General features: G+C 62.0%; 50 protein-coding genes. 21 read left to right on the top strand and 29 right to left on the bottom strand.

The features are described from left to right. Positions 1-15: 15 nt before the first annotated feature. Positions 16-216, bottom strand: a complete 201-nt coding sequence (locus GS429_RS11875; RefSeq protein WP_160065571.1) for a hypothetical protein — start codon at positions 214-216, stop codon at positions 16-18. 231 nt (positions 217-447) lie between these two features. After that, positions 448-975: a hypothetical protein gene (locus GS429_RS11870; RefSeq protein ID WP_160065570.1), complete on the bottom strand. Its 528-nt coding sequence runs from the start codon at positions 973-975 to the stop codon at positions 448-450. Positions 976-1,200: 225 nt separating this feature from the next. Here GS429_RS11870 and GS429_RS11865 point away from each other — a divergent pair, with 225 nt between their 5' ends. Then, entirely contained in the window at positions 1,201-2,268 is a 1,068-nt protein-coding gene (locus tag GS429_RS11865; protein ID WP_160065569.1) for an mRNA surveillance protein pelota, read from the top strand. A 19-nt stretch (positions 2,269-2,287) separates the two neighbouring features. Here GS429_RS11865 and GS429_RS11860 read toward each other — a convergent pair whose 3' ends face one another. The 3 genes from GS429_RS11860 to GS429_RS11850 all read right to left on the bottom strand — a co-directional run bounded on the left by GS429_RS11860 (position 2,288) and on the right by GS429_RS11850 (position 7,545). After that, positions 2,288-3,067, bottom strand: a complete 780-nt coding sequence (locus GS429_RS11860) for a TrmB family transcriptional regulator (RefSeq protein ID WP_328821366.1) — start codon at positions 3,065-3,067, stop codon at positions 2,288-2,290. Beyond that, the gene (locus GS429_RS11855; RefSeq protein ID WP_160065568.1) at positions 3,064-6,618 is read right to left on the bottom strand and encodes an MMPL family transporter; all 3,555 of its coding nucleotides are present in this window, start codon (positions 6,616-6,618) and stop codon (positions 3,064-3,066) included. Before GS429_RS11855 ends, GS429_RS11860 begins: the two co-directional genes overlap by 4 nt. A 192-nt stretch (positions 6,619-6,810) precedes the next feature. Next, the gene (locus GS429_RS11850; RefSeq protein ID WP_160065567.1) at positions 6,811-7,545 is read right to left on the bottom strand and encodes an MBL fold metallo-hydrolase; all 735 of its coding nucleotides are present in this window, start codon (positions 7,543-7,545) and stop codon (positions 6,811-6,813) included. 107 nt (positions 7,546-7,652) lie between these two features. Between GS429_RS11850 and GS429_RS11845 the strand changes: the two genes are divergently transcribed. The 4 genes from GS429_RS11845 (at position 7,653) to GS429_RS11830 (ending at position 13,487) form a co-directional block, all read left to right on the top strand. Further along, positions 7,653-8,726, top strand: coding sequence for a zinc-dependent alcohol dehydrogenase family protein (locus GS429_RS11845; RefSeq protein ID WP_160065566.1), 1,074 nt, complete (start codon positions 7,653-7,655; stop codon positions 8,724-8,726). A gap of 166 nt (positions 8,727-8,892) precedes the next feature. Beyond that, positions 8,893-9,147, top strand: coding sequence for a DUF8015 family protein (locus GS429_RS11840; RefSeq protein WP_328821365.1), 255 nt, complete (start codon positions 8,893-8,895; stop codon positions 9,145-9,147). Positions 9,148-9,230: 83 nt separating this feature from the next. Next, positions 9,231-12,056 carry an ATP-dependent helicase gene (locus GS429_RS11835; protein ID WP_160065565.1) on the top strand — a complete coding sequence of 942 codons (2,826 nt, stop codon included), beginning with the start codon at positions 9,231-9,233 and terminating at the stop codon, positions 12,054-12,056. Positions 12,057-12,617: 561 nt separating this feature from the next. Further along, positions 12,618-13,487: an amidohydrolase family protein gene (locus GS429_RS11830; protein ID WP_160065564.1), complete on the top strand. Its 870-nt coding sequence runs from the start codon at positions 12,618-12,620 to the stop codon at positions 13,485-13,487. A gap of 402 nt (positions 13,488-13,889) precedes the next feature. Here the strand turns inward: GS429_RS11830 and GS429_RS11825 are convergent, their stop codons facing one another. The 4 genes from GS429_RS11825 to GS429_RS11810 form a co-directional block, all read right to left on the bottom strand. Next, positions 13,890-14,657, bottom strand: a complete 768-nt coding sequence (locus GS429_RS11825) for an IclR family transcriptional regulator (RefSeq protein ID WP_160065563.1) — start codon at positions 14,655-14,657, stop codon at positions 13,890-13,892. 107 nt (positions 14,658-14,764) lie between these two features. Further along, positions 14,765-15,448: an HD domain-containing protein gene (locus GS429_RS11820; RefSeq protein WP_160065562.1), complete on the bottom strand. Its 684-nt coding sequence runs from the start codon at positions 15,446-15,448 to the stop codon at positions 14,765-14,767. A 5-nt stretch (positions 15,449-15,453) separates the two neighbouring features. Then, positions 15,454-16,170, bottom strand: a complete 717-nt coding sequence (locus GS429_RS11815; protein ID WP_160065576.1) for an EthD domain-containing protein — start codon at positions 16,168-16,170, stop codon at positions 15,454-15,456. Positions 16,171-16,247: 77 nt separating this feature from the next. Further along, on the bottom strand, positions 16,248-16,718 hold the full coding sequence (locus GS429_RS11810; RefSeq protein WP_160065561.1) for a VOC family protein: 471 nt from the start codon (positions 16,716-16,718) through the stop codon (positions 16,248-16,250). 118 nt (positions 16,719-16,836) lie between these two features. Here GS429_RS11810 and GS429_RS11805 point away from each other — a divergent pair, with 118 nt between their 5' ends. The 3 genes from GS429_RS11805 (at position 16,837) to GS429_RS11795 (ending at position 19,938) form a co-directional block, all read left to right on the top strand. Beyond that, positions 16,837-17,181 carry an EthD family reductase gene (locus GS429_RS11805; RefSeq protein ID WP_160065560.1) on the top strand — a complete coding sequence of 115 codons (345 nt, stop codon included), beginning with the start codon at positions 16,837-16,839 and terminating at the stop codon, positions 17,179-17,181. Further along, positions 17,178-18,875 carry a thiamine pyrophosphate-binding protein gene (locus tag GS429_RS11800; RefSeq protein ID WP_160065559.1) on the top strand — a complete coding sequence of 566 codons (1,698 nt, stop codon included), beginning with the start codon at positions 17,178-17,180 and terminating at the stop codon, positions 18,873-18,875. Before GS429_RS11805 ends, GS429_RS11800 begins: the two co-directional genes overlap by 4 nt. Before the next feature lie 97 nt (positions 18,876-18,972). Continuing rightward, positions 18,973-19,938, top strand: coding sequence for an NAD-dependent epimerase/dehydratase family protein (locus GS429_RS11795; RefSeq protein ID WP_160065558.1), 966 nt, complete (start codon positions 18,973-18,975; stop codon positions 19,936-19,938). 15 nt (positions 19,939-19,953) lie between these two features. Here the strand turns inward: GS429_RS11795 and GS429_RS11790 are convergent, their stop codons facing one another. Beyond that, on the bottom strand, positions 19,954-21,261 hold the full coding sequence (locus GS429_RS11790; protein ID WP_160065557.1) for a methyl-accepting chemotaxis protein: 1,308 nt from the start codon (positions 21,259-21,261) through the stop codon (positions 19,954-19,956). Between the two features lie 229 nt (positions 21,262-21,490). Here GS429_RS11790 and GS429_RS11785 point away from each other — a divergent pair, with 229 nt between their 5' ends. Next, positions 21,491-23,536 carry a primary-amine oxidase gene (locus GS429_RS11785; protein WP_160065556.1) on the top strand — a complete coding sequence of 682 codons (2,046 nt, stop codon included), beginning with the start codon at positions 21,491-21,493 and terminating at the stop codon, positions 23,534-23,536. 306 nt (positions 23,537-23,842) lie between these two features. Here GS429_RS11785 and GS429_RS11780 read toward each other — a convergent pair whose 3' ends face one another. Beyond that, on the bottom strand, positions 23,843-24,046 hold the full coding sequence (locus tag GS429_RS11780; protein ID WP_160065555.1) for a DUF8027 family protein: 204 nt from the start codon (positions 24,044-24,046) through the stop codon (positions 23,843-23,845). A gap of 139 nt (positions 24,047-24,185) precedes the next feature. Here GS429_RS11780 and GS429_RS11775 point away from each other — a divergent pair, with 139 nt between their 5' ends. Together GS429_RS11775 and GS429_RS11770 are read left to right on the top strand one after the other, a co-directional pair. Further along, positions 24,186-25,460, top strand: a complete 1,275-nt coding sequence (locus GS429_RS11775) for a M24 family metallopeptidase (RefSeq protein ID WP_160065554.1) — start codon at positions 24,186-24,188, stop codon at positions 25,458-25,460. A 69-nt stretch (positions 25,461-25,529) separates the two neighbouring features. Beyond that, the gene (locus GS429_RS11770; protein WP_160065553.1) at positions 25,530-26,537 is read left to right on the top strand and encodes an LLM class flavin-dependent oxidoreductase; all 1,008 of its coding nucleotides are present in this window, start codon (positions 25,530-25,532) and stop codon (positions 26,535-26,537) included. A gap of 90 nt (positions 26,538-26,627) precedes the next feature. Here GS429_RS11770 and GS429_RS11765 read toward each other — a convergent pair whose 3' ends face one another. The 3 genes from GS429_RS11765 to GS429_RS11755 form a co-directional block, all read right to left on the bottom strand. Further along, on the bottom strand, positions 26,628-27,644 hold the full coding sequence (locus GS429_RS11765; protein WP_160065552.1) for an alpha-ketoacid dehydrogenase subunit beta: 1,017 nt from the start codon (positions 27,642-27,644) through the stop codon (positions 26,628-26,630). Further along, positions 27,641-28,789: a pyruvate dehydrogenase (acetyl-transferring) E1 component subunit alpha gene (gene pdhA, locus GS429_RS11760; protein ID WP_160065551.1), complete on the bottom strand. Its 1,149-nt coding sequence runs from the start codon at positions 28,787-28,789 to the stop codon at positions 27,641-27,643. The genes GS429_RS11765 and pdhA overlap by 4 nt, the downstream gene beginning before the upstream one ends. 875 nt (positions 28,790-29,664) lie before the next feature. Beyond that, a complete protein-coding gene (locus GS429_RS11755; RefSeq protein ID WP_160065550.1) occupies positions 29,665-30,444 on the bottom strand; it encodes an IclR family transcriptional regulator in 780 nt (259 codons plus the stop codon). 353 nt (positions 30,445-30,797) lie between these two features. Between GS429_RS11755 and GS429_RS11750 the strand changes: the two genes are divergently transcribed. After that, complete coding sequence (locus GS429_RS11750) at positions 30,798-33,440, top strand: penicillin acylase family protein (protein ID WP_160065549.1); 2,643 nt, start codon at positions 30,798-30,800, stop codon at positions 33,438-33,440. A gap of 50 nt (positions 33,441-33,490) precedes the next feature. Here GS429_RS11750 and GS429_RS11745 read toward each other — a convergent pair whose 3' ends face one another. From GS429_RS11745 to paaA, 7 genes are all read right to left on the bottom strand, one after another. After that, complete coding sequence (locus GS429_RS11745; RefSeq protein ID WP_160065548.1) at positions 33,491-33,877, bottom strand: PaaI family thioesterase; 387 nt, start codon at positions 33,875-33,877, stop codon at positions 33,491-33,493. A 73-nt stretch (positions 33,878-33,950) separates the two neighbouring features. After that, positions 33,951-35,234, bottom strand: coding sequence for a phenylacetate--CoA ligase PaaK (paaK, locus tag GS429_RS11740; protein WP_160065547.1), 1,284 nt, complete (start codon positions 35,232-35,234; stop codon positions 33,951-33,953). 189 nt (positions 35,235-35,423) lie between these two features. Beyond that, entirely contained in the window at positions 35,424-35,594 is a 171-nt protein-coding gene (gene paaE, locus GS429_RS22485) for a 1,2-phenylacetyl-CoA epoxidase subunit PaaE (protein WP_328821364.1), read from the bottom strand. After that, positions 35,591-36,022, bottom strand: a complete 432-nt coding sequence (gene paaD / locus GS429_RS11735) for a 1,2-phenylacetyl-CoA epoxidase subunit PaaD (RefSeq protein ID WP_160065546.1) — start codon at positions 36,020-36,022, stop codon at positions 35,591-35,593. Before paaD ends, paaE begins: the two co-directional genes overlap by 4 nt. Beyond that, on the bottom strand, positions 36,022-36,885 hold the full coding sequence (paaC, locus tag GS429_RS11730; RefSeq protein WP_160065545.1) for a 1,2-phenylacetyl-CoA epoxidase subunit PaaC: 864 nt from the start codon (positions 36,883-36,885) through the stop codon (positions 36,022-36,024). The genes paaD and paaC overlap by 1 nt, the downstream gene beginning before the upstream one ends. After that, positions 36,886-37,206, bottom strand: a complete 321-nt coding sequence (gene paaB / locus GS429_RS11725; RefSeq protein WP_160065544.1) for a 1,2-phenylacetyl-CoA epoxidase subunit PaaB — start codon at positions 37,204-37,206, stop codon at positions 36,886-36,888. 2 nt (positions 37,207-37,208) lie between these two features. Further along, the gene (gene paaA / locus GS429_RS11720) at positions 37,209-38,150 is read right to left on the bottom strand and encodes a 1,2-phenylacetyl-CoA epoxidase subunit PaaA (protein ID WP_160065543.1); all 942 of its coding nucleotides are present in this window, start codon (positions 38,148-38,150) and stop codon (positions 37,209-37,211) included. Positions 38,151-38,250: 100 nt separating this feature from the next. Here paaA and GS429_RS11715 point away from each other — a divergent pair, with 100 nt between their 5' ends. Both GS429_RS11715 and paaI read left to right on the top strand, forming a co-directional pair. Next, positions 38,251-38,889 (top strand): helix-turn-helix domain-containing protein, encoded by a 639-nt coding sequence (locus GS429_RS11715; RefSeq protein ID WP_160065542.1) that lies wholly within the window; start codon positions 38,251-38,253, stop codon positions 38,887-38,889. A gap of 69 nt (positions 38,890-38,958) precedes the next feature. Further along, complete coding sequence (gene paaI / locus GS429_RS11710) at positions 38,959-39,351, top strand: hydroxyphenylacetyl-CoA thioesterase PaaI (protein WP_160065541.1); 393 nt, start codon at positions 38,959-38,961, stop codon at positions 39,349-39,351. A 160-nt stretch (positions 39,352-39,511) separates the two neighbouring features. Here paaI and GS429_RS11705 read toward each other — a convergent pair whose 3' ends face one another. The 4 genes from GS429_RS11705 to GS429_RS11690 are packed head-to-tail and all read right to left on the bottom strand — an operon-like array spanning position 39,512 to position 44,292. Then, entirely contained in the window at positions 39,512-40,234 is a 723-nt protein-coding gene (locus GS429_RS11705; protein ID WP_160065540.1) for an ABC transporter ATP-binding protein, read from the bottom strand. Continuing rightward, the gene (locus GS429_RS11700; protein ID WP_160065539.1) at positions 40,231-41,031 is read right to left on the bottom strand and encodes an ABC transporter ATP-binding protein; all 801 of its coding nucleotides are present in this window, start codon (positions 41,029-41,031) and stop codon (positions 40,231-40,233) included. The genes GS429_RS11705 and GS429_RS11700 overlap by 4 nt, the downstream gene beginning before the upstream one ends. Next, on the bottom strand, positions 41,031-42,995 hold the full coding sequence (locus GS429_RS11695; RefSeq protein ID WP_160065538.1) for an ABC transporter permease: 1,965 nt from the start codon (positions 42,993-42,995) through the stop codon (positions 41,031-41,033). The genes GS429_RS11700 and GS429_RS11695 overlap by 1 nt, the downstream gene beginning before the upstream one ends. A 31-nt stretch (positions 42,996-43,026) precedes the next feature. After that, positions 43,027-44,292 carry an ABC transporter substrate-binding protein gene (locus GS429_RS11690; protein WP_201294006.1) on the bottom strand — a complete coding sequence of 422 codons (1,266 nt, stop codon included), beginning with the start codon at positions 44,290-44,292 and terminating at the stop codon, positions 43,027-43,029. Positions 44,293-44,513: 221 nt separating this feature from the next. Here GS429_RS11690 and GS429_RS11685 point away from each other — a divergent pair, with 221 nt between their 5' ends. From GS429_RS11685 to GS429_RS11665, 5 genes are all read left to right on the top strand, one after another. Continuing rightward, the gene (locus GS429_RS11685; protein ID WP_160065537.1) at positions 44,514-44,909 is read left to right on the top strand and encodes a universal stress protein; all 396 of its coding nucleotides are present in this window, start codon (positions 44,514-44,516) and stop codon (positions 44,907-44,909) included. Positions 44,910-45,081: 172 nt separating this feature from the next. Further along, the gene (locus GS429_RS11680; protein WP_160065536.1) at positions 45,082-45,672 is read left to right on the top strand and encodes a GNAT family N-acetyltransferase; all 591 of its coding nucleotides are present in this window, start codon (positions 45,082-45,084) and stop codon (positions 45,670-45,672) included. A 191-nt stretch (positions 45,673-45,863) separates the two neighbouring features. Then, the gene (paaK, locus tag GS429_RS11675) at positions 45,864-47,150 is read left to right on the top strand and encodes a phenylacetate--CoA ligase PaaK (protein ID WP_160065535.1); all 1,287 of its coding nucleotides are present in this window, start codon (positions 45,864-45,866) and stop codon (positions 47,148-47,150) included. A 286-nt stretch (positions 47,151-47,436) separates the two neighbouring features. Then, complete coding sequence (locus tag GS429_RS11670; RefSeq protein WP_160065534.1) at positions 47,437-47,895, top strand: MaoC family dehydratase; 459 nt, start codon at positions 47,437-47,439, stop codon at positions 47,893-47,895. Between the two features lie 693 nt (positions 47,896-48,588). Then, positions 48,589-49,110, top strand: coding sequence for an Lrp/AsnC family transcriptional regulator (locus tag GS429_RS11665; protein WP_160065533.1), 522 nt, complete (start codon positions 48,589-48,591; stop codon positions 49,108-49,110). A gap of 284 nt (positions 49,111-49,394) precedes the next feature. Here GS429_RS11665 and GS429_RS11660 read toward each other — a convergent pair whose 3' ends face one another. Then, positions 49,395-51,353, bottom strand: coding sequence for a 3-hydroxyacyl-CoA dehydrogenase/enoyl-CoA hydratase family protein (locus GS429_RS11660; protein WP_160065532.1), 1,959 nt, complete (start codon positions 51,351-51,353; stop codon positions 49,395-49,397). Positions 51,354-51,676: 323 nt separating this feature from the next. Between GS429_RS11660 and GS429_RS11655 the strand changes: the two genes are divergently transcribed. Further along, positions 51,677-52,576: a hypothetical protein gene (locus tag GS429_RS11655; RefSeq protein ID WP_160065531.1), complete on the top strand. Its 900-nt coding sequence runs from the start codon at positions 51,677-51,679 to the stop codon at positions 52,574-52,576. Between the two features lie 89 nt (positions 52,577-52,665). On the opposite strand, the gene GS429_RS11650 is transcribed toward GS429_RS11655, so the two are convergent. Continuing rightward, the gene (locus tag GS429_RS11650; RefSeq protein ID WP_160065530.1) at positions 52,666-53,727 is read right to left on the bottom strand and encodes a phosphotransferase family protein; all 1,062 of its coding nucleotides are present in this window, start codon (positions 53,725-53,727) and stop codon (positions 52,666-52,668) included. A gap of 577 nt (positions 53,728-54,304) precedes the next feature. On the opposite strand from GS429_RS11650, the gene GS429_RS11645 reads away from it, so the two are divergent. Next, complete coding sequence (locus GS429_RS11645; RefSeq protein ID WP_328821363.1) at positions 54,305-55,600, top strand: MFS transporter; 1,296 nt, start codon at positions 54,305-54,307, stop codon at positions 55,598-55,600. A gap of 398 nt (positions 55,601-55,998) precedes the next feature. Here the strand turns inward: GS429_RS11645 and GS429_RS11640 are convergent, their stop codons facing one another. Next, a complete protein-coding gene (locus GS429_RS11640; protein ID WP_160065529.1) occupies positions 55,999-56,463 on the bottom strand; it encodes an SRPBCC family protein in 465 nt (154 codons plus the stop codon). A 302-nt stretch (positions 56,464-56,765) separates the two neighbouring features. After that, on the bottom strand, positions 56,766-57,149 hold the full coding sequence (locus GS429_RS11635) for a hypothetical protein (protein ID WP_160065528.1): 384 nt from the start codon (positions 57,147-57,149) through the stop codon (positions 56,766-56,768). Positions 57,150-57,671 lie beyond the last annotated feature (522 nt).

The raw sequence follows: 57,671 nt of genomic DNA, 5'->3' as shown, positions 1-57,671 counted from the left end.
TCCTCCCGTTCAGAGCTATCGGAGCCGTCGGTACGCTCGCAGGAGCACAGACGCCGCCGTTCCGAAGCCGGGGATCCGCGACGAAACGGCGGCCGCGCCGAGCAACAGTAGTCCGCTCTTTCGGCGCCCCTTGGAGAATTCCATGATGCCGTCGATAGCCGTCGTGACAACTCCAGCGTTCTTCAGCAGTTTCGATCGGTCTTGTGTCGCAGCCATAGTGTATGCTCGACGGCTGCCATCGATAAACAGTGGTGGCTTGCAGGTGTCTGGTGGATCTGAATAGTAGTCGGGTCTACAGGCGGAGTAGGCCGAATGCCCCGAGGTCGTACGGAAATCAACGGTTTCCCCGGCTGAGCGGAGTTTCGCTTCGCGAGGTCCGCGAAACCGAAGGTTTCGCTTGACGACGAGACGCCTTCGGCGTCTCGAACCACTCGACTCCGAGGCGGTTTACGATTGTTCCTCGAGTTCCGGCTGCTGATGGCGGTCGACTTCGCCGGTCCAGTACGCTTCCGACTCGTCGTAGGATGCGCCAAGGGCGATCAGGAAGCCGGTGATCGCCGTCACGACGGCGATGCTGCCGACGGCGACGATGGCGACGGGGAACACGGCGCCCGGGAGGACCTGTGCCGAGGTCAGTAACGCCACTGCGGTCACGGCCCCGATCAGGGCGAGCAGGCGACCGAAACGACCGGTATCGAGTCCCGAACTCGATCCGTCGGTACCGGTCTCGAGCAGTTCGTTCAGGACGCCGTTGTACTCGTCGTCGCTCGAGGCGTTTCCGAGCGAGTGAATCGAGTGGGCGACCCACAGGCCGGCGGTGAAATTAAGCAACGCGACAAACGAGACGAGACCCAGTTGTCCCGAGACGAACAGGCCCGCGAACACGGCGTTGGCGAACGCGAGGACCATGACTGCGTGGATCGCGAGCGATCGGGTGCCGAAGTCCTCGAAGAGCTGAACGTGTGCGAGTTTCATACGATACGTTGGCTCGCTATGGGGATATCGTGCGTCCCTAACTATGCTATCCGGTACCAAACTTGGTTACGGGATTTCGATGCGGTCCCTTTCCGAGAACCAATCGTCATCGCGATTGAGACGCCTCGAGCACGGACCGTTCGAATCGCAAGTGACCAGTTCGAGCGGGCCCTGGTCGCTCGAGGGATCGCAGCTCACTTACCGATACCACCCGAACCCACGCCCATGCAGATCAAAGACCGGGAGCGGATCGAGGGCGGACGCGAACGGGTGACCGTCGTCCCCGAGAGCGTCGACGATCTCTGGCACCTGCAGTACGTCCTCGAGCCCGGCGACCGCGTCGCGGGCGATACGACCCGACGGATCCAGCGCAACGACGACCAGATGCGCGATACGGGCGGCGAGCGCGAACCGATGTGGGTCGCCATCGCCGTCGACGATATCGAGTTCCACAAGTTCGCGAACCGGCTGCGAGTCGGCGGCGAAATCGTCGCCTGTTCGCGCGAGGACCAGCTCGGCTTTCACCACACGCTGAACGTCGAGGAACGCGAGGAACTCTCGATCGAGAAGTACTTCAAACCGGATCAAGAGGCCCGTCTGGAGGAAGCCGAGGAGGCCACCGAGAACCCGGACGTCGCCATCGCGACCGTCGAGGAGGGCCAGGCTCACGTTCACACGGTCGCCCAGTACGGCACCGAAGAGCGGGCGACGATCACCGGGACGACCGGCAAAGGCGAGTACGCCCGCGGGCGCTCGGAGCTGTTTTCGGAGCTCGCAACCGTCCTCAAACGGCAAGATGCCGACGCGATCATCCTCGCCGGACCCGGCTTTACGAAACAGGACGCCTACAAGTACATCGAGCAGAACGAACCGGCGGTCGCCGAAAAGATCACGATGGTCGATACGGCCAGCGTCGGCGACCGCGGCGTTCACGAAGTACTCAAACGCGGCGCCGTCGCCGACGTTCAACAGGAGACCCGTATCGAAAGCGAGGCCGAGTACATCGACGAACTCACCCGCCGTATCGCGGAGGGTGCGAAAGCCGCCTACGGTCCAGAGCAAGTCAAGCAGGCCGCCGAGTTCGGTGCGATCGAACGGCTGCTCGTACTCGATGACCGACTGCGTCAGGAACGCGGTCCCGACGGCGAGTGGGCGATCAACGTCGACGACATCGTCCGGACGGCGGAACAAAAGGGCGGCGACGTAACGGTCTTCTCGAGCGAGTTTCCCCCGGGACAACAGCTGTCGAATCTCGGCGGCATCGCGGCGCTGTTGCGCTATCGACTCGAGTAGGCGTCTCGAGGGAGACTGATTACTCGGGTTCGGGTTCCGGTTCAGGGCTGGGTTGTAACTCGTCGTTCGCCTCGAGCAACTGGATCAACACGTTCGCGAACAGCGAGTCCGAACTCCAGATCGCGGTCTCGCAGCCGCCGTCGTCGATAACGCTCAACAGGATGCTGTCGTCGTCGGCGGTGACGATCCGACCCGACCGCTGGTCGTCCTGGCGAAAGCGCGGCGGTGACTCCGTTCTGACGCCGTCGACGTCGCTGAATTTTGCCCGAATGTCGTCGCTACGGCTGATAACGAGGGCCGAGACGCCGGCTTCCGCTCGTTCCTTGATCGTCCGTTCGATCGATTCCGTGACGAGTTCCGGGAGTCGCGTTCCGAAGATGAACCGTTCGTCGGCTTGCGAGAGCAGTTCGACGACGCGGTCGTCGACACGGTCGCTACCCCGGATCGTCCAGATGTCTTCTTGTGTCTCTTCGGTTTCCGAGTCTCGTCTGACGGTTTCGACGTAATCGAACGCCCGTTCCCGCTCGTGCTGGAAGCGCTGTTCGAGCGTCTGCTGTGCTTCCTCGATGCTCACCGGTCGGTAGCGAATCGGACTCGACTGCTGGACTTCGACCAACCCGCGATCCTCGAGGCTCTCGGCGACGCTGTACACCTGCGAGCGAGGCACGTCGGTCACGCTGGCGACGTCGCGTGCGGTCCCGGAGCCGAGTCGGTGGAGTGCGATGAACACCTTCGCCTCGTAGCTGGTGAGGCCGAGTCGCTCGAACGCGTCGACGGCTTCGCTTTCGTCGTTTGTCACTCGTCGTTCCCTCGTGACTCGTCGGTAGTGTCGTCCGCGCCCATCCCTGTTTCGGTCGTCCGGCCGCCGTCGCTCGCCGTCGCGGCCGGGCTAGTCGTCCCCGACGTGTCGAAGGAGACGTCCGGGCCGAAGTACCGCGTCCAGAGGATCAGCAGCGACGGAAGGACGATGACACTCGCGAGGAACGAGTAGATGATCGTCAGCCCGGTGATGAAGCCGAACTGCTGGAGCGCCGGCAGAATCGCGAAGACCAGCGTTCCGAATCCGCCGACGGTCGTGGCGGCACTGCCCAGCAACGCGCCCCCGGTACCGGTGACGGTCGTCTGCATCGCCGACCAGGCATTACCCTGGCGCTCGAGTTCGAGCGTGTAGCGGGCGCTGATGTGGATACTGTAGGCGATTCCGAGTCCGATCGTGAGACTGGTGATCATTCCGGTCATCACGTTGAACGGGATGCCGAGCAGGTACATCGTCCCGAGAATCCAGCTGACGGCGAACGCAACCGGCAGCAGGGTCACCGTGCCGAGCGCCGCGCCGTTACCGGTGAGCCAGTAGGCCACCGTCAGGAAGGCAAAGACGGCGACGAGCGTGATCATGAGGCTCTGGAGGACCGTATCGAGCAGGTCCTGTTCGACGATGTAGTTGACGATCGGATCTCCGGTTGCGATCGCGTTCAGTTCGCCCGCTCCGGCGTCGAGGTTGCGCTGATCGCCCGTACCGCTAACGTCGATCGTCCCGGCAATTTCGCGTATTTCGTCGGTCGTTGCGTCGAACCCTGCGTCGCCCTGAATGCCGATGATCAGCCGGGCCGACTCGTAGTCGCCGTCCTCGGTGCGGTGTACGACTGTGCTCGCTCTGTCTTCGTCGACTTCGAACAGTTCGTCGTAGAGCGCCTCGATGTCCTGATCGGGGATATCGTCGCCGGTCGTATCGGCAGCGGTGAACGACTCGTTGAACGATTCGTTCTCGGCTGCCGTCTCCTCCATGACCGTAAGCGGTCCTTCGACGTCGGCATCGCCGTTCGGGAGGGTGTAGACGACGTCGGCCTCGGCGGCCTCGTCCTGCGCGTCCGAGAATCGGTGTAAGGTGTCGTCGTGGGTGATATCACCCTCTATGAGGATCTGGGCTTGCGAGTCCTCGCGCTGGAAGTTCTCGTTGACGAACTCCAGATCGTCAGCGGCGCGGTACTCGCCAGGAGCCATCCCGCCGGGGAGGTTTTGCGTCCATTCTGGCGGGCTGTCGGCGAGGAAATCTTCCTCCTCGAAACTGGTGTCGACTTGACTCGCGCCGTAAAGGCCACCGGCGGTCAGCAGCACCGTTGCGACGATGATCACGAGCGGAATCCGCCGGGCCGCGGTCGATCCGGCAGTAAGCACGCTGCTGAATCGCCCGCCTCCGGTGCCGAACGCGCGCTTGCGTCGGTCCCACCCGCGGGACTCGAGGAACGTGTCAATCTCGACCTTGAGGGCAGGAATCAGTCCGCCGAAGATGATCAGCGTCGAGATGATGCCGACGGAGCTGGCGATACCGAACTCCTGAATTGGAGGGATCGGACTCACAAGGTTCGCGAGGAAGCCGATAGCCGTCGTCGCCGTCACCCAGATGAGGGCGACGCCGACACCCGCCAGTGCGATCGTCATCGAACCGCGGACAGTGCTCGACACACCGTCCGCTTCGCGTTGCTCGCGGTGGCGCATGAAGACGTGTATCGCGTAGTCGATAGAGAGCCCGATCAGGAGGACCGGAACCGCGATCATCATCTGGTTGAACGCGATTCCCGCCCAGCCCATGAAGCCGAACGTCCAGACCAGAACGGCGAGGATCCCGCCGACGCCCAGGATGATATCGAGCGGATCGCGGTAAGCGATCGTCAGCGCAACGACGACGAACAGCAGGGCCAGCGGTCCGACGATCGCGAAGCTGTCGCCCATCGATCGATCGATTTCATCGGTGATGATACCGGCACCGAAGACCAGGTACTCCTGATCGTTTTGATCGGCAAGTTCGCGGAGATCGAGCTGACTGTCCAGGGCCGGATCGCTCTCACCGCCCATCTCCATGTCGCCCGCATCCGAATGCTGATTGATCATGGTCATCCGGGCGTCGGCTTCGGTCGATCCGGGATCGTAACCCGTCGGCATGAAGCCGAGCGCGGGCGCATCTTCGCCCTCATCTTCCGACAGCGTCTCCGTCAGGACGTCTTCGAACGCTTCGTCGTCGAGCTCCTCGAGTTTCTCGATCTGTTCCTCGAGCGACGGATCGACGCCGTCCTCGAGGTCTTCCTGGTCTTCCTCGAGCGCTTCGGCGTCCGCTTCGAGTTGATCGAACGCGTCCTCGAGTTCCTCCTGCTCTTGCTCGAGTTCGTCGGCGTCTTCCTCGAGTCTGTCGCCCGTCTCTTCGAGCGTCTCGCCGTCGCTCTCGAGTTGCTCACCGCGTTCCTCCAGTTCGGCGAATTCCTCGGCGAAGACGCCCATCGTACCGAGTTCGAAAGCCTCCTCGAAGGCCGCCTCGAGTTCCATCGACTCGACTTGCTGGAGTTCGGACTGACCGTCGCGGACGTCTTCGGCGATGGCTTCGAACTCGGCCTGCTGTTGTTCGGTCAGACCGGCTTCCGCACCGCGTTCCTCCCACAGCGTTTCGAAGGCTTCGTCAGGTTCCCCGGTCTCCTCGAGCTGTCGGGTTTCCGTTAGCGTCTCGACGAGAATTCCCTGTGCTTCCGGATCGTCAGTAATCTCGGGAACTCGTTCGTAGGCGGCTTCCAATCCGACGAGAGTCCGGAGGTCTTCCGCCGCGACGGTGAACGTCGCCGCCTGCTCATCGTCGAGGTCAGCGTTCTCGATCGCGGCCGCTCTCGTCTCTTCGATCTCCTGTTCGATCGCTTCCTGCTCTTCCTCGTCGCCCTCCGCTTCGGCTTCGAGGTACTGGCCCTGCAGCGCCATCGTTTCGTTCAGCGCTGTCTGGAGCGTTCCGGTACGGGCCTCGAGTTCCGCTTGATCCTCCTCGAGTGCATCGCCCCGATCGCTAAGATCCGAGCCTCGCTCCTCGAGACGATCGCCCCGTCGCTCGAGAAGATCGCCGCGTTCCTCGAGGTCGTCGGCCCACGCCTGGAGCTCCTCTTCGCGTTCCTCGAGTTCCTCGCCGCGTTCCTCGAGGTCGTCGATACGGTCCTCGCTTATGGCGGTGATCGCGACGATGTTCTCGACGCCCGTTATCGGATCGTCTTCGACGAGCGTCGCGTTGATGGACTCGTTTGCACGAATTTCCTGCTGGAACTCGAGCGATCCGATCAACGACTCCTGTGTGATGACGTTATCGCCTCTGGCGATCAACTGTACTGACGTCGTATTGTCGTCGTCGTCGGCACCGAACCGATCGTCGATATCCTCGAGCGCTACGGCTTCGTCGGAATCGGTCTCGAACTGATCGAGCGACGAGTCGTCGTCGACCATCGGCATTCCTGCACCGACCAACGCTGTCGCCAGGAGGAGGACGACGATAACGCTACGGGATCGTCCGGTGACGAGGTCAGCAATGCGATTTGGCAGACTCATCAGCTCACCCCGTCGAACTGCGGCGATTGGCCAGGGAGGGTCATCTGTTGTTATGATCCTACAAACTCTGGATATATACCTGTTCGGATACGCGATACCTAGGGGAACAAATCACAAATAACTATCAAGAGACGCGACGCTCAATCGGGAGCAATTCAGCCCTTCAGTGCGGTAAACAACCGATTCGGACGGTTATTCGACCGATATCGTCTTCAGGTCCTCGGCAAACCGAACGTCGCCATCGTAGTGTGCGCCGATCGACTCGAGCATCTCGTCGTGGCGTCCCTCCGTGTGCGGATAGAGATGAGTCAGGTAGACGCGGCCGATTTCGCGGCCGGCCAGTTCCTTCCCCAGCGTCTCCGGCGTGGGATGGTTCGAGACGTCGACGTCGTCCGGGAACGAACAGTCGTGAGCCAGGATGGCGGAGCCTTCGGCGAAGTTTGCTAATCCCGCGAAGGCTTCGCTGTCGCCGCTGAACGTGAACAGATCGCCGAACCGGTAGGCCAGACACGGCAGCGAGTGTCGAGTCTCGTAGGCCGAGACGTCGAACCCGGCAACGGAGAACTCGCCGGGGACGACTTCGCGGACCTGCAACTCGAGTTTGCCCTGCATGTACTCGTGGACGCCGAGCAGGTCGTCGACCAGCGCTTTCGTCCCCTGCGGGCCGACGATCTCGAGGTGTTCCTCGCCGGCGAGCCAGCGGGCTTTCATCAGCGGGAGCAGATCGGCGACGTGGTCCAGGTGGTGATGGGTCAACAGGACCGTCGAGATGGTTTCGTAGCCGACGCCCGATTGCTGGAGCCGGTGGAGGACGCCGGATCCACAGTCCACGAGCAGCGTTCGCCCGTCTTCCTGGACGAGGATCCCCGTTTGAAACCGGTCGCCGGTCGGCATCGCACTGCCGCTTCCAAGAAAGGTGACACGCATACCGAACCATCGAACGGCCTCTCCGATAAGGCTAGCTGCTTTCGGCCGGCGTCTTCCATCCGACTACCGCCGGAGACGTTACCTCGTCGGCGCTCGTCGCCACCGGTATGCGCGCTGCAGTACTCGAGGCCTACGGTGAACCGCTGTCGATCGAGTCCGTCCCGGACCCGGAACTCGACCCTCACGGAATTATCGTCGACGTCGAGGCCTGTGGTATCTGTCGTAGCGATTGGCACGCTTGGCAGGGCCACGGCGAGTGGGCCGACGATCGGGTCCCACTCGGACAGATTCTGGGCCACGAGCCGGCGGGCCGTGTCGCTCGAGTCGGTGACCGAGTCGACACGCTCGAGGTTGGCGACCGTGTCGCCGTCCCGTTCAACCTCGGTGAGGGATCGTGCTATCAGTGTCGCAACGGGTACGGTAACGTCTGCGAAGACGGCTACGCCCTCGGGTTCGAATCGAGCGTCCCGGGCGCGTTTGCCGAACGGATCCACGTCCCCCACGCGGCGTTCAACGCCGCGACGTTATCCGAGGCCATCTCTGCGGAAGCCGTCGCTGCACTCGGCTGCCGATACGTCACCGCCTTCCACGCGCTGGCCCACCGGGCCGATATCGACGCTGGCGATTGGGTCGCCGTCCACGGCTGTGGCGGTCTCGGGCTGGCAGCCGTCCAGATCGCGACTGCCCTGGGCGGCCGCGTGGTCGCGGTCGACGTCCGGGAGGAACCGCTCGCGATGGCGGCCGACCTCGGTGCCGAGGAGACGATCAATGCGTCCGAACTCGAGGGCGAAGAGACGACCGTTCCGACCGAAATCGAGTCGGTCACCGAGAGCGGCGCACACGTCTCCGTCGACGCGCTCGGGCGTGCAGAGACCTGCCGCAATAGCGTCGACTGTCTCCGCATTCGGGGAACCCACGTCCAGATCGGACTGACGACAGCCGCCGAGAAGGGTGAGGTCTCGCTGCCGATCGACGAAATGACTCGCTGGGACGTTACCGTCGTCGGCTCTCGGGGGATGCCGCCGTCGCGCTACGACGAACTCCTCAGGATGATCGAGGCGGGTCGGCTCGAGCCCGAACGGCTGGTCACACGACGCGTGGGGCTCGAGGCCGTTTCGGACCGGCTCGCGGCGATGACCGAGTACGATACCGAGGGCGTCGAGGTCGTCACGGAGTTTTGAGTTTCTCGCTCGTCTCCCTTTTCGAGAGGGTTGATACGTATCGACTCGATTTCGGTCGGAACGCTCCTCGCGACGATTCACCGTAGTCGTTCGAGATCGTTCCCACCTGCTCGTAATCAGGACCGATTTTTCGGTCCCGGCCGCCGTAGTAGCTGGTAGAAGGATCGTGGCACACCTCGACTACTACGACAAACTGCTGCTCGCCATCGTCGGCAGCCTCGCCATCGGGGTCGCGGTCGGGATCGGAACCGCGGTCGCCTTCGTGACCGGGCTCGCCGGCGGAGCCCTGCTCGCGACGGTGTTCGTCTACGAGGCGATGTTTCGAAATCCGCCGTTGCCAGCGTCGACCACCACGGCCAAAGCTGCCGCAGTTGTCTGGCACGCGTTCCTCTTCGCAACCATTGTCGCCGCTTTCATCTGACCGACGCTTCCAGACTCGAGCGCGCATTTCACTTTCGCCCCGGTGGCCAAACCCTCTTACATGCCCGTCCCGCAGACGACGATATGGACGGGAACGAGGGCCTCGAATTGCCGGTCGCCGACGATTCGCTCCCCTTCGATCCGGCGGCCGTAACGATCGAGGATCGCGACGTCTTCGACCTCCTCGAGCCAGCGGTTCAGGAGTGGTGGCTCGAGGAGTTCGGCGAGTTCGTTCCCGAGAACGAGGGCTTTTTTACGCCGCCACAGCAGGGCGCGATCCCGAAAATTAACGATGGAACGAACACGCTGATCTGTGCGCCGACTGGCTCGGGGAAGACCTTAGCCAGCTTTACATCGATTATCAACTCCCTCTATGCGAAAGACCGCGAAGCGTCCGACGGCCTCGAGAACTCCGTCTACTGTCTCTACGTCTCGCCGCTCAAATCGCTCGCGAACGACATCCACCGGAACCTCGAGGTACCGCTCGAGGGGATCGAACGGATCGTCGACCAGCGAGTCGGCGACGAGCAAATGGGCGACATTCGCCACGCCATCCGCCACGGCGACACCGCTTCACACGAGCGCCAGAAGATGCTCGAGGAGACGCCCCACATTCTCAACACGACCCCCGAGACGCTCGCGATCCTGCTCAACTCGCCGAAATTCCGCGAGAAGCTTCGCACCGTGGAGTACGTCATCGTCGACGAAATCCACTCGCTCGCGGGCGGCAAACGCGGCACGCATCTGTCGGTGAGCCTCGAGCGACTCGAGGCGATGGTCGATCACGACATCACCAGAATCGGCTGTTCGGCGACGATCGAACCGCTCTCGGAAGTGGCCGAATTTCTGGTGGGATGCGAGGCGCGTAGCGACTCCGAACGATCGACCGAGGAGCGAAGCGACCCGGAAGACGGCGAGACCCCCGGCGGCAACCACCGCCCCTACGAGATCGTCGACGCCCGCTTCGCCCGCGAGTTCGATATCCAACTCGAGTGTCCGACCGACGATCTGATCCACACGTCCCGCGATATCGTTCAGGATCGGTTCTATCGGATGCTCCACGAACACATCCAGGAGCACACGAACACGCTGGTCTTTACGAACACCAGGTCGGGAGCCGAACGCGTTCTGCACAACCTCCGCGAGGGGTTCGACGCCTACGACGAGGACAACTCGGGGTGTCACCACGGCAGCCTCTCGAAGGAGGTTCGACAGGATATCGAGGGGCGGCTCAAGGACGGCGACCTCGACGTCGTCACGTCTTCGACCTCCCTCGAGTTGGGGATCGACATGCCCCACGTCGACCTCGTCGTACAGGTCGGTTCGCCAAAGTCCGTCGCCGCACTGCTCCAGCGCGTCGGCCGGGCGGGCCACCGTGTCGGACAGACGGTGACGGGACGGGTGATCGCACTGGACCGGGACGAACTGCTCGAGTGTGCGGTCATGCTCAAGAAGGCCGAAGAGGGGTTCGTCGACTCCGTTTCGATCCCCGAAAACGCCCAGGACGTCGCGGCCCAGCACGTCTACGGGATGGCCATTGCGGAGATTCGACCGGAGTCCGAACTGAAAGCGATTCTGCGGCGGGCATACCCCTATCGGAACTACAGCGAGGCGGAGTACGAATCGCTCATGCGGTATCTCACCGCCGAGTACGCCGGCCTCGAGGACCGAAACGTCTACGCGAAGGTCTGGCGCGACGAGAACGACCCGCCCGACGGCGAACACCACCACGAGGCGTATCCGGTCGGCGAACGCCTGATCGGCAAACGGGGCCGTTTGGCCCGGGTCATCTACATGACCAACATCGGAACGATCCCGGACTCGTTTACCTGTGACGTGTCCACGCGCGGAAGCGACGAGTGGGTCGGCCAACTAGACGAGAGCTATCTCGACACGCTCGAGAAGGGCGACGTCTTCGTGCTCGGCGGCGACCACTTCGAGTACCGCTACCGGCGCGGGTCGAAGGTCTACGTCGATCGGACGAGTGCCCGACCGACCGTTCCCTCGTGGTACTCGGAGCGACTGCCGCTGTCGTACGATCTAGGGTGTGAGATCCTCGCGTTCCAGCGCGAACTGCTCGCTCGCTACGACGAGGGCGGTTCCCCGCGAGTCCGCGCGTGGTTGCGGGAGTTCCCGCTGGACGACGACAGCGTGCGAGCGATCGCCCGACTCTTCGAACACCAGTTCCGGTACGCGGGCCAGGAGAGTGTCAGCACCGACGACCGTCTTGCCATCGAGGTCGTCCGCGACCGCGAGGAGTACGAACGCCACTACTACGTCCACTCGATGTACGGCCGGAAGGTCAACGACGGGCTCTCTCGGCTGTTCGCCTACCGCTGCGCCCAGGAGGCCACCGCCAACGTCCGCGTCGCCGTCGCCGACAACGGCTTCGTTCTCTCGATGCCGCTGAACCGAAAAGTCGACATCGAGGGCATCATCGACGACCTCGAGCCCGATCAGGTCCGCGAGGATCTTCGGGCGGCGCTGTCCGGAACCGACCTCCTGCAGCGGTACTTCCGCATCAACGCGACGCGCTCGCTGATGATCCTCAAACGCTACAAGGGCTACGAGAAGTCCGCGAGCGAGCAACAGGTTTCCAGCGAGATGTTGCTCGGATTCGCGGAGGACCTAGAGGAGTTCGCGGTCATCGAGGAGACCTATCGCGAGATTCTCGAGGACAAACTCAACGTCGCGGAGATCGAGGCCCTCGTCGGCGCGATCGACGCCGGTGATCTCGCGGTCGAACGCCACCTGTTCGACTCGCCGACGCCGCGAGCGTTCGGACTGGCGACGCTGTCGGCCAGCGACGTCGTCCTCGCCGAAGACGAAAGCGCCGCGTTACAGGCGTTTCACGAACACGTCCTCGAGGAGATCGGCAATGAGTCGCTACAGGGACTCTCGTCGGAGTAACTGTACGGGGTAGGTGTCATCGCCGCAGCGGGAGCTTGCTTGCTCGAGGCCGATCGACTGGGCGGACTCCTTCGACGGCCGGCTTTGGAGCGGCGGGTAAGTTGCTTCTGATCGTGTGCGAATTGACCAGCGATCTATCCGGACAGTCCCCCCCCTCGATATGATGGAACTCTTTCTATATCCGATTTAGAATAGGTAACTGAGAAATACCTTCTCGACTTATTTTGACTGACCGTCGTATTAGGTACCAAAGCGCAGAAATATGGGATCTAACGGATGATGTCGCCAGAATATAAAATTCTATACATTAGTGGGTTATGGGATCCGGTCTTCATGCTAGGGGCTCTGTTAGGCGCTAATTTCAGCAAACGTCTCGAGAGACAGGATCTGGGTATATCTTCTTAGAGGCAGACACATTTCCAAAACCATCATTAAATAGACGTATTAGCGACGGTCGTTTCGAGGGGGAGACACCTCGAACCCGGATCCTGAATCATCCCGAGTCGCTAACGGGTTTCCGCCGTGAGAACATACATATAGCGCCGTCACATCGCTCGTAGTATGGGTGCACCAACGGTACTCGACGAGCCGCGCGCAATCGACATGCACGCCCACCAGCCGACGAGCGAATTCCTCCACGACGCGGGGGGACAAATGATGAAAGACGCGGCCGATCGATTCGGCGCCGACCTCGAGACGGACACCTACGAGAACATGATCGAGGAGTATCGGGACGCGGGCGTCGGCCGCGCCGTCCTGCTCGGGTGGGACGCGGAAACGAACACGGGGAACCCACCCGTTCCGAACGACTACGTCGCCGAAGTTCGCGACGAGTACGACGACTTCTTCATCGGCTTCGGCTCCGTCGATCCGCTCAAAGACGACTGCGTGGAAGAGGCGATCCGCTGCGTCGAGGATCTGGATCTCTCGGGGTTCAAATTCCAGCAGATCGCACAGGGTTTCGATCCGTCCGATCCCGAACACGAGGAGCTGTTCGCGACGATCGAAGACCTCGGGGTTCCCATCGTCTTCCACGGCGGTAACTCGACGCTCGGCGCGTGTTCGCCGGGCGGTCGCGGGCTGAAGATCAAGTACGGCAACCCGATGCTGATCGACGACCTGGCGGCCGACCATCCGGATCTCAAGATCCTCATCGCCCATCCCGCCTACCCCTGGGAGAAAGAACAGCTCGCGATCTGCCAGCAGAAGGGCAACGTCTACATGGATCTCTCCGGCTGGATGCCGAGATATATCGACGACCAGGTGCTGGAGTACGCCCAGTCGCTGCTCTCGGACAAGGTCATGTTCGGTACCGACTACCCCATGCTCGAGCCGGAGCCGTGGCTCGAGCAGTTCGAGGCACTCGGGTTCGACGAGTCGATCCAGCGGAAGATCCTCTGGGAGACGGCCGAGGAGTTCCTCGAGTTATAATCGGTTCGAAAGATCGCCCCGACCCTAAGGGACCACGGGTCGGGTGACCCGTGGAACTCCCGCTGCGTTCTTCAGAACTGCTATTCTGTTCGAACTATGGGAACAGCGACTGTTCGCTGATTCCGTTTCGGTCATCACGAACTGGTATAGACATTTCGGTCATTTGCTTGCAAAGAGAATGGAATTACAGACATACCTATGTAATGGTCCGCTAGCCAGTCCGCCGTCTGACCGATATCGGACACTCGTCTTGGGAAGACGAGTTCGAGGTGAAAATAGCTTCTATCCGCTCTAAACCGGCTATCTGTGGCCCGGATTCGGAGTAGCAGACAGAGAAGACTATCTCGTTCGAATAACTCGAACAATTCGTACGGTCAGCGGAGAAATCGACTTGTAAACCGGTCAGGAGTGGGCGAGATTGACCTCGACTTCGTTCGTCGCACCGAGTAGGAGATCGGGGAGTTCGTCGGTCAGCAAATCGCCACGCAGTCGATTCGCGGGTCCGGCGATACTGATCGCGCCGATAGCGTTGCCCGACTCGTTTCTGATCGGTGCGCCGACGGCGTGGACGCCGATAACCGACTCTTCGTGGTTGAACGCGTATCCCTGCTCCCTGATCGTCTCGAGATTGTTTTGAAGTTCCTCGCGATCCGTAATCGTCCGTTCGGTCTGGGAAGCCAGCCCGTAGTCGTCGAGAATCGACTCGATCCGGTCCTCGGGGAGATGGGCGAGAATCGCCTTGCCCGCAGCGAACTGATGGAGATGTGTCCGCTGGCCGATCCGAGCGTGGGTTTTCACGGAGTGGCGTCCCTCGGCCCCGTAGATGTGAACGCCCATCCCGTGCTCTTCGATCACGCACCAGACTTTCTCGTCGGTTTCGGCGGCGAGTTCGTCTACCTTCGGTTTGGCGACATCGAATAGCCGATGGCGATTGCGCACGTGAATCCCGTAGTCGAGAAACCACGTGCTGATACGGTAGGTGTCTCCCTCACGGACGAGTATCCCCCGCGACTCGAGGGTTTTTACGTGCCGGTGGACGGTACTTTTCGCGAGGTCGAGTTCGGCGGCGAGTTCGGTGACCCCCGCACCGTCGGTGTGTTTGACGACGTCGACGATGTCGAACGCCGTCTCGACGGTTTCGACCGGTCTGTGTCGCGAGTCGCTTGCCATACGCGCATACTGGAGTAGAACCGACAAAAACCTGTTCCCGTTATTCGAACGAGTAGCGATTTCGTTCGTAACGTTCGAACTCGCTTCGGCTTCGCGCGTCTCTTCGATTATGAAGTCTGCGAGTACTCCTCGACCCACTCCTGTAACGTCAGATCCATCGCGGCCTGCGTGATGGCGTTCGAGGACGCGGAGTTGGCACTCTTGACGAGTTCCGCCTCGAGCGTCCGCGTGGGGACTTCCCCGAGGAAATGGGGGATCGCGCGCTGGACGGCAAGCGGACAGCCGACCTCGTGGGCGAGCGCGTAGCCGGAGATCGAGTGAGGGATTTCCTCGCTGACGTACCGCGGATCGGGCTCTGCGAGCAGGTCGTCGTCGACGAACTCGGGGTACTCGTAGCACTTGCCGACGTCGTGCAGCAGACACGCGGCGACGACGGTATCGACGTCGGGGTCGGCACCGTGAAAATCCCGCTGTTCGCGGACGGATTCGAGTGCGATGCGCGTGACGCCCCGAACGTGCTCCACGTTCGTCACTTCGTGGATGTTCCAGGCGTAGGGGATGTCCTCGACGTCCCGCCACCCGCCGCGTTCCAGGCCGAGGACCCACGCCTCGACGACGCGGTCGCGAAGGTCTTCGTCATCGATGTGCTCGAGTTCCGGGAAGGCGTTGCGGACCTGGGCGTCGAAATCGGGGCCGGGATCGTCCCCGGAATCGGAATCGGAATCGGAATCGGGACCGGGGGTGGAACAGGTATCGGAATCGGAGTCGGGGTCGGAATCGAATGAAGGCATAACGATCAGTGATCGGCTTTGACGAGGCTCTCTCGGCCGATGAGTCGCGGCCGCTCGTCGATCGCGAGGAAGTTGTTCACGTCCTCGCGGGCCTCCTTCGCTTTCCCTTTCTCGGGATCGTAGTCGCGCGATCCCTCGCTACCGAGCGCGTCGTACAGCTTCTCGAGATCGTCGAAGTAGAGTTCGGCGACGCCGTCGAACTCCGCGTTCTCGGGATCGGTCGGGATAACCGTGTTGTACTTCACGACGCCGTCTATCTCGCGGGCGATCGGCGTGTGGTTCTCCTGCCAGTAGTCGACGAACTCCTCGTGGCTCATGCCGTCCTGTCGGACGAGGAATGCCGAATGTTTGTACAGGCCGTCGGTGTCGCCGTCAACCTCGTCTTTCTGGACGATCTCTTCGCCGATGAATCGAGGTCGGTCCTCGATCGCGAGGAAGTTGTCGACGTCCTCACGGGCCTCCTTCGCTTTGCCCTTCTCGGGATCGTAGTCCCGGGATCCCTCGCTCCCGAGCGCGGCGTGAAGATCCTCGAGATTCTCGAAATACAGCTCCGCCAACCCGTCGAATTCGGCGTGGTCCGGCTCCGTCGGGAGCACCTGCTGGTAGCGAACGACGCCGTCGATTTCGCGGGCGATCGGGGTGTGCTCGTCCTGCCAGTAGTCGACGAACTCCTCGTGGCTCATTCCGTCCTGGCGAACCAGGAGGGCGACATGCTTGTACATCACGAGCGTGTTTTTCATACAGTACAATAAATGGTGAGGCCGCTCGTCCGGCGTTGTACTGTTACGCGTGGAGCGCGCTATCGAAGCGCCTCGCCGTGAACGAACAGCCGTTGGCCCGCCTCGCGACTCTCCGCGTAGCCGTCGTCGTACTCCATCAACTGGAGCAACGCACCCGTCGGATTCGACGGCGGGATGAACGCTTCCGCCCAGTGCTCGAACTCGGCGTAGTCGACGACGGGAACGTCGTGAGACTCCAGTACCTCGACGGCCGTCTCGAGGTCGATGACTTCGAACGTGATGTGGTGGAGCCCGGGCCCCTGTCGCTCGAGGAAGTCGGTCAGGAACGATTCCGACCCCGCTTCGGGCGCGATGAGTTCGAGTCGGGAGGCGTCGCCGAGGACGTACGTCGCCCAGGTGAACGAACCGTACTTGCTCCGCTCTTCGTGGATCTTCTCGCAACCGAGGACGAACAGCAGGCTCTCTGCGTCGTCGATCGATTCGACGGCGATCCCGACGTGATCGACGCGCATCGCTGGCATCTCCGACATACGATGGACACGGCGGCCCGTCCACATAATTATTTGTCTCGTGTCCACAGTTATCACGAGCATCGTGGACACGGAGCACCGATAGAACAAAGTCGGCGGATCCCAACAGTGATCCTGTATGACAAAATTGGTCGAATTACTCGTCCGGAACGACGAGTATAGCCACGCGGAGTTCGTCGAGCGGTGGCAAGGCGAGCACGCGGACATCGCTCGCGAACTGCCCGGACTGAAACGGTACAGCACGTCCGTCCCGGCGAATCCCGACGAGGCCGAGTACGACGGCGTCCTCGAGCTCGTGTTCGAGAGCGGGCAGGCGCTGAACGAGGCCTTCGAGTCCGAGGTCGGCCAGGAGGTCCAGGCCGACGCCGCCGAGTTCCTCGAACTCGGTGCCGGACCGCGAATAGTCGTCGATGAAACGGTACACGTCGCCGAAACCGTCGCCGGCGACGCTGCCGACGAATGACGACGACCGCGTCCGCGCTCGTCGACACGCTCGAGGAACTCGGCGTCGAGTACGTCTTCGGCTACCCGGGCGGTCGAGTGATCGAATTGCTCGAGTACCTTCCCGACTCCGACGTCGACCTCGTTCGCCCGCGCGACGAACGCGAGGCCAGCGTCATGGCCGAGATGCACGGCCGCCTGACCGGAACCCCGGGCGTCCTCGCCGGACAGGGGCCGTGGATCGGAAGCCTCGGAATGATCGGCCAGATGGAGGCGCGGCTGTCCTCGTCGCCGATGGTCGTGCTCACGGAGGCCTCCGAACGCGGCGAGTACTCGACGCTGGCACCGTACCAGCAGTCCAGAGGCGATTACGGCGGCTTTAGCCTCCCGTCGATCCTCGACGGCGTCACCAAGGAGTGGTGGTTTCCACGCACGCCGGTCGAGACTGTTCGATCGACGCAGCTGGCGTTCAAACACGCCGTTGCCAGCCGTCCCGGACCGACGGCGGTGATCCTCGACGGGGATGCGATCACCGAGGACCTTCCGGACGATTCCACGCCGCCGGCCTGGGACGCGCGCGAACAGACCCGGACCTGGGACGCCGCGCCGGCGGCCACCGACGTCGCGACGGCCGCCGAGGCCCTCGAGGACGCCGAGCGGCCGGTCATCATTTCGGGCAACGGCGTCCACGCCGCGCAGGCGTACGACGAACTCGCGGCGGCCGCCGACGCCTACGACTGTGCGGTGGTCACCTCCTACCTCGGGAAATCGACCTACCCCGAGACCGACGAACGCGCCGCCGGCGTCATGGGATCGTTTGGCCACGAGGGAGCGAATCAGGTGGTTAGCGAGGCCGACACGCTGCTCGTCGTCGGCTGTCGGATGAACCCGATGGACACCAACTGGCAGGCACCCGAGTTCATCCGGCCGGACGAACAGACGATCATCCACGCCGATATCGACACCCGCAATGCGGGCTGGGTCTACCCCGCGGACGTGGGGCTTATCGGCGACGCGGCCGAGAGTCTGACCGCGCTCGCCGACGCCGGCGAGGCGTCGAACGACTGGGCGACGAAGCGCGCGGCGGCGGCCAAAGACTGGTTCAGCACGGCCGAGTGCGAGGACGAGTCGACGCCGATCAAGCCCCAGCGCGCCGTCAAGGCTATCGAGTCGGTCGTCGACGAGGATACGATCGTCACCGCCGACTCCGGAAACAACCGGTTCTGGCTGCTGTACTATCTCCAGACGCCGGCCGTCCGCACCTACTTCGGAAGCGGCGGCGTCGGCGGGATGGGGTGGGCGAACCCGGCCGCCGTGTCGGCGGCGCTGACGACCGGGAAAGACGTGATCGCGGTCGCCGGCGACGGCGGGTTCTCGATGACGATGAACAGCGTCGAGACGGCCGTCGAGTACGGCGTCGCGCCGACGTTCGTCGTCTTGAACGACACCAGCCTCGGGATGGTCCGCCAGATGCAACATGAGGACGGCGACATCGCCGGCGTCGAGTTCCACGACACGGACTTCGTCAAAGCCGCCGAGGCCTTCGGCGCGGTCGGCACGCGCGTGACCGACCCCCACGAGTTGGGCGAGGCGCTCGAGACCGGCAAGGCGGCGGACGTCCCCCACGTTATTGACGTCCGAATCGACCGCGAGGAGGATATGGCCGACACGCTGGCCTCTTCGTTCTACGAATCGGTCGGAGGGCTGCATGAGTAGCGAGTCCCGCGGAGGGTCCGGCCGGACGCTCACCGATCTCCGAAACGGACCGAACGATCACCAATCTATACATGACTGAGCCGAATACGAGGCACACATGACCGACGAATCAACAGTACTGGTAACCGGCGGAACCGGCTTCATCGGTTCCTACGTCGTACAGGACCTACTCGAGCACGGCCACGACGTCGTGGCGTACGACCTCTCGACGGATACGGAGATCCTCGAGAAACTCGGCGTCGCCGACGAGGTCGAGGTGCGACGCGGCGACGTCTCCGACCCGACCGACGTGATCCGAGCGGTCAAGGAGACGGGAACGACCCACATCGTCCACCTCGCGGCGCTGCTGACGACCACGGCTCGAGACAATCCTCGAAGCGCGGCCGACGTGAACATCGTCGGAACGAACAACGTCTTCGAGGCGGCCCGCACCCTCGACGATCAGGTCGAGCGCGTCGCGTGGGCCTCCTCTGCGGCGGTGTACGCGCCGCCCCACAACTACGACGCGGAGTGGGTCGACGAGGAGGAACTCGTCTATCCGGACACGCTCTACGGCGCGACGAAGGAGTACAACGAACACCAGGCGCGAGTCTACCACGAGGACTACGATCTCGACCACGTCGCGCTCCGACCGACGGTCGCCTACGGACCCTACCGCGAAACCGGCGGCTCGGCGTTTCTGGCGAACATCATCGAGAAGCCCGCCCTCGGCGAGTCCTACAGCGTCGAGTACGGCGACCAGTACGTCGACTGGCAACACGTCGAGGATATCGCCCAGGCGTTCCGCAAGGCCGCGTTCACGCCCGAGGAAGACCTGACGCAGCGCGTGTACAACGTCCGGGGCGTACTTGCGACCGTTCGCGAAGCCGCCGAAGCCGTCGAATCCGTCGTGCCCGACGCCGATATCGACGTCTCCGACGACGGGGAACTCCCCTGGACGCAGAACCTCGACATGACGAAAGCACAGGAGGATCTGGGGTATGCGGTGCAGTACGACCTCGAGTCCGGCTTCCGGAAGTATATTAACGTGTTGCGGGAAGAGAACGGACTCGAACCGGTCTGAGAACGCAGTTCGGTATTACTCGGCCTCGGCGAGGGTTCGTTCGAGGTCCCGAATCCGCTCGTCGATCTCCTCGACGGTCTCGAGTTGGGCTCGATTGCCCTCGGCCAGGTGCTCGACTTCGCTCGCGACCAGCGACGCGCGATCGGCGATCCGATCGAGTTTCCGAGAGACGTCTTCGACGCTCGCGGCCTGTTCGTCGGTCGCCTCGACGATTTCGGCCATCCGGCTCGAGGTGTCCGTCGCGGCGTCCGCGATCTCGCCCTGGTTCGCGACCAGCGCGTCGATCGCGGCGCTCGCGTCGCTGGCGCGGTCGTTGGTCGATTCGACGCGTTCGATCGTTTCGCCGACCGTCTCGTGGATGTCGTCGACGATGGCTTCGATCTCGGTCGCTTCTTCCTGCGAGCGGTTCGCGAGCGTCTTGATCTCGTCGGCGACGACCGCGAAGCCGGCGCTTTCGTCGCCGACGTTCGCCGCCTGGATGTTGGCGTTGAGCGCGAGCAGGTTCGTCTCGTCGGCGATGTCGTTGATCACCTCGACGAGCGCGTCGATCTCGTCGACCCGTTCTTGGAGTTGGATCACTTTCTCGCCGACGTCCTCGCCGGTCGCTTCGACCTCGTGGATCACGTCGCGCGCGTCCTCGGCGCGCTCCCGGGACTCGGCCGCCAGGCTGGCAACCTCGTCGCTTCCGTCCTTGACGGTGTCGGCGCTGGCCGCGATCTCCTCGCCGGCGGTGCTGACCGACGCGATGTCTCGATTCGCGTCTTCGAGGTTCGCGGCCTGCTCGGTCGCCAGCCCCGAAATCTCCTGGCTGCTCTCGGAGACCTCGCTGGCGGCTTCCTGCAGGTCGTCGATCGATCCGCGCACGTCCCGGGCCATCCGCTCCTGGAGGTCCTCGAGCAGTTGGCGCTGTTCGACGAGGTCCGTCACGCCGTAGATGACCTCGAGCGCGCCGATGACTTCTCCCGTCGGGTCCCGCAGCGGGATCGCCATCGCGCGGTTGTGGAACGTATTTCCGTCGGCGTCGGTAGCCGATCTGATCTTCTCCTCTTTGATTGGTTCCCCCCGGTCGGCGACGGTCTCCGCGAGCGTTTCGCTCTCGCCGTCGGTCTGAAAGACGTCGTAGGCCCGTTCCCCGACGACCTCGTCTCGAGTCATCCCGAGCAGATCGGCCGCCTCGGCGTTCCAGTGGGTAATGATGCCGTCGGTGTCGACGACGAACACCGGGTCGGGGAAACTGGTCACGATCAGGTCGAACATCCCTTTCCAGAAGCCGTCCTCGCCCTCACTCGATTCCGGTGATGTGTCGTGAAGGAGCGTATCCATCTTTCGCTACCATTGGCGTATGCTACCGTATATCCTTCGGCCGATAGTCGCGACCGACCGCCGGGGCTCTCGTGCGGTCTACCGTTCGTCAGTACCGGCGAAACCACAGCCGCCGTGGTTGGCACCGAAAACTCGTTACAGGAGTCCGTACCGTTGGACGACTGTGGATAGCGATGCCGCGCAAAGCAAACGGCGTGAGATATTTATCGATAGCCCCTGATATCGTGGTATGGCACAACATGACGAGACTGTGAAGAGACAGCCGCTCGAGCCCCTCGCGGCCGAGGAGATCGAGCGGGCGTACGGAATACTGACCGACGAACGCGACGTGGGCGAGGAGAGCCTCTGTATCAAAATCGAGTTGGCCGAGCCGTCGAAGGACGCGCTCGAGGCGTACGACGCGGACGGCACCGTTCCCGACCGGCGAGCGCGGATCGTCATCAGGGACGGGGCCGATCGGCGGACGCTGGAGGCGGTCGTCTCGCTCACCGACGAGACCGTCGTTTCCTGGGAGCACGTCGAGGACGCGCAGCCGTCGATCGCCATCGAGGAGTTCATCGCCTGCGAGGAGACGGTCAAGGCGAACGCGGAGTGGCAGGCGGCGGTCGAACGTCGCGGCGTGGAAAACACGGACCGGGCGATGGTCGACCCCTGGTCGGTCGGCCACGAGTTCGTCCCCGAGAGCGTCGATCGGTCGAAGCGACTGGCCCACGGGTTGAGCTTCCTCCGGCCCAGCGAAGACGCCGGCGACGAGGGCTACGCGAAGCCGCTGACGGGGATCCACACGTTCGTCGATCTCGACCGGATGGAAGTCGTCGAAGTCGTCGACTACGGTCCGCCGGACGAGGACGAGCCGCTGCCGCCTAGGGAGATGGCCTACCGCGAGGACGACGTCGACCTTCGGGACGATCTGGCCCCCTACAACGTCGACCAGCCCGATGGCCCGAGCTGGACGGTCGACGGCCACGAACTCGAGTGGCAGGGCTGGCACATGCGCGTGGGCTGGACTCAGCGCGAAGGGGTCGTCCTCTACGATATCGGCTACGAGGACGACGGCGAGGTGCGGTCGATCATCGACCGGGCCTCCTGCGCCGAAATGTCGGTGCCCTATGGCACGACCGATATCAACGATCGGTTCAAGAACGCGATGGACGTCGGCGAGTACAATATCGGCCGCCTCGCGAAGTCGCTGACGAACGGCTGTGACTGCCTCGGGCACATGCACTACTGGGACGCCGTCATGAACACGGCCGAGGGCGAGCCCAACGTCCTCGAGAACGCGATCTGTCTCCACGAGGAGGACAACGGCACGCTCTGGGAGCGCAGCGACTGGCGGACCGGAAGCGACGAGGTTCGGCGGCGGCGTCGGCTCGTCGTCTCCTTCGTCGCCGCCGTGGGCAACTACGACTACATCTTCAACTGGTACTTCTACCAGGACGCGTCGATCGAGGTCGAGGTCCGGCTGACGGGAATCGACAGCGTCTCCGCGGTCGGCCCGGACGAGGATCCCGCAGGGTACGGCGAACTCGTGGCCCCGCAGCTCAACGGCCCGATCCACCAGCACTTCTTTAACTTCCGGCTGGACATGAACGTCGACGACGGACCGAACACCCTCTACCGCGTCGAGAACCAGCAGGTTCCGTCCGGCCCGGACGGCCTCGATCCGATGAGCGAAGCCGACGGCCGGACCCACAACCCCGGCGGCAACGCCTTTTATGCGAACCGCGAGAAGCTGACGAGCGAAGCGCAGGCCAAGGATCTGATCGATTCGCTCAAGGGTCGATACTGGCAGGTCGAGAATCCAACCGCGGAGAACAGTCTCGGGAAACCGACCGGCTATCGACTCATGCCGGGGGACAACGTCGCGGCCGCCGTCCAGGATGACTCGAGCGTGATGAAACGCTCCGGGTTCATCAAGTATCACCTGTGGGCGACGCCGTTCCGGGAGAACGAGCGGTATCCGGCGGGGCGGTACCCGAACCAGCACCCGGGCGGCGCGGGACTCCCGGCGTGGACCGAGGCCGACCGGAGCGTAGAACGCGAGGATCTCGTGCTCTGGTACACCCTCGGCGTCAATCACGTCACCCGGCCCGAAGACTGGCCGATCCTGCCGGCGCAGGTCTACAGCTTCAAACTCCAGCCGGCCAACTTCTTCGACGAGAGTCCGGCGATCGACGTCCCGCCCCAGCACGCGATCGAAGGCCAGGACGTGCCCGGACACGGCCACGGGAGCTGTGAGGGCGAGACGGAGGCGGAAGCCGACGCGGACGACTGATACGGATTGCTGTAACGATTTGCCAGCACAACCGCAGGACGGGGCGCGGTTGCGCCGAAAATGACGTACAGTAAACCGTATGAGACGGTCTGGCGTACCCGCGTCCCGGTGTAACTGCCGCCGTCTCGCAGTTACACCGGCAGTGACGTACAGCGGGCCATACGAGTCCGACGCGAGCGACGACGGGGTCTGTCCACGTCGCTCTCGAGGCGATCGCGCGTCGCTGGCGGCGGTCCGATCGACTCTACGAGGGGGAGACTGTGAGGCTCGGTTCGCGGCTGTGGCGGGGCGCTCACCGAGTTCGAATCAGTCCGATTCGTTGGCAGTTTTGCCCTCGTCCTCGAGAACCCGTTCGATCTCGTCGTCGTCGAGGAGATCGACCAGACTCTCGTCGCCGGTCCGGTAGGCCTCGAGTTCGTCGTCGGACAGGTGGTTTTCGAGGTCCTCGGCCTCGAAGTTCGTTTCGAGCACTTCGTCGACGTCTTCGGGATCGTATCCAGGGATTACCATACGGAACGTACGAGGTCGAGGTCCTTATTACTGTCCGGGGGCTGCGGTCCGGAGTCCGTTGTCCAGGGTTCGCGGTCCGCGGTCGCCTGCGCTCGTCGAGAACGGTACGATTTAGTGGACCGCCGCGGTACGTGACGTCATGACGTTTTCCGAGCGAGACTACATGGAGGGAACTCGCGGCACACAGGCGGTCGACTGGGAGGAACGGATCGACACACAACGGCTCCGTACCGAGCGCAAGGAACGGGCGCTCGAGCGGTTACAGGAGACCGAACTCGGCGCGATGTTGCTCGTCTCCGATCCGAACATCCGCTACGTGACGGGGCTGGCGATGACCGGCGGCAGCGGCGCGGACCACTATACTCTCCTCACCGAAGACGGCGATATCGTCCACTGGGACACTGCAGACCACGCGAGCAACCAGCGGTTCAACTGCCCCTGGCTACACGACATCCGCTACGCCTGTCCCGGACTCGGGAACGTTCCGCGGGCGTCGGGCAGCCCGTCCGCCCGCCAGTTCCTCGTCTCGAAGATGGCCGAAACCGTCTACGAGGCCATGGAAGAGTACGGCGTCGCGGACGAGGCGCTCGGGATCGACGTCGGTAATCGAGGGCTCCTCGAGGCGTTCGAGGATCTCGGGGTCGAGGTCGATACCGGGACCGCCCAGTCGGTCATGGAAGACGCTCGGAAGGTCAAGACGCGAGACGAGATCGAGTGTCTGCGAATGGTCGCCTCGATCTGCGAGGCCGGCTTTCAGACGATCAAAGACACCGCGAAGCCGGGGATGCGCGAGACGGAGGTCTGGGGCGAGGCCGTAAGCGAACTGTGGCGTCACGGCGCGTTCGTCGGCGGCGGCTACCTCACATCCGGGCCGAACACGTGGCCAAAACACCAGGCCAACACTACCGACCGAATGATCAGACCCGGCGATCTGGTCTACGCCGACATGTACAACATCGGCTACCTCGGCTACCGCTCGTGTTACTACCGCACCTTCTCCATGGGCGAGCCGACCCAGGAGCAGCGCGACGCCTACGAAACCGCCCGCGACAACCTCTACGACGTGCTCGAGCGCATCGAACCCGGCGCGACGACCGACGAAATCTCGCAGGGCTTTCCCGACATGGAAGGCGAGCACGCGGACTACTACGACGCCGACGAACACTGGCAGATGACGACGAACCACTGGGCCCACGGGCTCGGCCTCCAGCTGTACGAAGTGCCGCTGATCTGGCGCGGCCTCTCGCCCGACCACCCAATCGAGATCGAGGAGGGAATGACGATGGCCGTCGAAACCCAGGAGCCCGCGGGTCGGCAGGGCGTCCGCGTCGAGGAGATGGTCGTCGTCCGCGAGAACGGCGTCGAGATCCTGAGTCAGTGGCCGGTCGAAGAGATCACGGTCATCGATCACTGACGCTGCTCCGCCGGCTATTCGATCGCTGGTTCACCAACAATTAAGCCGGTCACGCTGGATGACAGTAGTATGCAACTAGGGACCGGACTGTTTACCGCCCAGCAGCGGCCCGACGACGACCGTGCGATGAGCGACCTGTACGACGAGATACGGACGCTAACCCGCGAAATCGAGGCCGCGGGCCTCGACAGCGCGTGGGTGTCGGAACATCACTTTTCGGATGACGGCTACCTCTCCGGCACGATGCCCACCCTGGGCGCGATGGCCGCCGAAACCGACGAACTCGAGATCGGTAGCTGCGTCGCGCTCGGTCCGCTGTACGATCCGATTCGGCTCGCCGAGGACGCCGCGACGGTCGATCTCCTCTCCGACGACCGGCTCACGCTCGGCCTGGCCATCGGATCGAACCCGCGGGAGTTCGATATTTTCGGCGTCCCGCAGGACGAACGAGCCGAGCGCCTCGCGGATCTCGTCCCGTTCCTTCGGGGTGCCTGGAGCGAGGGCGACCTCGACTACGAGTCGTCGTTTCACGACGTCCCGGCCGACGTCTCGATCACGCCGAAACCCGCCGGCGAATCGGTGCCGATCATGCTCGGGGGCGGCGCGAAGCCGGCCGTCCGGCGGGCCGCCCGAACGGCGGAGGGCTGGTGTGCACCGTCGTCGCTTTCGGTTGAGGGCGTCCGCAAGCGCGTCGAGGACATCCGTCGGGTGCGAGCGGAAGACGAAATTTCGGGCGAGTTCACGGTCTACGTGCTCCAGCACGGCTGGGTCGGCGACTCCCGCGAGGAGGCCTGGGAGACGATGCGGGACGGCTACCTCTACATTCAGCGCCGGTACGCAGAGATTTTCTCGGGCGAGTCGGTCGACGAACTCGACGACGACCGCAAGGCGGAACTCAAAGAGCAGGCCATCTTCGGCACGCCCGACCAGGTCGTCGACGAACTCGAGCGGTATCGCGATGCGCTCGGCGACGACATCCACTTCATCTTCCGGACGTACCATCCGGGCGTCGGCACGGAGGAGATGGTCGACTGCGTGCATCGGCTGGGCAACGAGGTTGCACCCGAACTCCGATAGCCTCGCGTCGTCGCAGTCTTCGCTCTCGGCGGAGACTGTAGTATCGGTCCGATCGAACGACCGGCGAAACGCCCGAACGCGTCTTCGACCTTAGAAATCGGCGGTCTCGAGTATCTGATCCTGGATGCGGACGGCCTGTGGAAGGTAGTAATCCTCCAGCGCGTGCAGCGGCATCGGCGTATCGAAGCCGGCGACGCGCTCGATCGGCGCCTCTTGATAGAGCACCGCGTTCTCCTGGATGGTCGTCGCCACTTCGGCACCGAGTCCGGCGGTCTTCGGGGCCTCGTGGACGATCACGGCTCGGCCGGTCTTTTGGAACGAGTCGACGATCGTCTCGACGTCCAGCGGCGACAGCGTCCGCAGGTCGACGACCTCGACGTCGACGCCGTACTCCTCGGCGACGTTGTCGGCGGCGATGAGGGAGGGTCTGGTCATCGCACCCCACGTGTATACCGTGACGTCGCTTCCCTCCCGCCGGATCGCGGCGTCGGCGAGCGGGACCTCGTACGATTCCATCGGAACGTCCTCGCGGAACGCGCGATAGATCAGTTTCGGCTCGAGGAAGATGACCGGGTCAGGGTCGCGAATCGAGGCGATGAGCAGTCCCTTCGCGTCGTACGGCGTGCTCGGGCAGACGACCTTCAATCCGGGTTCGTGTGCGAAGAACGCTTCCTTCGATTCAGAGTGGTGTTCCGGGGCTCGAATGCCGCCGCCGTAAGGCGCTCGGATCACCATCGGAACCGAGTACTTACCCTTGCTGCGGCTTCGGAGCCGGGAGGCGTGGCTGACGATTTGATCGAACGCAGGGTAGATGAACCCCATGAACTGCATCTCCGCCACCGGTCGCATTCCGGACAGGGACAGCCCGATTGCCGACCCGACGATGCCGGACTCTGCGAGCGGGGTGTCGACGACGCGGCCGGCCCCGAACTCCTCGTACAGGCCGTCGGTGGCCCGGAAAACGCCGCCGTTCTTGCCGACGTCCTCGCCGAGCACAACGACGCGCTCGTCGGTCGACATCTCAGTGTAGAGTCCGTCGCGGACCGCTTCGACGAGCGAGAGGTTGTCCGTGCTGGACTCGGTCGACGGCGTCGCGGCCGAACTCATTCTAACACCTCGGAGAACGCGTCGTCGCCGTACTTCTCGCGGAGCGCGTTCAGTTCGTCCCGCTGTTCGCGGAGCCGGTCCGGCATCTCATCGTAGACGTGTTCGAAGATTTCGTCCGGATCCGCCGACGCGTTTTCGGCGGCATCGACCGCGTCGCCGAGTTGGGTCTCGATACGGTCGTCGATTTCGGCCTCGCGTTCCTCGTCGAGAATCCCCTCGGTCTCGAGGTAGTGTTGCAAGCGATCGAGCGGATCCTTCTGCCGCCACGGTTCCGCTTCGTCTTCCTCGCGATAGACTGACGGATCATCCGCGGTCGTGTGTGCACCGTACCGGTACTGGACCGCTTCGATGAGGGTCGGTCGGCGTTCGTCGTCGGTCGGATTCTTCGCCTTCCGCAGGGCTTCGCGCGTGACCTCGTACATGGCGAGCGGATCGAGCCCGTCGACGCGGACGCCCTCGAGACCGTAGGCTCTCGCCTTCTGTGCGATCGTTTCGCTCGCGGTCTGGCGCTCTCGGGGCACGGAGATCGCCCACTGGTTGTTGTTACAGACGAACACCGCGGGGACGTCGAACACGCCGGCGAAGTTCAGTCCCTCGTGGAAGTCGCCTTCGGAGGTCGCGCCGTCGCCGAAGTGACAGAGCACGGCCTCGTCCGTTCGCCCCTGTTTCTTGTGTCCCCAGGCCATCCCCATGGCCTGTGGCAACTGCGTCGCGATCGGGATGTACTCCGGCATGACGTTGACGTCGTCCGGAATCGCGTAGCCGTCGCGATAGCCACGAAGCGGCTGCAACAGCGACTCGAGGCTCATTCCGTGGACGTACTTGGCCGCGTGTTCGCGGTAGGTCGGGAACAGCCAGTCGCAGTCGTCGAGGGCGTAACTCGTCGCGACCTGGGTGCCTTCCTGCCCCGTCATCGGTGCGTAGGTGGCGACCCGACCCTGTCGCTGTAAGCTGATCGCGCGCTGGTCGAATTTGCGCGCCAGCTTGATATCCTCGTACATCGACAGCAGCTGGCCCTCCGAGAGGTCGGGAACCTCTGCGTTGGGGAGGACGTTTCCGTCCTCGTCGAGGATCTGGATCGGATCGTCGGTTATCGTCGTTGGATCGCTGTTCACGCTGCGTTCTGCTTCTTTTTGTGCACTCATTGTTGCTTGCTGGTGGACCGGTGGCTACTCATAGCGCTGTACCACGGCCGGTCTGGGTATTCCCGGGATCGCTGGGAACGATCCCCCGGGTTATCCCCAGAGAATGTGGCCGATGCGAGTGCGTGTTACATCTCGCATCGACGGGCTCTCCGCCAGTTTACCTGTAAAGAGGAAGACCTCGCTAACGCAGATGCTAAAGCCACGGGGTAGCTCGGTCACAGCGCTAACCTCCTTTGTACTGGCGGTTACCATATAGTATACAATCATGAAGGCGCTACTTAATAGTTCCGTGAGACCGAGTCACAACGATAATTCTGTGACGTGTCCTCACAAGCGTGTAGGAGTCGCGAGAAGGTATATCCGATTATCTTGGATTAGTGTGTTCGATGCCGGATCGGAGCCGTTTAACTGGTAACGACCCCATCGATCCGAACTCGAGTGACGATTATTCAGGTGTTTCCTGGGAAGCACGCGTGAACTAATCGGGTGAGATCGAATATAATCCGAGTAACTCGGATATAGTGGACCAGGAGAAATTAGTGAAATCTATCTATTATATACACAATTGACTCATACAGTCAACAAGAGCACTCTAACGGCTCATAGTGGATACTATGTCGGAGAAATGATTGGCTGTTGGGGCGGTCAAAACCGACGCTCGGGCCGAATATGATCGATATTGCTCCCGATTTTATACAGCTGTATGCGTGTAATCAGCCGCGGCCACTAAGTCAGATTTAATCCAAGCTATTCGGATATACGGGAGGATTTCGGAAATTGTTCGAAAACCGCTGGGACCAGTAGTAACGGACTACACCCCGTAACGTCGACGCTTCCTCGAGCCCTAACCGAGGACCGGAACGGTCTTCGAGGCGCTACTCGCTCGAGCCGTACCTGAGATTGATGTGTATCTCGTCGATCGCCGCGAGTAGTTTATCCGGCAGTTCGTTCCGGAGGTAGTCGCCTTTGACGCGATTTGCCGGTCCGGAGATGCTGATTCCGCCGATCGGCGTGCCGTCGTCGTCACGGATCGGCGCGCCGACCGCGTTCAACCCCTCGATGGACTCGCTGATGTTGAACGCGTACCCCCGGTCTCGAATCGCTGCCAGTTCTTCGCGGAGCGATTCCTCGTCGGTGATGGTCTGTTCGGTCATTTCCACCAACCCCTGCCGGTCGATGATCGCCTGCAGTTCGTCCTCGTCGAGATTCGCCAGGATAGCCTTTCCGGCAGCGAGTTGGTGGAGGTACCGCCGCTGGCCGACGCGCGCGGACGTTCGCAACGGACTGTCTCCGGACGCCTTGTAGAGGTGGACGCTGAAATCGCCCTCTTTCGCGACGAGCCAGACTTTTTCGCCGGTTTCCTCGGCCAGTCGATCGACCTGTCGTCGGCCGTCATCGAAAAACGGGACGCGGTTACGGGCGCTGATCCCGAAGTCGAGAAACCGAAGCGCGACGTAGAACGCGCCGTCTTCCCTGACGAGCAAGTCGTTGTCTTCGAGCGTGAGGAGATGCCGGTGAATCGTGCTCCGAGCGAGATCTAGCTCGTCGCTCAACTCCTCGAGCGTTTGCCCGGGATTCCGTTTGAGAAACTCGAGAATGCGAAGCGAAGACTCCGTCGTCGTCACCGGGCGAGGGGATCGAGAGGCGTCGTTCATATCTCTGTATCGAGCAAGGGACGGTTTAGTCTTTGTTCTGCCGGACGCCGACTCCCCGCTCGATCTCGACGACCCGTCGTCGTCCCGGCGTTTCTCCGATACGATCGGCACTCGTCGATTCGGCGTCGGTCACTGCGCCGAATTGAACTCGGACACCGTTCTCCGGTACCGGCTGGACCGATCCATCACCGGTCGCGCTCGAGTGTCGGCGCGGGCCGCGTCGGGTAGTGATCCGCGACCTATCTCCCACGGCTTCCGTTTCGAACACCGACTCGAGGCGTCTCGAAGGAGGGACCATCGGTAATCGCTTCCGATACCATCACCCCCTTTATCGGCCTCGTTGCCCCTATAGTATGGTACCATCAATCAGTCGGCGAGATATCCTTGCCGCCGGGGCTGTGGCTACCGCGGAACGATTCATCAACAGTAAGACGCTTCCGTTCGAGCGGACGGACGAACCGCCGGTCGCCGTGACGATCAAGCGGACCGAGTACGGCGTCCCGCATATCTACGCGCGCGATGGTGACGGCCCCGAACCGGTCTTTTACGGCCACGGCTACGCGACCGCACGCGACCGACTCTATCAGCTCGAGCTGTATCGCCGGTTCTATCACGGAACCGTCGCCGAAGTGCTGGGCGAGGAGTGGGTCGAGTTCGACCGCGAGGCACGCCTCGCCCACGATAGCGCGATAGCCCTCGAGGAACAGATCGAGACGCAACTGGATCCGGAACACCGCGCGGTCCTGCGGGCGTACGCCGACGGGATCAACAGACACATCGAGGAAGTGCGATCCGGCGAGAGCGACAGGGACGAGTTCCACAGGGGTTTCGTCGAGAACGGGTTCGAGCCCGACAGCTGGGATCCGGTGGACGTGGCCGGCGTCTTCGTCGCGACGATGGCGTTCTTTTCGGGAGTGAACCTCGAGACGCTGAACGCCGCGGTGTTCGCGGGACTCGAGGCGGAGTACGACGACGAGATGGCGTGGGACCTGTTCGAGGACCTCCAGTGGGGAGACGATCCGGACGCGCCGACGTCGGGCGACGTGCCGAATCCCGGTTTCACGCCGCCGACGGCTGATGCCGGAATCTACGAGGATCGGATCGACGGCGGTGAGACTGGCGGGACCAGCAACCGCATTACGGGCGGCGACTATCGTCTCTCGAGCGATCCGGCCGGGGCGTTCGACCGCCAGCAGCGCCGGCTCGAGACCCTCGTCGGCGGGGCTCACGAACTCGGTATTCCGACGACCGTCGGCTCGAACGCGCTCGTCGTCCACGGCGACGTCACCGAGAGCGGCGACCACCTCCTCATGGGTGGCCCACAGATGGCGTTCTCCACGCCGTCGGTCATGTACGAGGTCGGCCTCCACGGGCCGGATTTCGACGTGAGCGGTATCACGGTGACCGGCTACCCCGCCATCATGTTCGGCCACAACGGCGACGGCTCGTTCACCTCGACGGCGGGTATCGACAAAAGTATCCAGATGTTCGTCGAGTCGATCCGGACGACCGACGACGGCCCCGACGAGTACGCGTTCCGCGACGAGTGGTACGCGGTCGAGGAAGACGAACAGGTCATCGAAGTAGCCGACGGAGACGACGTCCCCCACACCGTTCGGCGGACGCGCCACGGCGTCGTCACCGACTACGACCCCGAGGAGGGCGAAGCCATCGCGCAAACGCGGGCCTACGACGGCCGGGACATGCTCTCGTTCCGGGCGTTCTACGACGCGCAGTTCGCCGACGACGTCGAGGAATACCGCGACGCCGCCCAGCAGTGTGACTACGCGTTAAACTTCATGTGGGCCGGCGACGGCGGCATCGGCTTCTTCCACCTCGGACGCTACCCGGACGCCGAGTCGGTCCCGTGGGACACGCGACTGCCCGCGGACGGAACCCAGCACGAACTGACCGACGACGACTTCCTGCGGGCGGCTGACGGCGAGGTACCCTACAGCATCAACCCACCGGTCGGCTACTCCGCGCAGTGGAACAACAAACCCGCTCCCGACTGGGACAACGGCGACCGAAGCTACTCGTGGGGCGTCGACCACCGCGTCCAGCGCTTTATCAACCTCGTCGAACACGAACTCGAGTCGACCGGATCGGTCAGCTACGAGAATCTGAAGGAGATGGTCTACGACACCTCCTTCGTCGATCTCCGGGCAATCCGGTACAAGGAGTTCCTGCTCGAGGCGCTCGAGGACGCCGACCTCTCGAAGGCCGAGCGCAAGGCGAAGGGGTATCTCGAGCGGTGGGACGACTACCGGCAGGCCGACGGCGAGGACTACATGGGGCAGTACCCGATCGGCTACACCGTCTTCGACGAGTTCTTCCCGGCGCTCATGGAACGGACGTTCGCGCCGACGTTCGGCGAGCAGTTCGGACTCGCGATGACGTTCCTGAACTTCCGGTACGGCCGCGGGACGCTCATGCGGGCGCTCTATCCCGAGGAAACCGCGCTCGACACCGCAGTCGACTACTTCGACGGCGATCGCGACGCCGTCTTCCGCACGGCGTTCCGGGACGCGGTCGCCGCCCTCGAGGAGGAGTACGGCGAGACTCCGGCGGAGTCTCGAGAAGGCGGTGAAGCCGCCGACGGCACCGACGTCTCCGAGTGGCGCGCCGACGTCGAGACCGACGACCTCGAGAACGTCGTTCTGTTCGGGATGCCAGTCGGCGTCGGCGACGCCGGCGAAATGCCGTTCATGAACCGCGGGACCGAGAACCACTTCGTCCGAATGGGCGAAACGATTCGGGCGGAGAACGTCCTCCCGCCGGGCAATTCCGGCTACCTTTCGCCGGACGGCGAGACCGGCCCCCACTACGACGATCAACTCGAGTTGTTCATGAACTTCGAGTACAAGGATCTGCTGTTCGACGACGACGAGGTCGCCGCAAAGACGATCGACCGGACGGTTCTTACGTCTACTGGGAAAACGGCCGGCTCTCGGAGCGGTGAGCGATCGAAGAAGAAGTCGTCGGGAGACGACTAGTCGGCCTCGGCCACCACAACTGCCTCGCGTCGAACGGACCGTGGATCGAACTATCCCGTCTTGTAGACGCCGCGAGCGTCGGCGATATGCGTGTCGTCATCTTCGGCGTAGACGTCGACGTCGACGACGCCGACGTCGCTGCCACAGCGGACGACATCCGCTTCCGCGTACAGGTCGCCCGTTCCGGCCGAGAGGTAGTCGATCCGCATATCGATCGTCGGAACGGGCTGGTCGACCTCCGAGACCAGCGCCGCGCCGCCGACGGTGTCCGCGAGCGTGAAGGTAACCCCGCCGTGGGCCATCAGCTGATCCTCGTTCCACGAGAGTTCCTCGGTCATCTCGAGGCGGCCCTCCGCGTGGCCGTCGGCGCATTCGGTGACGTCGATTCCAAGCATGGATGCAAACGGCATTCCCTCGAAGAAGGCTTCGATGTCCATGCCAAACGGTGGCTCGCGAGGGGTAATAAATGTGGGCGCTGACGCCGGAGGCGATGTGGGGCGAACTCTGCGATCAGCGGTGATCGTAGACGCGCTTTACCTTCCCGACTTCCGTGCGCTCGATCGTTCCGTACTCGGCTAACTCGAGTTCGTCCGGTCTAAACGACAGCGCGTTCTGCAACCGTTCGAGCAGTTCGTCACGGAGTCGGTCAACGTCGCCGTCGAAGTCGTCGACGAGTTCGACGGTCAACTCGAGTCGATCGAGGGTGTCCTCGCGGTAGAGGTCGATCCGGTAGTAGGGGGCGACGGCGTCGAACTCGAGGACGACGTCCTCGATCTGGCTGGGGTAGAGGTTGACGCCGCGGACGATGAGGAGGTCGTCGGCACGGCCGGTGACGCTGTCCATTCGGACCATCGTGCGGCCGCAGGCACACTCGTCGGAGGTCAGCGTCGTGAGGTCGCCCGTTCGATACCGCAACACGGGCAGCGCTTCCTTCGACAGCGAGGTCAACACGAGTTCGCCCTCCTCGCCCTCCGGAAGGGGCTCACCGGTCTGCGGATCGATCACTTCGGGGTAGAAGTGGTCCTCCCAGATGTGCATCCCGTCCTGGGCCTCGTGGCATTCCACGGCGACGCCCGGACCGATCACCTCGGAGAGGCCGTAGTTCTCGATTCCGGTCGCGCCGAGTCGGCCCTCGATCTCTTCACGCATCGGATCCGTACACGGCTCAGCACCGTAGAGCACCGTCGAAATCGACAGGTCGCGCGGATCGACGCCCATCTCCGCCGCCGTCTCGGCGAAGTAGAGCGCGTACGAGGGCGTACAGCCGATCGCGTCGCTCTCGAGGTCTCGTGCGAGGTCGACCTGTCGCTGCGTGTTGCCGCTTCCGGCGGGGATCACCGCCGCGCCGAGTTCCTCGACGCCGCCGTGAAAACCCAGTCCGCCGGTGAACAGGCCGTAGCCGTAGGCGTTCTGGATCGTATCGTTCGCGTCGAGTCCCGCCGCGGCCATCGACCGGGCCATCACCTCGTGCCACAGGTCGAGGTCGGCCTCGGTGTAGCCGACGATCTTGGGTTTGCCCGTCGTCCCCGAGGAGGCGTGAATCCGGCGGAGTTCGTCGTCGTCGACGGCGAACAAGCCGTCAGGATACTCGGCGCGGAAATCCGCTTTCGTGGTAAACGGGAGCGTTCCGATGTCGTCGACCGATTCGACGTCCCCGGGTGAAACGCCGGCATCGTCGAGTCGGTCCCGGTAAAACGGGACGTTCTCGTATGCGTGTGCCACCGCCGATTGGAGCCGTTCGGACTGTAACTCTCGCAACTCGTCGCGCGACGCGTACTCGATGGATTCCACCATGAATTTCTGCTCGAGTCCACGAGATGGAGTACCATAGTTTTTGGTTAGTTGGGTGGCGTATCCGCCATATATTAGCCCCCGCCCCTGTAGAACGAGAAATCGACGACAGAAGTGACACTCGAGTCCGACCGGTATCGGGTCGTCACTCGAGGCGAACTGCTGCCGGAAAATTCTGCAGAATCGAGCCGCTTATTCGAACTTTTCGAAGGGCTGCTCGCAGCTGTTACAGTAATGCATCGACCGACAGAGCGATGGTCCTTTCGGATGCTCGCGGACCGTATTCGTCGATTCGCAGTAGGGACACGTCGCGCCCGCAGTTTCACCGCTGGTCGTGACGCTCGGATCCTGGCGTCGTTTCATACGCTCAGTCCGAATTCTTGTAAGTCGTTTTTACCCGATTGCGTTACCATCTCGACGGTCCACTCCGGACTCCAGACGAGCCGTAGCTCGGCGTCCTCGACGCCGTCGACGGCGGCGACAGCGTCCTCGACCTGTCCGGTGAGCATGTCGCGGGCCGGGCAGCCGGAGTACGTTAGCGTCATGTCGACGGCCACGGCGCCGTCCTCGACGCTGACGCCGTAGATCAGGCCGAGATCGACGATGCTGATCGGCATCTCGGGATCCTCGATCTCGTAGAGGGCGTCCCAGACGTCGGCCTCGAGGCCGGTTGCCCCGTCGCCGGTGGCGGGAAGTTCGTCGACGGCGTCTCCCTCGCGGTACTCGGTGTACGCACAGGGCGTGGCGTCGGCGTTCGGGTTCGGTTCCGGATCCGGAGTATTGCTGTTCATTATTCTGGTTTCGCCATGATCTTCGTCGCTTCGCTCCGTTCGAGTTCGCGGTAGGTGTTGGTGAACTCCGCGTGGAGTTCCTCCCACGCTTCGGTGTGCGTGCCGTCCCGACCGCGAACCTCGGGCAGGGTGTCGTCCGTGACCTCGAGGTCGTAGTCGTCGTACTGGATGATCTCCGAGACCGGCGTTTCCAGTCCCAGTTCGTCGAGGTACGGGACCACGATCGAGAGCCACTCCTCGCGAAGTTCCGCGAGCGAGGCGTCGCGGAAGCCGGCCTCGACGATCGTTTCCTCGAGATCCGCACTACCGGCTTCGAACAGCGTCAGCGCGTGGGGGAACAGCCGGTCGACGGCATCTTGCAGGCGTTCGCTGCTCTCGTCGTCGTCGGCGAGCCGCTCCATCCAGTTTTCGGCGTGTTCGCGGTGATACGCTTCCTCGTTTTGGATCTTGCCGACGCGGTCGGCGATCTTCGCGTACGAGGACTCCTCGAGGGCCTCGAGGCGCAGTTCTTCGGCGACATCGTAGAGGTAGTGTCGCAGGATGACGTCTGCCCAGTCGCCGTCGTCGAACGGACGTTCTGTAAGCGTGCTGTGACGCCATTCGTCGGGCTCGCGCTCGTAGATCAGTTCGTGTTCCTCGTGACCGAGGTCTTCCAGGACGTCGTACCACAGTCGGGCGTGGCCCAGTTCGTCCTGTGCGTTGTTCGCGAGCGCGAGATCCGACTCGAGGGTCGGGGCCCGAACCTGCCACTCGGTGTAGCGTTCGGCCTGTACGTACTCGTCGTCGGCCAGCTCCAACAGGAGGGCCTCGAGGGCCTCGGCCTGCTCGTCGTCGAGGGACGCGGGGGAGTCGAAGGCGGGCATTTATGCCACCTCGCTCCGCCGCCGTTCGGCGTCTTCCTGTTCGTCCGAAGATTCGACGACCTCGCTCGCGTCGTCGGCGGTGACGTTGTACCCCGTCGCCCACCGGTAGCTCTTGTCGGTCGTGCCGCCGAACGAGTACTTCTCTCCGTCGACCTCGCCGACTTCTTCTTTCGGGACGACCCACATGTTGTTCGTCGGCTTGCGCCGACCGTGTTGGATCGCGGCGAACTGCTTTGCCATCTCCCGGTCCGGGGCGTGGACGTTTCCGCAGTGGGTGTGATACTCGCCTTCCTTCTCCTGTCGGAATACTTCCCAAATCATTGTTAGTCGGCTGCCTGTGGCGGCTGGTTACCCGAGGGGACGGGACCGCCCTCGATCGTTTCACGAACCCACTCGACGGCCTCCTGTGCCTCTTTTCGGCCGTTGATCTGGCCGACACCGGGTTCGTACTCGTTCTTTGCGATCGTGAAGAACTCGTCCCAGTCCAGGTCGTCTTCGACGACCTCGTAGTTGCCCTCGTCGTTCTCGCGGATGCGTGGCTCGTCGGGAATCTCGAGTCCGTACTTCTCGGCTTTCGGGATGTACTGGTTGAGGAAGGCGGTACGGAGTTCGTCGTTGGACTTCTGTTTCAGACCGACCTGGGATGCGAATCCGTGGTGCGTGCTCTGCTCGTCGGTCGGGCCGAAGAACTGGATGATGCGGGGCCACCACGTTTCGAAGGCCTCCTGGGTCATCTCCTGTTCTTTCTTCGAGCCGTTCATCAACTCCGCGAGAATGCTCTCGCCGTGTTTGACGTGGAACCCTTCCTCGAAGCAAACCTTGTCCATCGCGTGGGCGTATGGTTCCCAGCTGGTCCGTCGGAGCGTCGCCTGCCGGCGCATCGCCGCCCCGTCGACGAAGAAGGCGATCATCGCCGTTTCCGGCCACTTTTCCATCGGATAGTGGAAGCAGTTGAGGAACTTCCCGTCGCCGTTGGCGAGGTCGTCTAACATTTCCTCGCGGGTTTTGACGCCGAGTGACTCCGCGGCGCGGTAGAGCAACTGGCCGTGACCGATCTCGTCCTGGACCTTGGCGGAAAACGCCAGCTTGCGATCGATACTCGGCGCTTCTCGGATGAATGGACGCTCCAGGTACGCGCCCATTATCTCGCTGTTCGCGTGGAATTCGATCATCCGGGTCGCCGCCTTCCGGTACTCCTCGGGGAGGTCGTCGGCGGGGCTGAACTCCCGCGGCCCCGCGCGTTCTTTGACTGTGTCCAGGTCCATCGTTTCATCCGAAAACACGCTGTATACTCCCTTAGGGATTAACCGCCATATAACGAGGTTTTATATATTGGTGACTGATAACGAAAGACATCTACTCGGTATGATCGATGAATGTCTCGCGGTCGAATTTCGCGTTCAGAACGATGATTGCCCGCTTTCGGACGCGACGCGGGCCGTCGACGTCGAGATCGGTGCCCAGCCGCCACAACACCGCAGCGACGGCTACGATCTGCTCCAGTTCAGTTCCCCGAAAAGCGACGCACTCACTCGAGTGCTCGACGAGGACGATCGGATCTCGTATCTCCACGTGTCGAAAACGGACGGCCGCTATCGCTACCGCTGTCTCTCGAAGGAGCCCTGCGTCGTCCACCGGTTGATCGACGGCGGGCTCATCGTCGAGACGCTGCGGTACCGCGACGGCGCGGCGATGATCTTCGGTGCGGTCGTCGGTCGCGACGTCCTCAAAGGCGTCATGGAAGCCGCCGGCGAGACCGTCGGCGTCAAACTCGAGCGCGTCTATCCGCTCCAGGCCGAAACGACGGAGCCCTCCGGACATCGGTGGGACCTCACGCCGGCTCAAGAGGAGTGCGTCCGAACGGCCCTCGAACTGGGGTACTTCTCGATTCCGCGGGAAACCAGTTCTGAAGCGGTTGCCGACGAACTCGGCATCAGCAAATCCGCGTTCCTGGAGCGGCTTCGGCGCGCCGAAGCGGCGCTGTTCCAGCAACTGTTTAGTTAGCGAGGGGACGCGGTATCGTTCCCGGGTTCTCCACTAGATACTTTTACTCCCGGGTGAGTGTGATACCGTATGGCAGATATCGACGCTGTCCGCCGGCACATCGAGAGCGACGCCTACTGTGAAACGCTCGGAATCGATCTGGTCTCCCTCGAGGAGGGGATGGCGAAGACCCGCCTCGAGGTCACCGACGACCTGACGAACTTTCACGGGACGCCACACGGCGGCGCAATTTACTCGCTCGCCGATGCGGCCTTCGCTGCGGCTTCGAACTCCGACGGGGAGACGGCGGTCGCTCTCGAGACGAATATCTCGTACCTCGAAGCCGTCGAAGTAGGAACCGTGCTGACTGCAACCGCCGACAAAACGCACGACGGCGGACGCACGGCCGAGTACGAGGTCGTCGTCGCGGACGAGGGCGATGAACGAATCGCGACCTTTCGCGGACGGGTGTACAAGCCCTGATACGGTTTACTGCAGTCAATTACCGCCGATCACCGAACCCGGCTCTGGTGATCGGCGGTAACTAGTTACAGCAATCCGTATGAGTGGACGATTTTCAGCTCGAAAGCGTCGGTGACGAGAAGCGACTGTGAAAAAAGCGACCGAACCGTGACGCAACCGCTTACGCCGTGACGCCGAGATACTTGTCGAGGACCTCCTCGTCGGCACGAAGCGATTCCGACGTCCCCTCGTAGACGACCTCGCCCTGGTTGATGACGTAGTTTCGGTCCGCGAGGTCGAGGCAGACGTGGACGTTCTGCTCGACCAGCAAGACGGTGATCCCCCGTTCGTTAAGCTCCGTGATAATGTCCATCACATCCTGGACGATGTAGGGGGCGAGTCCTTCCGTCGGTTCGTCGAGCAGAATGAGATCTGCGCCGCCGACGAGCGCGCGACCGATCGCGAGCATCTGCTGTTCGCCGCCCGATAGCGACGAACCAGCGTTGCTCGCCCGCGCTTGTAGGTTCTCGAACATCTCGAGCGCTTCGCCGACCGAAAGCGAGTCGACGTCCGGCGAGCCGCCGTAGTCGGCGAGTTCGAGGTTTTCCCGAACCGTCAGCTCCGGAAAGATCTGGCGCTCCTCCGGGACGAGGGCGAGTCCTTTCTTGGCCGTTTCCGTGGCATCGAGCGCCGAGATATCCTCGCCGCGATAGGTGATGCGCCCGCTTGTCGGGGTGAGAATACCCATGATCGACCGGAGCGTCGTCGTCTTGCCGGCGCCGTTGCGACCGACGAGCGAAACGATCTCTCCCCCGTCGACCGTCAGGGACAGATCGCGAAGCACTTGCGTCTCGCCGTACCCCGACGTCACCTCGTGAACGGAGAGCAGGGGTTCGGCACTCATTCCATCATCCCTCCGAGATAGGCGTCCTGAACGTCCGAATTGGCGGCGATTTCGTTGGGCGTCCCCTCTGCAAGAATTTCTCCACGATTCAACACGGTGATGTGATCTGAGAGTTCCATAACGAGTTCGATGTCGTGTTCGATGAGCAACAGCGTCTGATCGACCAGCACCTCTTCGATCAGATCGATCGTCTCCTGGGTTTCCTCGACGCTCATGCCCGCCGTCGGCTCGTCGAACAACACGAGATCGGGTTCGGTCGCGAGAACCACGCCGATCTCGAGGCGTCGCTTATCGCCGTAGGGGAGTGCATCCGCCGTTTCGTCAGCGACGTCCCTGAGCCCGATCCGATCGAGGATGCGATCGGTTCGCTCGTTCATGCTGTCGTACCGACCGGTCGGTTTGAACAGCGATTGGAGGAAGTTGTACTGGTCGCGATCAAGCGATTGGGACGCCAGCCTGACGTTCTCGCGGACGGTGAGTCCGCCGAAGATATTCGAGATCTGGAACGAGCGCCCGATGCCGCGGCGAACGCGCTCCGACGGCGAGAGGGACGTAATGTCCTCGCCGTCGAAGTACACTGCGCCGTCGGTGGCGGGGAGCGCGCCGGTGATGAGGTTGAACAGCGTCGTCTTTCCGGCACCGTTCGGACCGATAATACTCCGGAACTCGCCGCGTTCGACCGTCAGGTTGATCCGGTCCGTCGCCGTGAACTGTCCAAATTTCTTGACCAGGTCTTCCGTCTCGAGAATCGTGTCTCCGGCGGATCGTTGATTCGTTTCAGTCGTTTCCATAGCCATTAGTCGTCACCTCTGACGCTCGGTTCGTCCGGTGCTGGTTCCGGCTCCGGACCGGGTCCGGAACCGCCCGACACGTACGGGGCGAGTTGGGCCGGCAGCGAGACCAGCCCGCGCGGGAGGAAGATCACGAACAGGACGAAGATCGTCCCGAGAACCAGTCGCCAGCGGGCCGTAAACCCGGTGAGGATCTCCTCGAGGCCGAAGAACACGCCCGCACCGATGATCGGTCCGTACAACGTTCCCATGCCGCCGAGGATGACCATCACGATCACCTCACCCGAGTGGAGCCAGTAGGCGAACGACGGCGTCGCATACCCCGCATTGAGGGTGAAGAGGCCGCCGGCCAGGCCGGCCAGCGCACCGCTGATCACGAATGCTCGTCGCTTGTAGATGGTCGTCTCGTAGCCGATGAACGTAGAGCGCTGTTCGTTCTCCCGAATCGACTTGAGCACAGAGCCGAAGGGAGAGTTGAGCATCCGCCGGGTGATCAGGAACGAGGCGATCAGCGCACCCAGCGCGATGTAGTAGAACAGCGACTGGCCGGTCAGTGCAACCGGACCGACGTAGAACCCGATGTCGCCGAGAGTGGGACCCATTCCGGCGATCCCGTAGTACGTCGAGATGCCGAACAGCCCCTCGGAGCCGCCGGTGATATCGAGACGGTACAGCATGTTGTAGAACAACTCCGCGAACGCGAGCGTGATCATCGCGAAGTAGACGCCGCCGACCCGGATCGAGAGGAAGCCGACGAACCACGCGATGGCGGCGGAGATGACGATGGCGAGACCGATCGCGATGAACGCGGACTGGCTCACATGTAACAGCGTGATCGCGACGGCGTACGCTCCGAGGCCGTAGAACAGTGCGTGGCCGAGTGACACCAGTCCCGTATACCCCATCACGAAGTCCAGACTGAGTGCAAACAGGCCCCAGATGATGATTTCGATCATCAGTGTGACGGCGTACGCCGAGTACAGCGTCCCCACGCCGAGGGGAACCAGTGCCAGCAGCGCGATCATGCCGATCGCCAGTTGCTTTCGCGTCTGTGGCTCGAGGAATCCACCCGACCCGGTCAGTAGCTCACCGCCTTCCTCTTCGGTTTCGACGCCGAACAGGCCGCGCGGCCGGAGGAGGAGAACGGCGATCATCAGCAGAAAGATCACCATTCCCTCGAAAATCGGAGCGTACGTTCGCAACACCGTCTGTATCACGCCGACGAGGAGACCGCCGACGACGGCACCTTTGAAACTGCCGAGGCCGCCGAGCACGACGATGACGAACGCAGGGATGATGACCGACATCCCCATTTCGGGGCTGACCGTCTGGTAGCCGCCGAGAATGATCCCGGCGACGGCGGCGAGTGCGGCACCCATACCGAAGACGAGCGAATAATACCGATCGATATCGATGCCGAGGTTACGGACCATCTGCCGGTCCTGCGAGCCGGCACGAATGATCAGTCCGTACTTCGTGTACTCGAGCATCGCCCAGACGGCAAACGCCATCACGCCGCCGAAGACGATGATGAACATGTTGTACACGCTGGCGTTGATCCCGAGCACGTTGATCGTTCCGGTGAGGATCTCTGGCACCGGGAGGTTGACGTTGCCCGGCTGCCAGACGAGGTAGATCAGGTCGTTGATCACCAACACCAGTCCGAACGTGAGCAGGATGTGATACAGCGGGTTTCGTCCGTACAACGGCCTCACCGTGTATCGTTCGATCGCGACGCCGATGATACCGACGAGCAGCGGCGCGATGAACAGGGCGGCGAAAAACGCCGTTCCACCGAACGGAACGACCAGCGCCAGTGCAAAGTACGCTCCCAGCGCGAACAGTTCGCCGTGAGCGAAATTGATAACGTGCATGACGCCGAAAATAACGGAGAGACCGGCGGCCAACAGCACGTAGACCACGCCGATCGTCAACCCGTCGACGAGCGGTTGTAAGAATCCTGTAATCATTGGTTATCGGGGCAGATAATCGATATCCGTATTACAGCTCACAGCCCGTATCCTCACAGTCGGGCGCGGCTTCTTCGCCGGTCAGTTCCTCAAGGAGTTCGACGTCGGCGAGTTCACCGGAGTCCGGTTCGACGCACTCGCCCATCCAGACCGGATTCATCGCCTGCTGGTCGCACTCACGAAACTCGTTTGGCCCGAAGATCGTATCGTGTTCCATCCCCGAGAGCGTCTCGGCGACCGTCGAGGGGTTCCGAGAGCCGGCTTCGCGGATCCCGTTTGCGACCATCCGAATCGATTCGTAGCCGACGCGCGAGAAGTTGTCCGGCAAGTCGCCGTACTCGGCTTCGTACGCCTCGACGAACTCCTGATTGTCGCCGGTATCGATGTCGGGGATGTATCGGACGCCGCTGTAGGTGTTGTAGGCCCCGTCTCCGGCCCCAGCCCGCACGGCCCGGAACGAACCGGTCGTTGTCACGATCGGTATCTCGTCCTGTAATCCGCGCGCACCCGCCTGCGAAAGGAAGATCGCGAGGTCCGCTCCCGTCATTCCGACGACGAGGGCGTCGGCCTCGTCGCTAACATCCGCGATCTGGCTGATGAACGCCTCGAAGTCCGTCGATCCCGGATCGGAGCGCGTGACACCGACCTGTTCGTAATCGTCGCTGATCGACTCCATCCGCGTTTCGACCTCGTTCAGCACCGATTCCCCGTAGGCGTAGTCCGCGATGTGGTAGACGATCTGATCGCCGAGTTCGTCGGCGGTCCACTGGGCCATGACCTCCGCGATCTGTGCCGTGCTCGTCTCGAATCGGAACACGTACTCGTTGCAGTTTGCGCCCGTAATCGAGGTGTCCGCCGCCCCCGGCGTATAGACCACTTCGTTTTCGAGTGCGAAGTCGTTGATCGCGAGCGCGGCCGAACTCGAGATACAGCCGGTGATAAACTGCGCCCCGTCGGATTGGACCGCCTGCTCGGCCCGCTGGGTCGCCGTCGCCGGATCGAGTTGGGTGTCGTAGTCGTCGTACTCGATCTCGAAGTCGTACTCGTCGCTTTCGTTGATCTGCTCGATGGCGAGTTCGGTCCCCTGGTGTCGTTCTTCGGCGAGGTCGCTGAACTCTCCCGTGAACGGTTCGAGAACTCCGAACTGTACCGTATCGAAATCATCGTCATCCCCGTTTTCCATCTCGTCCGGATCGCCGACACAACCGGCTAATCCGGTAATTCCAGCCACACTACCAGCGGTAATTGCTTTAAGAACATCACGTCTTCTCCCCTGTGGTTTGCCACCTCGAGTCATACGCTCAGTAGATTACAGCCGACTATAAAAATCGACCCCGTTTTATGGCGGTTTTATAAGTGGTTCTCCGGAATATACGGAAATGCGATCAATCGTAGCCCCTGGTTCGTGGAGAGAGACGCGGGGCGCTCCCGCAGACAAACAAGGTATTCCTGCCGGACCAACCCATCGCGTGGGAACCGAACCGGAATGTTATGGTAGGTGGTCTCAATTGTCGGACTATGTATCAGATACTGGTCGGTGTCGATACCGACGCGGATCGAGCGATGGCACAGGCGTCGATGATCGAATCGCTTCCGGGGCCAACCGACGAGATAACGGCCGTCCTCGCGCACGTGTTTCAGGAGAATCCTGAGGGCCGATCAATCCCGGAGGTCGACGGCGTTCGCCACGCCGCCGCGGCGTTCGACGAGCGTGGAATCGACTACGAGTACTACGAAGCGAGCGGTGACCCTGCACCGGAGTTAATCAAGGCGGCCGATGACATAGACGCCGACATGGTCTGTCTTTCCGGGCGCAAGCGAACGCCGACGGGAAAGGTCGTTTTCGGGAGCGTGACTCAGTCGGTCATCCTTGGAACTGACAGGCCGGTCGTCACCGTCAGCCCTGAGGAGTGAGCATCGAATCGGCGTTTTTGGGCATCCGATCGGTGGAAACGAGGGTATCGAACACTGCCTCGTCAGGTGGTGTTCGAGCGGGCGCGTTCCGTTCCGCCTAGTATATAAATGCCGTAAATGAACGTGTTTATCGTGATGCATCTTCGGCGCTAACGTTCGAGTGTGACTACCCATGACAACCGATACCTGCTCCGCGTGGGACCCGGCGAACTGTACGGGAACCACTGGCTGCCCGCCCCGTTGTCCCCGGTTCATCGATAAGCGAGGCGAGGCAGTTCTCGTCGAACCGTACTCGCCTTCGCGATTCGACGGCCTCGTTTCGATGTACGTCGACTACCCCGAGCGTCACCGCTCGATGGGGATTCCGCCGGTCACCCGCGAGCGGATCGGTAACTGGCTCGAGCGATTGCTCGATCGCGGGTTCAATATCGTCGCCGTTCACGGCGGGCGAGTTATCGGCCACGCGGCGTACTCGCCGTGCTCGAGCGTGGAACCGCAGTTCGTCGTCTTCGTCGATCCGGCGTTCCACGACCGCGGGATCGGCAGCGAACTCTGTCGGCATGTTATCGCACAGGCCGCCGACGCGGGCCACGAGGCGCTCGTATTGGACGTCGACGCGGCGAACGAACGCGCTGTTCACGTCTATCATCGAATGGGGTTCGAAACGGTCGAGCGAAGCGGGGACGATCTTCGGATGCGACTCCCGTTCGACGAACCGATCGTCGAAACGGTTCAGTTGCCACCCGCGGAGCGGTCGACGTAACCCGGGCGGAGACGTACCGGCTGGACCTTCGCCGGTGACTGCGGAACGCGAGCGGACCGTCGACGCGGGTCGGTTTCGGTTCGGTCTCGCGGGCCGCAAACAGCTCGTCTTCTATCAATCGTTACGTCAGTCAGTACCACGTGTTCATACCCCATGATTTTTATCGAGGCACTCCGGATTGTTGAGTGAGGATGAGTTATAAGCAGATAGAGACAGCGCCTCGGTCGGAGATTCGAGAGTTACAGAACGAACGGCTCCGCGAAACGGTGTCTCACGCGTACGAAAACGTCGACTACTACCGGGAAGAACTCGACGCTGCGGGCATTGCACCCGAGGATATACAGACGGTTGACGACATCGGAACGCTCCCGTTTACCACGAAAGAGGATTTCCGCGCCGAATATCCTGACGGCTTGTTCGCCGTCGATGACGACGAAATTCGCCGAATCCACGCCTCGTCGGGGACGACCGGGAAACCCAAGATTGTCTCCTACACCGAGAGTGATCTGGAGGTATGGAGCGAGGTCGTCGCACGGTGTCTCGCCGCGTCCGGCGTCGAACCCGGAGATACGGTCCAGAACGGATACGGCTACGGCCTGTTCACCGGCGGTCTCGGACTCCACTACGGGATCGAAGAACTCGGCGCGACGGTCATCCCTATCGGCGGCGGACAGACCCAGCGCCAGGTAGAACTGCTACAGGACCTCGAGAGCGACGTCCTGACCTGTACGCCGTCGTACTCGCTCTATCTCGCGGAGACCGCCCAGGAGATGGGAATCGACATCAAAGACCTGCCGGTCTCGACGGTGATCTTCGGTGCCGAGCCCTGTACCGATCCGATGCGCGAGGAGATCGAGGATCGACTCGACGTCACCGGAATCGACATCTACGGGCTGTCGGAGATCATCGGTCCCGGCGTCTCCAACGAGTGCCACGAGGCCCAGGACGGACTCCACATCTGGGAGGATCACTTCTACCCCGAAGTGATCGACCCGAACACCGGCGAACCGGTCGACGAGGGCGAGGAGGGCGAACTCGTGTTGACGACGCTCTCGAAGGAAGCCCTACCGGTGCTCCGATACCGGACCGGCGACCTCACGACGCTGACCTCCGACGAATGTGAGTGCGGCCGTACGATGGTCCGAATGGACAACGTCACCGGCCGCGCCGACGACCTGCTGATCGTCCGCGGCGTCAACCTCTACCCCAGCGAGATCGAAGACGTCGTCCTCGAGTTCGACGCCGTCGCCCCCTACTACCGGATCGACCTCTATCGCGAAGATAACCTCGACCGACTCGAGTTGACACTCGAGCGCGAACCCGAGTTCGACGGCGATATCGAAGATCTTCGAAAACGGATCCGAACTCGGCTCTCGAACGTGCTTTCGTTCACGCCGGACGAACTGGATATCGTCGATCCGGACGAGATCGAGCGCACGGAAGTCGGGAAGGTAAAGCGCGTCTACGACCACCGGTAGTTTCGTCGCCCGACCGACTCGCCGACTTCCGCGTCGAGTCCGCCTATCGCATCGGTCTGCCACGACGTGCCGGTCGGTCTGCTCCGAGTCGTCGAAGGGATTTGTTTCGGACCAACACACGACGTGATTCCACTCGGTATATCGGCTTGGGAAGACTATTCGTGACGGACCACGGCGTTGGCCCTCTCTCCGGCAGGGTCGGGAGGGCCCGATATCAATCCCACGCCGACTCTCCGATTCCCGCCGCCGAAGTAAACTATTTGTACCGCGATTGGGATGTCCACGTATGGCATATAGCTACGAGCCACACCACTTCGAGGACTTCGAAGAGGGACAGGAGTTCGAGAGCGTCGGTCGGACCGTCACCGAATCCGATTTCGTCATGCACTCCGCGTTGACCGGCGACTGGACGGAGTTACACACGAACAAGGAGTACGCGGAAGACGGTCCGTTCGACGGCCGAATCGCCCACGGCCCGATGACGTTCGTTCAGGCGACCGGCTTCGTCTACCGGACCGGAATCGTCGAGCGGACGGCCTACGCCTTCCTCGGTATGAACTACATGGATCTGCCGAACCCCGTCTACATCGGGGACACGCTCTCACTCGAGATGGAAGTCACCGAGACGAAAGACGTCGATCACGACGATGCGGGTATCGTCGTCCTCGATACCGTAATGACGAATCAGGACGATACGGTCGTCCTCGAGGGCGACATGAAGTTCCTCATCAAACGCAAGGAGTAGGACGAGACGAGACGAGACGGAACCGACGTAACCGCTCGGTGCAGTCACGGTTCCGGAGAGCTATCGGTATCGCCGGCGTCCTTCCGCACTCATGGCATATATCGTACATAGACACATATATGATGGTTTCTGGAGATACACCATTATATCCCTCGAATCGACCGGCGCTGCTACGGGTCGATCAGTGCAATTGACTCGCTTGATAGAGTCAAGCGAACTTTCGGATCGAATATAGTTGGATGCCCGGTCGCATTATATACAGATTCAGTTTTTCTTCGACAGTGATTGACGCAGACGTTTTTCTCGAACGAAAGTGTAGCTACGCTATCGAACGGGTGGTCAGTTTGGAAACCGAAGTTAGAGAAGTGTATGTTATGCTAGGAAATATGAAAAGGAACAGTAGAGTTATAGTTCTGCAGCGGAGCGAGAACGGTGGTCGTCTGACTTCGGACTCGAAACATCCTTCCCAAACTGACTTTACAATGGAAATCCAATCCGGGGTATGATCCAGGCGGAACAGCAGTCGTCTCGGGTTACCGAGCGAGAAATCGGCGATGGTCCAAATTGCGAATCCGCTCGCTGTCAGCCGTCTACTGGGTTCTCGACGATCCACCGGCCGACTACGGCGACCGCTCAAGGGGATTCCTGGAGTGAACGAGTTCAAACCACTGAATTACAAATGTACACGATAGCATGACTGACGACAAATCACCAAACTGGGACTTCAAAGACCGCGATATCGCCATCCTCTGTGAACTCTCGGACGATCCACAACTCTCCTCACGGGAGCTGACGAGCGTGCTCAAGTCAGACTACGATATCGACGTGTCACACGTCACCGTCAGCGAGTCGATCCGACGGATGCGCAACGAGGGCGTCTTCCGGGAGGCGATCATCCCCAACGAGGAGTACTACACCTTCGCACTGTTCGAGTTCAAGTTCAACACCGAACACTTCGCCGAGGGCTGGCGGGACGCCATGGAGTACATCCAGGAGGACAAACACACCCTGTTTTTCTTCCTCTCGGACGGCGAGTACCAGTGGAAGACCGTCATGATGTTTCGCGACCGACAGGAGATTTCGAAGTGGATCCACGACTGCTACAAGGACTACGGCAACGTCATCGCGAACATTCGGAACTCGGCGGTCCACAACGTCCTCAAGTTCCAGACGGATCCCCAGATCTACAACGATCTCCGCGAGGAAGAGGTGTAAGTCGAGGCGGGCAGATCACGCGGTTCCGACGGCGAGTGTGTGTATCGACAGATGGTCACCTCAAACTCGAGTCGACCGTCGATGCTCGCCTCGAGACGGTCCCACTCGTCGGCGCCGGCGTCGTCGTAGAACTTCCACGGGCCGTCGGCGTCGAACGGCGATTGCGATGATATACGCCATCGATCTCAACGAGTTGTCAAAACGTGTTCGATAGCGCAGCGGACCGCCGCTGCCCTTGGTCTGCGGAAAATTGATCGCGAGGGCGGTCGAGACCGGGAATCGGGTTACTCCCCTTCGAACTCGGGGTCGCGGTCCTCGGCGAAGGCCATGGTTCCCTCGAGCACGTCGTCCGTGCTCGTCAGGAGTCCGAAGCCCTGGCTTTCCATGGTCAGGGCGGCCTCGAGGCTCGCGTCTTCGCCCTCGTTCATCACCTTCTTGGCGATCTTGAGGCCGATCGGCGGGCCGTTGCGAAGGTCGTTGACGAACTCGCCGACGGTGTCCTCGAACTCGTCGCGATCGACGGATCGGTTGATCAGGCCCCAATCTTCGGCGCGGTCGGCGTCGATGTGTTCGCCGCGGAAGACCAGTTCCTTCGCGCGAGTCTCGCCGAGAACGCGGAGGAGTCGCTGGGTGCCGCCGCCGCCGGGAATCAGGCCGAGATTGATCTCGGGAGCGCCGAACTCCGAGCGCTCCGTGGCGATCCGCAGATCGCAGGCCAGCGCGAGTTCGAGGCCGGCACCGAGGCAGTAGCCGTCGATTTTCGCGAGGACCGGCCGCGGGAAGTCGTTGACCGTTTCGAAGGCGGGCGTGATATCCATCAGGTCGGTCGGCTCGACGCCGCTGAAGCCGGAGATGTCCGCGCCGGCGCTGAACGCGCGGTCGCCCGCGCCCTCGATCGTCGCACACCGGACGTCGTCCGTGTCGACCGACGAGAACAGGTCGTCGATCTCCTCCAGGAGATCCCCGGAGAGGGCGTTCATGCGCGAGGGGCGGTCGAGTTCGACCCGTAATACGCCGTCCTCGAGTTCGGCGTTCAGGTCGTGATAGGAGTCGAGGCCGCCGTCGTCGCCGTCGTACTCGTAGAACCCCTCGCCGGCGTCCTCGCCGGTCTTACCCTCCGCGACGAGTTCCTCGAGGTACGGGTGGGGTTCGAAGCGGTCGGAGCCGGTCTCCTCGTAGAGGGTCCCGAGTTTCTCGAGGATTGTGTCGAGGCCGATCTTGTCGGCGCGTCGGCAGATCCCCTCGGGGAAGCCCAGCCCGAGCTGGACGCCGGTGTCGACCTCCTCGGGTTTGGCGACCCCCTCGCCGACGAGGAACGCGGCGCGGTTTGCCATGCGAGCCTCGACGCGCAGCCAGTCGAAGTCGCCCGCGTCGTCGGGCTGGTAGTCGGCGCCGTCGCCGTCCTCGTAGTCGTAGTAGCCCTTGCCGGTCTTCTGGCCGAGTTCCTCGGCCTCGACTTTCTCTTCGATGATCGGCGGGATCGGGCTGCCGCCCTCCTTTCGAACGTGGTAGCCGACGTCGATGCCGGTCAGATCTGCGAGTTCGAACGGGCCCATCGGGTAGCCCCGCTCGTGGGCCATCGTCGCGTCGGCCTCCCGGATGGTGGCCTCGCCCTCCGAGACCATGAACGCGGGTTCGCCGCCGAAGGGACCGACGATGGTGTTGACGACGAAGCCGCGGACATCCTTGCGGACGTAAATCGGCGTCTTGCCGATCGACTCGACCCACTCGTAGCCGGCTTCCGCCGCCTCGTCGCTGGTATCTTCGCCGTAGATAACCTCGACGAGGTCCATCTTGACCGGCGGGTTAAAAAAGTGAAGCCCCAGCACGCGATCGGACGTGTCGACGGCTTCCGCGATGTCCGAGATCGGGAGACTCGAGGTGTTCGTCGCGAGCAGCGTCTCCTCGTCGCAGTACTCTTCGAGGTCGCTGAAGATGTCGTGTTTCAGGTCGAGGTTCTCGGGGGCCGCCTCGATGACGAGGTCGGCGTCTTCGACGGCCTCCTCGAGGTCCGTCGTGATGTCGATCCGATCGAGGACCTCCTCGGCGGACTCGTCGATCAGCTCCTTCTCCTCGAGTTTCTCGAGGCTCCACTCGATCGATTCGTAGCCGTCTTCGACGAACTCGTCTTTGATGTCGCGCATCGTGACATCGTAGCCGCCCATCGCGGTTACTTCGGTGATCCCGTGTCCCATGTTCCCCGCGCCCAGAACCGCAACGCGGTCGATGCTGTCCAGTGACATGATCGTGTGATTGCTGGGAATCGTCTTAATACCACCGAACGCAATTAGCAATGTTAAGCCCGTTGTCGATAGTTGTACAGCTCGTACACCGATCCCAGTGCGTGACGAACGTCGGTAATAGAGGGATCCGGTTACGTCGCCAAAGCACTCTTTCGTTTCGGCTTCGTGCTCGAGTGGACCGAGGCCGGAGCCGTCGTTCCATCGCCAGGTCTCGAAACGGGTTTGGGAATACTCCCGGATTCGTTCGGCGTACGTGTCGTTATCCGTTTCCGATCTGTCGTCTCGCTCACGAGATTGAAGTACCGGTGTTCCAATATCCAGACATGACCGGAGAACACGGAAGAGAGCGGAGCAATCTCTACTGGGTTCCATCGCTACTGTTCGTACTCGCGTTGCTCTGCCTGGTCGTCGGGCTGACGTACGTTATCCAGGACCAGTTTTACAGAGCCGGGTTCGTCGTTGCAGCGATTATGGCTTCGATCGGCTTTCACCTCTTTTCTCTCGGCAACACGGCGTACGGCTGTGCGGCGGCACTCGAAAACGAAGCGCTCACTGAGTACGCCTATCACATCAATCAAAACGGGATTTACGCGACCTTCGGTGCGGGCGGCGTTTTTCTCGGATCGGCGATGTGGTTTCTTTTCCAAGAGTTTGATGCGCCGACGGAATTCGTCTGGTATCTCGCGCTGAGCGATTTGTCCGGCTTACCCCCCGGTACGGTCGAACGATTGCACTTCGACGCGCTCAGACTCGTCATGCTACTCGGCGTGTTGACATTCTCGATCGGATTCCTGAACCAGTCGAGTTACGGGAACTGGTTTACCGTCGTTTTGGACGAAATCGACGCATCGAACGACTATACGACGGTCGTGGACCAGGCGATCGACGGGATCGCAGCTCGCTTTCGACGGTCGGAGATCGACGACCTAACGGAACACACGATCTCGATAACCGAACGCAACCCACCCGAGTTCCGCGTTGTTCGGGTCGAGGGTCCGGACGAAATCGATCCGGGGGAAGAGTATACGGTTCGCGCCACGGTCGAGAACCGCGGAGACGAACGCGGACACTGCACTGTGGTCTATCAGCGGGAAGGCGATGTCGTCAATTCCATCGAAAAAACGATACCGAGTGCTGCGCGGACGACCGTCGAGTTTCTCGATACGGCACCGCAATCAGATGATGAATTGACCGTCGGTATCGGTCTCGAGACGACCGGCTGAGGCTGTCCCCCGATTCGAACCGCGATAGCAGGTCTAATACGCTAGTGGAAAGAGCAGGGATCGAAGCGAAACAGCATCCGCTTCGGGACCTACAGCGGCTCGTCGCCCTCGATAATCCGTTTCGCGCGCGCTGCCAGCGCGGGCACGCGGTCCTCCATCTTCGGATACAGCGGGTTGTCGCTGTTGCCCTCGAGGTAGCGCCGGTAGAACATCTCGCCGAGGCCGGCCAGTTTGTACACGGCGAGCGTGCGGTAGAACCGCTCGTGTTCGAACTCGAAGCCGGTGTGTGTCTCCCACCGCTCGACGAGTTCGGTCCGAGAGGAGTAGCCTTCCCGTTCCATGAACTGAGTCGTGAGTTCGGGAATGGACGGCTCGGGGTCTTTCGCATCGCGCCAGTAGGAGAGCATCCAGCCGAGGTCGGCCCGCGGGTCGCCGAGGGTGGCCATCTCCCAGTCGAAGACGGCGATCAGTTCGGGCGGCGTTCCCGGCGCGAACATAACGTTATCGAGCTTGTAGTCGCCGTGTACGAGCGTGTGGGGGTGCGCTTCAGGGACGTTGTCTCGGAGCCAGTCGCCCACCTCGTGAAGAACGGGCACCTCGCGTTCGTCTTCGGTGACCTCGAACGCCCACGACAGCTGTTTGCCCCAGCGGTCGACCTGCCGCTGCGTGTAGCCCTCGGGCCGGCCGAACTCGCCTAACCCGACCGCTTCGTAGTCGACGGCGTGAATCTTCGCCAGGGTATCGACGAGTTCCTCGCCGATCCGCTCGCGGTGGTCGGGAGCGGAGAATCGCTCCGGCTCGTCTTCCCGGAGCACGTCGCCCTCGAGTTGCTCCATCACGTAGAAGTCGCTCCCGATGACGTCGTGGTCGTCACAGCCGATGACCGTCTCGGGGACGGGCACGTCGGTATCGGCCAGCGCCGACGTTACGTGGTGCTCCCGAAGCACGTCGTGGGCGGTGTCGGCGGTTTCGCCCGGCGGCGGCCGCCGGATGACCAGTTCCCGGCCTCCCCAGGTGACGAACAGCGTTTCGTTCGAATGCCCTTCCTGATGACGCTTGATTTCGTATTCGTCGACGCCGCCGAGGTGCTCCTCGAGGTAGGCGACCAGCGCGTCTTCGTCGACGAGTCGCTCGTAATAGGTTTCGCTCATAGGTGCGTGGTGAATCCTCCGTCCGATCGGACGAGTGCCGTGGTCACGTCCTTCGGACACCGGTTCGTACTCGACATGATGATGTACGGCATCATTACTCCTCTGCTTAACAAAAATAGTTTCGGGAGGGCATAGACTTACATCGTTTGTGATTGCTGACACTGTGGAAGTATTCGCACCCATCTTCGGTGAACGGCTCTCGCCCGTTCACCCCAACTGAAAACGGTTCACACACCGGTCACACGCGAATGCCCAGCACGGCCCGCGCTGAGTGCGGATTCACTTCCAGGTGTACACTGACTTCCCGTGGTACAGAGTTAGACTGGCTCTGTCGGTTCCTTCCGCTCCTTTTGACGATCCTCGTCCTGGACCGATGCGGGCTATCGTCAACCCGAACGTTTTTGACCTGAACTGACTAACCGGTTAGTTAAATGGATGTAGATTCTCAAGCGAGCTGTCGCGCCTCGAGTCGGGCCGATGGAAGCCGTACCGATCCGCTGTCTCTGTCGTTCTCTCGAGCGCGAGCCGTGAACGTCCGGAGTCGAGTACGGGCATCCGTCGCTGGTGGCGAGATGGCGTGAGCGGTGTGAAACGAAGCCGAACCGTCGTCGGTGCGGTGATCCTCAGCACGTTCTTCGTCGGCTTCGGCGGCGGCGTGATCTTTCCGATTCTGCCGAATCTGGGCGTCGTGCTCGGAATCTCCCCGTTTCTCGTCGGCATCATTCTCAGCGCGAACCGGTTTTCGCGACTGTTCGCGAACGCACCCGCGGGCGTCCTCGTCGACCGGATCGGGACGCGCAAGCCCTTCGTCGCCGGAATGGTAATCCAGGGAGCCGCGACCTTCGGTTACGTTATCGCGATGATCTCTTCCCGCCCCGAGCTATGGTTCCTTCCGGACGTCCCCGAAGCCTGGTTCCTCGGCTCACGGATCGTCTGGGGGATCGGAAGCGCGGCGGTCTTCGCGACGGCGTATACGATCGCAGCCGACGTCAGCGACGGGGGCTCTCGAGGCGCGAATATGGGCCTCATTCGGGGCGGCGTCCTGTTCGGGTTTCCAACCGGTATCGTCATCGGGGGACTGATCAGCGAACTCTGGGGGACGGTTCCGGCGTTCGTCGTCGCCACACTGTTCGCCGTCATCGCGAGTGCGATCGCGTACGCGACGATCCCGGAGACACACGTCGAGGGCGACGAACACCAGTCGGTCTCTGTCTGGGACGTCGACACGAGCATTCCGTCGGTGACGGTCGGGCTAGTGAACTTCGCGGTGTTGTTCGCTTACATCGGCGCGCTGTTCGCGACGCTCGTCCTGTTTCTCGACCACAACGACCTCGGCGTCTTCGGATTCGACGCCCAGGCATCGTCGGGGATTTTCATGGCGGTGACGGTCGTCGCCGCGGGCGTCTTCATGTTCCTCGGCGGCTACGTCAGCGACCGCACGGAGTCGCGGATTCCGACGTTACTGTGTTTCCTCGGCGCGTCGTTCGTCGGGTTCGTCCTCCTCGCGATGGCCGATTCGGTGGCCACGCTCGCGGCGGCCTGCCTCCTGATCGGTGCCGGACAGGGCGGCACGAGCGGACCGTTGATGGCGTTGCTCGCCGATCTCACGCCCGATGCCCGGATGGGCCGTGCCGTCGGAACGAACAACGTCCTCGGAGATATCGGCGGCGGCCTCGGACCGATCGTCTCCCTGCCGCTGATCGAACAGTTCGGCTTCTGGCCGATCTACATCGTCTGTGCACTCCTCCCCCTGATCGCCGGCGCGATCCTTCTCGGCGGCGTGTACCGCGAAACCGGCCATTTCGCGCCGAATATCGGGTTTCTCGAGGAGTCCGCAGACGGATCGGGAGCACCGTCGGACCACGCCGACTGATCACCGCTCTCGACTGACCATACTGGACCCGAACGCATTGAACCGGGCGAACCACACGGTAGCGCTCGTTGATCGGCCTCGAGCGGGCGGTGAAGTGCGAATAGATACCGTGTGCGGGATGAGCGAGTAAACCGAGCGCCCGGGGAGATGGTGGCAATCATCGGTAGTACGCGAACTCGGACGCGAGGGTGACACTATTCCATCAGTGATCGGCAACACGGATTTATTATTCATAGTTAGGCGTGAAAATTGGATTGGGTGTCGGTCAAGCAGTTACCGAACGACTAGCGACCTATCCGAAGTGTGCCAAAAGTCGCTTGCCAAATACAGAGATTGGAGTTCATTGGTGCGGGGCCACGAACCGAAGGCCACGCACTACTGAATTTGCTCGATGACGATCAGCGACTCATTACAGCTTCAGTCTCGGCGTGTTCGGCCTCGACTAGGTCCTTCATCGTCTGGAGGTGATTGCGGAACTGTCGATCTAAATACCGGTTAAAGACCGGCTGGAGGGTACGTTCGACCAGCGATTCCGGGTCGTCGAATTCGGCCTCGAAATGGACCAGACTCCCCTCGGGTGTTTCGGAGAAGCGGTAGTGCATCTCTCCGAACATATCCGGACCCTCAATGCGTGAGTAGGCGTGCTCGTTCGGCTCCACCACGATGAAGGTGGATTCGTCCGTGGACGACTGGCCGAACATCTTGAACGTCGTGCGGTGGCGCGTCCCTTCATCGGTCTCTCCGAGGACCTCCACGTTAGTTATCCCGGGCATCGACCGCTGCCAGTTTTCCGGGTCCAGTCCCCACTCGAAGCTGTATTCGACAGGCACTTGGATCTCTACTTCGTACTTAAACGTTGTCATACTGGTAACACTCCAACGTCAGTCCGTACGGGAACCCGCTTTCTCAGCTGTTGCCGTCGAGAACGCGAATTCCGGCGTCTGACTGCTGGTATAATGGTCACGAAAGGTAATAACGTAGTAGCACTAGTCTCCCCACAAACTGACTACGAGTTACGTCCCGATTCGGTTGCCACGACTATGCGAGAGACGCGTTATGTATCCTACACGACTCCGACTACTCATCAAGTGTCGCAAACGGCGTGTGAGATACAGCCCTCCCTCCTTCGACCTCTCGGCAAACGACTGAATCTGCCACAAGCTGATTACGATCGCTCAGACTCTGAGATTCGTTCTTTTTCAGGCGATGAGTCCGTTTCGTGGTCGTTAGGAGTGTCCGATAGCTCACGTTCAACCTCGCGCTCCAGTTCTTCCCGCGTGAGTTCGCCTTCAGCGTATAGATTGTTGAGATTCTCCAGCGGATCGTGAGCCTGCTCTTCGTCGCGGGATCGCGCCAGGATCGAATCGCCGAACAGCAGCAAAATCGGGAGGACGCCGATAAACACGAAGATCGATACCACGGTTGCAAGCGTAGAGAACCCAAGCACCCACAGTAATGAGATTACCACCAGCGACGGGAGAGAGACGAGTATCGCCAGATCACCCACGTCTTCGATGTAGGCGTTAGAGAGAAGCCACGAGTGCACCATGCGGTTGAGTAGGAGTACTCCGACCCCAAAATAAATGCCCGGGGACAGCTGTTCCAGCCAATCCCATGTATCCGTGATTTCGCCGGCAGGCCTGCTGCCTTGACTCTGTATACAGCACTCGTCGAACGAGTTCTACGGCTATCGCCAGAAACAACGTAACCCGCTCGGAGGATTGCAGGACGACAACCTCGTTTGTTCCACACTGAATGCGAGGTACCATCCGCTCACTCGATCTGATCACGGTGAGGCAATGTAGAATATGTGTTATATATGGGTTTGGAAGGTCCGGGTTTTCGCCTTGCTACGCATACTACCGATCATCAGTCTTTGCAGATTAACTCCCATCCTATTGATATTTTCGCGATGTATTATCGGCTCCTTGTTCGACCGCTCCGGAGATTGCTACGAGTCACGTACAAGTCCCAGAGAATGTCACGTTGAGCGTGTCATAGAAAGCGTCACGTACGAAGCAGCAGGGTGTGGAAAGTGTGTCCAGCACAACCACAACCCTGCAAGACGTTG

The organism is Natronorubrum halalkaliphilum (genome assembly GCF_009834785.1).
GTDB lineage: Archaea > Halobacteriota > Halobacteria > Halobacteriales > Natrialbaceae > Natronorubrum > Natronorubrum halalkaliphilum.
Note: the sequence above shows the minus strand (reverse complement) of the source record. Positions and strands in the feature narration are given on the sequence as shown.

Coding starts and splice junctions, on each gene's coding strand:
- GS429_RS11685 (WP_160065537.1), top strand. CDS start 44,514: ATGTATCAGATACTGGTCGGTGTCGATACCGACGCGGATCGAGCGATG.
- GS429_RS11635 (WP_160065528.1), bottom strand. CDS start 57,149: ATGGTGCACTCGTGGCTTCTCTCTAACGCCTACATCGAAGACGTGGGT.
- paaD (WP_160065546.1), bottom strand. CDS start 36,022: ATGAACAGCAATACTCCGGATCCGGAACCGAACCCGAACGCCGACGCC.
- GS429_RS11765 (WP_160065552.1), bottom strand. CDS start 27,644: ATGAGTTCGGCCGCGACGCCGTCGACCGAGTCCAGCACGGACAACCTC.
- paaK (WP_160065535.1), top strand. CDS start 45,864: ATGAGTTATAAGCAGATAGAGACAGCGCCTCGGTCGGAGATTCGAGAG.
- paaK (WP_160065547.1), bottom strand. CDS start 35,234: ATGGTGGAATCCATCGAGTACGCGTCGCGCGACGAGTTGCGAGAGTTA.
- GS429_RS11795 (WP_160065558.1), top strand. CDS start 18,973: ATGACCGACGAATCAACAGTACTGGTAACCGGCGGAACCGGCTTCATC.
- GS429_RS11690 (WP_201294006.1), bottom strand. CDS start 44,292: ATGACTCGAGGTGGCAAACCACAGGGGAGAAGACGTGATGTTCTTAAA.
- GS429_RS11655 (WP_160065531.1), top strand. CDS start 51,677: ATGACCGGAGAACACGGAAGAGAGCGGAGCAATCTCTACTGGGTTCCA.
- GS429_RS11845 (WP_160065566.1), top strand. CDS start 7,653: ATGCGCGCTGCAGTACTCGAGGCCTACGGTGAACCGCTGTCGATCGAG.
- GS429_RS11780 (WP_160065555.1), bottom strand. CDS start 24,046: ATGGTAATCCCTGGATACGATCCCGAAGACGTCGACGAAGTGCTCGAA.
- GS429_RS11665 (WP_160065533.1), top strand. CDS start 48,589: ATGACTGACGACAAATCACCAAACTGGGACTTCAAAGACCGCGATATC.
- paaE (WP_328821364.1), bottom strand. CDS start 35,594: ATGAAACGACGCCAGGATCCGAGCGTCACGACCAGCGGTGAAACTGCG.
- pdhA (WP_160065551.1), bottom strand. CDS start 28,789: ATGAGTGCACAAAAAGAAGCAGAACGCAGCGTGAACAGCGATCCAACG.
- GS429_RS11750 (WP_160065549.1), top strand. CDS start 30,798: ATGGTACCATCAATCAGTCGGCGAGATATCCTTGCCGCCGGGGCTGTG.
- GS429_RS11835 (WP_160065565.1), top strand. CDS start 9,231: ATGGACGGGAACGAGGGCCTCGAATTGCCGGTCGCCGACGATTCGCTC.
- GS429_RS11700 (WP_160065539.1), bottom strand. CDS start 41,031: ATGGCTATGGAAACGACTGAAACGAATCAACGATCCGCCGGAGACACG.
- GS429_RS11640 (WP_160065529.1), bottom strand. CDS start 56,463: ATGACAACGTTTAAGTACGAAGTAGAGATCCAAGTGCCTGTCGAATAC.
- paaI (WP_160065541.1), top strand. CDS start 38,959: ATGGCAGATATCGACGCTGTCCGCCGGCACATCGAGAGCGACGCCTAC.
- GS429_RS11775 (WP_160065554.1), top strand. CDS start 24,186: ATGACGTTTTCCGAGCGAGACTACATGGAGGGAACTCGCGGCACACAG.
- GS429_RS11870 (WP_160065570.1), bottom strand. CDS start 975: ATGAAACTCGCACACGTTCAGCTCTTCGAGGACTTCGGCACCCGATCG.
- GS429_RS11695 (WP_160065538.1), bottom strand. CDS start 42,995: ATGATTACAGGATTCTTACAACCGCTCGTCGACGGGTTGACGATCGGC.
- GS429_RS11650 (WP_160065530.1), bottom strand. CDS start 53,727: ATGAGCGAAACCTATTACGAGCGACTCGTCGACGAAGACGCGCTGGTC.
- GS429_RS11660 (WP_160065532.1), bottom strand. CDS start 51,353: ATGTCACTGGACAGCATCGACCGCGTTGCGGTTCTGGGCGCGGGGAAC.
- GS429_RS11815 (WP_160065576.1), bottom strand. CDS start 16,170: ATGTACAAGCATGTCGCCCTCCTGGTTCGCCAGGACGGAATGAGCCAC.
- paaA (WP_160065543.1), bottom strand. CDS start 38,150: ATGGACCTGGACACAGTCAAAGAACGCGCGGGGCCGCGGGAGTTCAGC.
- GS429_RS11755 (WP_160065550.1), bottom strand. CDS start 30,444: ATGAACGACGCCTCTCGATCCCCTCGCCCGGTGACGACGACGGAGTCT.
- GS429_RS11785 (WP_160065556.1), top strand. CDS start 21,491: ATGGCACAACATGACGAGACTGTGAAGAGACAGCCGCTCGAGCCCCTC.
- GS429_RS11825 (WP_160065563.1), bottom strand. CDS start 14,657: ATGGCAAGCGACTCGCGACACAGACCGGTCGAAACCGTCGAGACGGCG.
- paaC (WP_160065545.1), bottom strand. CDS start 36,885: ATGCCCGCCTTCGACTCCCCCGCGTCCCTCGACGACGAGCAGGCCGAG.
- GS429_RS11680 (WP_160065536.1), top strand. CDS start 45,082: ATGACAACCGATACCTGCTCCGCGTGGGACCCGGCGAACTGTACGGGA.
- GS429_RS11810 (WP_160065561.1), bottom strand. CDS start 16,718: ATGTCGGAGATGCCAGCGATGCGCGTCGATCACGTCGGGATCGCCGTC.
- GS429_RS11805 (WP_160065560.1), top strand. CDS start 16,837: ATGACAAAATTGGTCGAATTACTCGTCCGGAACGACGAGTATAGCCAC.
- GS429_RS11790 (WP_160065557.1), bottom strand. CDS start 21,261: ATGGATACGCTCCTTCACGACACATCACCGGAATCGAGTGAGGGCGAG.
- GS429_RS11745 (WP_160065548.1), bottom strand. CDS start 33,877: ATGGACATCGAAGCCTTCTTCGAGGGAATGCCGTTTGCATCCATGCTT.
- GS429_RS11820 (WP_160065562.1), bottom strand. CDS start 15,448: ATGCCTTCATTCGATTCCGACCCCGACTCCGATTCCGATACCTGTTCC.
- GS429_RS11715 (WP_160065542.1), top strand. CDS start 38,251: ATGATCGATGAATGTCTCGCGGTCGAATTTCGCGTTCAGAACGATGAT.
- GS429_RS11865 (WP_160065569.1), top strand. CDS start 1,201: ATGCAGATCAAAGACCGGGAGCGGATCGAGGGCGGACGCGAACGGGTG.
- GS429_RS11800 (WP_160065559.1), top strand. CDS start 17,178: ATGACGACGACCGCGTCCGCGCTCGTCGACACGCTCGAGGAACTCGGC.
- GS429_RS11875 (WP_160065571.1), bottom strand. CDS start 216: ATGGCTGCGACACAAGACCGATCGAAACTGCTGAAGAACGCTGGAGTT.
- GS429_RS11855 (WP_160065568.1), bottom strand. CDS start 6,618: ATGAGTCTGCCAAATCGCATTGCTGACCTCGTCACCGGACGATCCCGT.
- GS429_RS11705 (WP_160065540.1), bottom strand. CDS start 40,234: ATGAGTGCCGAACCCCTGCTCTCCGTTCACGAGGTGACGTCGGGGTAC.
- GS429_RS11670 (WP_160065534.1), top strand. CDS start 47,437: ATGGCATATAGCTACGAGCCACACCACTTCGAGGACTTCGAAGAGGGA.
- GS429_RS11770 (WP_160065553.1), top strand. CDS start 25,530: ATGCAACTAGGGACCGGACTGTTTACCGCCCAGCAGCGGCCCGACGAC.
- paaB (WP_160065544.1), bottom strand. CDS start 37,206: ATGATTTGGGAAGTATTCCGACAGGAGAAGGAAGGCGAGTATCACACC.
- GS429_RS11850 (WP_160065567.1), bottom strand. CDS start 7,545: ATGCGTGTCACCTTTCTTGGAAGCGGCAGTGCGATGCCGACCGGCGAC.
- GS429_RS11830 (WP_160065564.1), top strand. CDS start 12,618: ATGGGTGCACCAACGGTACTCGACGAGCCGCGCGCAATCGACATGCAC.